This is a genomic window from Micromonospora sp. NPDC048843, from assembly GCF_040649965.1.
Taxonomy (GTDB): domain Bacteria; phylum Actinomycetota; class Actinomycetes; order Mycobacteriales; family Micromonosporaceae; genus Micromonospora; species Micromonospora hortensis.
Genome location: NZ_JBEZGJ010000035.1, coordinates 1 through 48,379, shown reverse-complemented (window position 1 = coordinate 48,379; position 48,379 = coordinate 1). Strand labels below are relative to the sequence as shown.

The window sequence follows — 48,379 nt, the reverse complement described above, 5'->3', positions numbered from 1 at the left end:
CACAGTGGCCCATCCGGCCGTCAGCTCGGCGTGGGCCGGCGTGGGCCGGCGTGGGCCGGCGTGGGCCGGCGTGGGCCGGCGTGGGCCGGCGTGGTCAACGGTCGACGTCGGCCGGCATGGTCAACTCGGGTTTCAGGAAGTCGGCCGCTCAGATGGCGTGGGATACCGCAACTTCCGGGAACCCGAGTCGATCAAGCCGGCACCGGCCCCGGCACCGGGCGGGCATGATCCGGCCGAGTTCGGGCACGACGGGGCTAGACGGTCAGGGGCACCAGCCGGTCGGGGTACGGGTCGGTCAGGTGGCGTCGTCGTAGCTGGCGCGGGGGGCCGGAGCCGAGGGGCTGCTGGTGGCAGTGCCGGACCGGGCCTCGTTCGACCGCAGGTCGGCGGCGTTGGCCACGTCCTTCAGGTCGTTGTGCACGCCGCTGACGTCCGCGCGCAGGTTGTCGTAGACGCCCTGCAACGGCTTGCGGATCGCCGCCTCGTCCTCCTCGCTGAGGAGGTGCTTGCGGATGAACGCCTTCGGGTGCAGGTCTTCCAGCTGGATGTCGGTGCCCAGCTCACGGCTCAGGTCGCCGGTGGCGTTGCGGGCCATGTTGCGCAGGTTGCGCACCAACCGCAGGCCGTCGGTGATCACGGCGGGGAGCCGGTCGCCGAAGATCAGCAGCGCCAGGAGCAGCAGCGCACCGATCTCCCACCAGTTCAGGTTGTCGAGCATCCCGCGGGCCTCCTCTCGGCGTCAGCAGCAAGACTACGCACGGCGGACGGCTTTCGGGCAAGGGGTGCGCCGCTGTTCACTTCGCTTCCGTGGTGAGTCACTTCGCGTCCGCGGCGAGAGTTACCGAGGTGTTCTGCCGAGCGGAGCCACGCCGGTACTCGACGGTCACGACCGAGCCCGGCGCGTACTTGCGGACCAACGCGGTCAGATCCGTCGGCTCGGTCATCGGCCGACCGTTGATCTTGAGGATCACGTCGCCGACCTTCAGTCCGGCACCGTCCGCGGGGCCGGACGGCTCCACCTCGGCCAGCCGCAGGCCGCCCCCGACGACCCCGGTCGGGCCGTCCGCCCGGGCGCCGATCACCGTACGCCGGGCCTTGCCGGTGCCGATGATGTCCTGGGTCACCCTCTTGGCCTGGTTGATCGGGATGGCGAAGGCGAGCCCGATGTTGCCCGCCTCGTGTCCCTCGGCGACAAGTGACTTGATCGTGGAGTTCACTCCGACCACCCGGCCGGCGCCGTCGACAAGTGGGCCGCCCGAGTTGCCGTGGTTGACCGCGGCGTCGGTCTGGATGGCGGCGTAGTAACGCACCGGGCCGCCCGGCTCGCCGGCCTGCATCGTCCGGTCCAGCGCGCTCACGATGCCGGCGGTGACCGTGTTGGCAAGCGACAACGGCGAGCCGATGGCGAGCACGGGGTCGCCGACCGCCAGCGCGTCGGAGTCGCCGAACTCCACAGGTCGCAGCCCGGGACGACTCACCTTGATCACTGCGATGTCCGACTCCGCGTCCTGGCCGACGATGGTCGCCGGCGCGGTGCTGCCGTCGTTGAAGACCACCGAGGCCTTGCCGGTGCCGCCGGCCACCACATGGTCATTGGTGATCACATGGCCGTCGGCTGTGGCGATGAAGCCGGAGCCCTCACTGGTCCCGCCGAGGCTGCTCACCCGTACGGTGACCACGCTGGGCAGGACCCGTTCGGCGACCCCGGCCAGCGACTCCGGTTTGCGCTGCGCAAGCGCCGGCACCTCCGCGGGCGCACCGCCGAGGACCGCCGTGCCAGCGCCGCCACGCACAGCGAACGCGTAACCCAACGCACCGCCGAGGGTGCCGGCCAGCAGCGCGGTGATCACGGGAATGAGCAACAGGTGGCGCAGTGTCGGCCGGCCCGGCGCGTCGGGGTCGGTCACCGGCTCGGGCTCGGTGCCGGGGGCCACCACCCCGGGCACCACCACCGCGGTAGGGGCCGCCGGGTCGCGCCAGGGGTCGGCGAGCGCGTCCGACCACCAGGCCGACGTGTCGGCAGAGTTGGGCCCGCCCGCAGTCGACGCCGGCCAACCCGGTGTCGGCCCGCCGGGAGGCACCGGCCAACCCGGCGTCGGCCCGCCGGAAGGCACCGGCCAACCCGGCGTCGGCCCGCCGGAAGGCACCGGCCAGCCAGGTGCCGGTCCGCTGCCCGGCGAGGCCGGGGGCGTGCGGTCAGCCCCCGGCATGGTCGGCGGCCCCACCGACGGGGCTCCTGCCCCGGGCGGTCGCGCCGGAGCCGGAGTCTCACCGCCCCGGCGCCAGTCCCAGCCGTCGGTCACGTCGGTGCCTCCCAGTCCGTCCCCGGATCCCGCGCCGCGTCGCCCGGCCACGGGCCGGTCTGGTCGCGGTTGACGGGATACCGCCTCCAGGATTGCACGGATGGACGCGGTGCAGTCAGCGGTTGCCCCGGTGATCGCTTCCGGCGGAGGCGCGGCTGCGCCCCACGACGGTCGCCTCTACGCTCACAGTGCCAACCCGCCCCCGCACCACGCACCGCCCCCGGAGGTGCCCCATCGCCACGGTCGCCGGTTCCGGCAGTTCGACGACACAGGCCCAGCATTTCGCCGAGTCGTACGTCACCGAGGATCTCGTTCTGCGTACCGCCCGCAGCCTGGCCCGCGAGGTCGGCCTCGAAGCGGTCACCCCCGGCGCGGGGGCGGCGCTGCGGCTGCTGGCCGCCGCCGGCAACGCCCGTGCGGTGGTGGAGATCGGCACCGGCACCGGAGTCAGCGGCGTCTGGTTGCTGCGCGGCATGCGCGTCGACGGCGTGCTCACCACCATCGACGTGGAGGTGGAGCATCAGCGGATCGCCCGGCGGATCTTCGCCGAGGCGGGTTTCGCGGCCGGGCGTACCCGGATCATCACCGGCCGGGCGCTCGACGTGCTGCCCCGGCTCGCGGACGGTGCGTACGACCTGGTCTTCGTGGACGCGGAGGCGACCGGCTTCCATGCCTGTGTGGAGGCGGCGCTGCGGCTGTTGCGCCCGGGGGGCGTGCTGGCTCTCAACGGTGTGCTGGCCAGCGACCGGATCGGCGACCCGTCCGCCCGGGACGCGGAGACGGTGACGGTTCGCGAAACGATCAAGGCGGTCCGGGAGTCGGAGCACTGGATCCCCGCGCTGCTTCCGGTCGGGCACGGGCTGCTCGCCGCGGTGAAGTGCTGATCCGAGCCCAGGACGGGTCAGAGCCTCGGTCGAGCCGGGGCTCTGACCCACGCGCTAGTTGACGTCGGCGAGCCAGCGCAGCAACGAGCGGACGCCCCAACCGGTGGCGCCTCGGCTGACCTCGGCCTGGTCGCTGTCGGCCCAGGACGGGGCGGACATGTCCAGGTGCAGCCAGCGGTCTCGTAGGTCGCCGGTGAACTCGCGCAGGTAGAGCGCGGCCAGCACCGACCCGGCACCCTGGGCGGGCGCGCTGTAGAGGTCGGCGATCTCGCTGCCGAGGTACTCGACGTAGTCGGTGTGCAGCGGCATCCGCCACGCCGACTCGCCGGCCGCCTCGGCCGCCGCCAGCACGCTGGCGGCCAACTCGTCGTTCTCGCTGTAGAGGGCGGCGGTGCGCTTGCCCAGCGCCACCGAGTTCGCGCCGGTGAGCGTCGCCAGGTCGAGCAGCAGGTCCGGTTTGAGCTGCTGCACCGCGTACGCCAGCGCGTCGGCGAGGACCAACCGACCCTCGGCGTCGGAATTGGTCGTCTCGCTGGTCGTACCGCCGTAGTGCCGGATGACGTCGCCGGGGCGGAACGCCGAGCCGCTGACCATGTTCTCGGCCAGCGGGGTCAACGTGGTGATCCGGACCGGCAACCGCAGCGCGGCGGCACCCAGGGTGGCGGCGACGACAGCGGCCGCGCCGGCCATGTCCTTGCGCATCAGCTTCATCGACGCCACCGGCTTGATCGAGATGCCGCCGGTGTCGAAGGTGATGCCCTTGCCGATCAGCACGACGTGGGTGCGCGCGTTGGCGGGGTGCCAGTCCAGTTCGACCAGCCGGGGTCCGCTGGCGGAGCCACCGCCCACGGCGAGGATCCCGCCGAAGCCCTCGGTGGTCAGCTCGGCCGGGCCACGGACCCGCAGCCGCAGGTCCGGAAGGTCGGCTGCGGCGGAGGCCACCTGGTCGGCGAACCACTGCGGGGTCTTCACCGACGAGGGGGTGTTGGTCAGGTCCCGGGCGAGGTGGGTCATCGCGGCCGTGGTGCGGGCCGTGGCGACGGTGTCCTCGTACCCGGTGGGGTCGTCGAGCAGCAGGTCGACGCCGGTGAGCGCCGGTCGGTCGCCGGCCTCGGTGAGTCGGAACCGGTACGGGGCGAGCAGCAGCCCCTCGGTCAATCCGCGAACCGCGGCCACTGTCACATCGACCGGCAGCGCGATGGTGATATGCGTCTCAGCTGAAGCTGAGCGGGCCAGGGTCGCGCCGGCCGTCCGCCAGGCCGCCTCGCCGCCGTCGCCGATGCCGAGCAGCAGCAGCCGGCCGGGGGTACGCCCGGGGCGCAGCTGAGTGTGGATCTCGCCGGCTCGGCCCTTCAGCCGGGCCGCTGACGCCAGCGCGGCCGCCTCGTCGGCAGTGCCGTCCGGGCCCGCCACGGCGGTCGACACTGGCTCGGCCGAGGTGTCACCTTCCGCCGTCGAATCGGCGGAGCGGACGGGCAGGACGAGGACGTCGAGCCGCTCGGGCTCGGCGATCAGACGGATGGCGAGCACGCGGAACCGTACCTCCAGGAAAGAGTCGCGCGCCGGCGGCGAACCCACCTGCCCGCAGCGTTGAAGACCCTGAGCCACCGGTGGTTCCGGTGGCTCAGGGCCTGAAGAACGTTCCGGGCGGCGTGAGCCGCCCGGAGCACTCCTTACTCAGCCGGCCGCTGCCTTCAATGCGTCACCGAGCGCGTTGGCCTCGTCGGGAGTCATCTCGACGACGAGCCGGCCACCGCCCTCCAGCGGGACCCGCATGACGATGCCCCGCCCCTCCTTGGTGACTTCCAGCGGACCGTCGCCCGTCCGCGGCTTCATCGCCGCCATGTTGTCTCCCCTCAGACCTACACCAGGGTCGGTGGGTTGCCCCACAGCCACTTCGTCACGACCACCCGCAACGGTCACGGGGGTGTCGACAAACGATTTTCCCTGATGAACACCGCCGGACCCAAACCGGAGCAGCATTGATGTAACAGCATCTAGCTTATCTTGAGAAGGCCTGTCACAATGTGCGGTCATGCAGGCACGGTCGGCACTCTTCGACCTGTACGGCGACCACCTCCGTCCGAGGGGTGGCCGGGCACCGGTTGCTGCCCTGGTCAAGCTACTGGCGCCGCTGGGAATCGCACCGCCAGCAGTTCGCACCGCCGTCTCCCGGATGGTGCGTCAAGGCTGGCTCGAGCCCCTCCGGTTGGTCTCCGGACCGGGATATTCGATCACACCGAAAGCTGCCCGCCGACTCGACGAGGCGGCGGCCCGGATCTACCGGACCGGCCGGGTCACCTGGGACGGCCGGTTCGATCTGCTGGTGTTGGAGGCCCCGGGCTCCCGGCGGGACCGTCAGCGGCTCGCCGCCAACCTGAGCTTCCTCGGCTACGGGACGCTCGACGAGCAGACCTGGGTCGCCACCCGACCCGCCGAGGATGTCGACCTGCTGCTCGCCGAAACCGGCATCCGGTTCGAGCGGTTCACCGCCTCGCACTTCTCCGGCACCCCCGGCGCGATGGGCGTGGTCCGGCGCGCCTGGAACCTGGCCGAGATCGGCCGCGCCTACGAGCGATTCGTCGCGGACCAGCGCCCGCTGCTCGCCGCGGTCACAGTGCGCAGCAGCGACGAGGAGGCGTACGCGACGCGGTTCCGCCTCGTGCACGCGTGGCGTACGTTCCTCTTCCAGGACCCGCAGCTACCCCCGGCGCTGCTGCCCGAGCGGTGGCCCGGCACCGCCGCGGCCAGTTTCTTCGACCGGCACGCAGCACGCCTGCGTCCGGCCGCCGACCGGTACGTCGAACAGTGCCTCGACGCCGGCAACCGCATCGTCCGACAGAAGGGTCGTTAGACACGTGACCGAGCCGCTGCTGGTCGACCGGACCGATGCCGTCGTCACCCTCACGCTGAACCGGCCGAACGCGATGAACGCGCTCGACGTGGCGCTCAAGGAGGCGCTGCGGGACGCCCTCGCGGAGCTGGAGACCGACCGGTCCTGCCGCGCTGTCGTCCTGGCCGGGGCCGGCGGGGCGTTCAGCGCCGGTCAGGACCTGCGCGAGCACGTGGCCACCCTGGAAAACTCCGCCAGTGACCCGCTGGGCACCGTACGGGCGCATTACAACCCGATCGCCGCCCGGCTCGCCAACCTGCCCAAGCCGGTGATCGCCGCGGTCCGTGGGATGGCTGCCGGGGCGGGCGCGTCGCTGGCGTTCCTGGCCGACATCCGCATCGGCGGTCCGACCACCAGTTTCCTGATGGCCTTCGCCAAGGTCGGTCTCGCCGCCGACACCGGCGCCTCCTGGACGTTGCCCCGACTGGTCGGCCACGCCAAGGCGGTGGAGCTGCTGCTGCTGGCCGAGCCGGTCCGCGCCGAGGAGGCCTGCCGATTGGGCCTGCTCAATCGGCTGACGGACGACGACGAGCAGGTGTTGCCCGTCGCCCAGGAGTTGGCCGCCCGCCTCGCCGCCGGCCCGACCGTCGCGTACGGGGCGATCAAGCGCCAGCTCTCCATCGCCGACGCCGGCACCCTCGCCGACGCCCTCGCCGCCGAGGCGCAGGCCCAGTCGATCTGCGGCGCCACCGCCGACCACCGGGCGGCCACCCTCGCCTTCGTCGGCAAGCAGAAACCGGTCTTCGAGGGACGCTGAACGCGATCCGGACGCCACCCTTACCGTCCTCGAACACGGGACGCCTAGCGTCGGCCGGTATGAGCGATCGTGAATCGGTGGCGCACCTGTTGCGCCGGGCCACCTTCGGGCCGACCGCCGACGAGGTGGACGCGGCCGAGCGGGCCGGGCCGGCGGCGACACTGGACCGGCTGCTCACCCCGCCCACGACGGACCGGGGTGCGGCGGCCACACCGGTCCCGACGCTGCCCCCGGACCCGTACGCCGGGCTGACAAAGGACTCCACCCGCGAGCAACGGCAGCAGGCCAACGCGGAGCGCCGCAAGCAACTCCAGCAGGTCACCGAGTGGTGGCTGGGCCGGATGGTGGCCGCCGAGGACGGGCTGACCGAGAAGTTGCTGTTCTTCTGGCACGGGCACTGGGCCACCAGCGCGCAGAAGGTCAAGTCGGCGCGGATGATGGTGGGCCAGTTGGAGACGCTGCGCCGGCACGGACGGGGGCCGTTCGGCCCGCTGGTCGCCGCGATGGTGCGCGACCCCGCCCTGATCATGTGGTTGGACGGGCAGAAGAACACCCGCAAGGCGCCGAACGAGAACCTGGCCCGTGAGCTGATGGAGCTGTTCACCCTCGGCATCGGCGCCTACAGCGAGGCCGACGTGAAGGCCGGCGCGCGGGCCCTGACCGGCTGGGTGGTCGACCGGCGTACCGGTGCGACCCGCTTCGAGGCCCGCCGGCACGACCCTGGCGAGAAGAGCATCCTCGGGCAGAGCGGCCGGTTCGACGCCGAGGCGTACGCCGGCCTGCTGGCGGCCCAACCGGCGGCGGCGACCTTCGTGGCCGGTCGGCTCTGGTTCCGCTACGCCGGCACCGAGACCCCGGCGCCGGATGGCCTGGCCGGCGCGGACACCATCGCGACACTGCGCGCGCTCTTCTCCGCGCCGACCTTCGCGCAGACCCGGGGCACGCTGGTGAAGCAGCCGGTGGAGTGGTTGGTCGGTGCGCTGCGGCAGCTCGGCATCCGACCGTCCGCGCTGCCCGAGCAGCAACGTAGACAACTGCTGGCCGGGCTGAACGCGCTCGACCAGGTGCCGTTGCGCCCACCGAGCGTGGGCGGTTGGCCGGCCGGGTCCGCCTGGCTGACCACCTCGTCGTTGCAGGCCCGGCTGCGCACGGCCGGGGTGCTCGCCGCCGCCACGGCACCAGCGGTGCTGGCCCGCCTGACCGCCGCGCCCACCGCCGGCCGACCGGACGCGCTGGCCCGACTGCTGGTCGTCGACGGCTGGGGTGCGCGCACCCGCGCCGCTCTCACCCCGCTGGCCGGTGAGCCCCGCAAGCTGCTGGCCGCCGGCCTGGTCAGCCCCGAATACACAGTCAGCTGAGCGGAGGAGTCGACATGGACACAGTGACCCGACGCAGGTTCCTGCTGACCAGCGGGGTGGTCGGCGCGGGCGCGTTGGCCGCCGGGGCCGGCGCGTACAGCCTGCGAGACCTGCTGGACACCAGCGGGGACCGGGACCCGCAGTCCCGAACGCTGGTGCTGGTGACGCTCTACGGGGGCAATGACGGCCTCAACACTGTCATCCCGTACGGCGACCCGGCCTACCGGGCGGCCCGCCCGGAGCTGGCGTACCCGGACGGGGAGGTGCGGCGGTTGGACGACGACTTCGGCCTCAACCCGGCGCTGGCCGGCCTGCACCAGCGCTGGTCCGGCGGTGGGTTGGCGATCGTGCGCGGAGTCGGCTACCCGAAGCCGGACCGCAGCCACTTCCGTTCGATGGACATCTGGCACACCGCGCAACCGGACCGGCCCGGCAACACCGGCTGGCTCGGGCGGTGGCTGGACCGCGCCGGTGGCGACCCGCGGCTGGCGGTCTCCTTCGAGCCGGCGCTGCCGCCGCTGCTGGCCGGAGCCCAGAGCGCCGGTGCGGCAGTGCCGGTGACCGACCGGAAGGCCGCAAAGGGGCTGCCCGCTGCGACACTTACCGCGTTCGCCGCCGCCGAGGCGGGCGAGTCGGCGGCCCGGGGTCGGGCCGCCGCCTGCTTCGCCGACCTGCGGTCGGTGGACGAGATGATCCGCCAGGTACGCGACTCCGCCGACCCGGACACGGCGGACCCGGACGGCGAGCAGGCCCCCGCGACGGCCACCGGCGGGGCCCGCACCCCACTGGACGCGCAGCTCGACCTTGTCGCGCAGTGCGTCGAGGCCGGAGTGTCCACCCGGGTCTTCTCGGTGTCGTTGGGCGGCTTCGACACGCATGCCGACGAGAAGCAGTTGCAGGCAGTGCTGCTGGGTCAGCTGGACCGGGCGTTGACCGGGTTCGCCGACCGGATGAGTCGCACCGAGGCGGGCCGGAAGGTGGTGGTGGCTGTCTACTCCGAGTTCGGCCGTCGGGTACGGGCCAACGCCTCGGAGGGCACCGACCACGGCACCGCCTCGGACGTGCTGCTGCTCGGCGCGGGCGTCCGGGGCGGCTGGCACGGCGCACCACCGAGCCTCACCGACCTCGACGACGGCGACCTGAAATACACCACCGACTTCCGGGATGTCTACGCCACGCTGCTGGAGCGGGTGCTGGACACCGACCCGGGCCCGGTCCTCGCCGACTGGCGGGGACGAGTGGACAAGCTCTTCTAGTCGTCCTCTTCCGGGTCCTGGTTGGCCTGCTCGCCCAGCACGAACGCCTGCATGGCCAGCTCGTCGCCGGCCGGCGAGACGAAGGCGGGCAGCTCACGCGGGCCCAGCTCCTGCACGTAGGACCAGAACAGCCGAACCGCCTCAGCCGGCGTGCCGGCCTCGATCGGCAGGTCGAGGCTGACCAGCCAGGTGCGCCGCGCCGGGGGCGGGCCGAGCTGGTCGACCAACGCCCGGAAGGCCGCCGGCTCCACAGCGGTGACCGGCTCGTCGAGCGTCAGCAGGTCGGCCGGCACCGGCTCGTCGAAGGCCCGCCGGGTGTACGCGACGACGAGCGTGCCCGGCTCGACAGGGGACTGCGGGTCGTCCGGGTCCTCGCGGTGGCGTCGACCCGGCGCGGCGACCCGGCCGAGGGCCACCAGCCGTGGCGGCGCGTCCACCAGCACGGCCACCTGGTCGCCCAGCCCTGGCCGGGCGACGTCGGTCAGCCCGGTCAGCTCCAGCGTGTCGTGGTGCACGAGCCGCTCGGCCTCGTACCGTTCGGCGGGCAGCAGCACCGCCCAGGTGCCCACCCCGTCGGCGTTGCCGGCCGCACCGGCCCGGTGCGCGGTCTCGGTCGTCATGCCTGCAATCTCATCACGCCGCCGATGCAAGGGTGACGTGACAGCCGACGATGTGATCGTCGACCATCCCGGTCGCCTGCATCAGCGCGTACGCGGTGGTCGGGCCGACGAACCGGAAGCCGCGCTTCTTGAGTGCCTTGGCCATCGCCGTCGACTCCGGGGTGATCGGTGCCAGCTCGGCGAACGAGGCGGGGCGAGTTGGCCGGGGCTCCGGCGCGAAGGACCAGAGCAGCGCGGACAGGCCCTCCGGCAGCTCCAGTGCGGCGCGGGCGTTGGCGATCGCCGCCTCGATCTTGGCCCGGTTGCGGACGATGCCGGCGTCGGCGAGCAGCCGGGTCACGTCGGCGTCGTCGTAGCGGGCGACGGTCGGGATGTGGAACTCGTCGAAGGCCAGTCGGAACGCCGGACGCTTGCGCAGGATGGTCAGCCAGGACAACCCGGACTGGAACGCCTCCAGCGTCATCCGCTCGTAGAGCGCGTCGTCGCCGCGCAGCGGCCGCCCCCACTCGGTGTCGTGGTAGATGGCGTAGTCGGGGGTGCTCGACCCCCAGGCGCAGCGAGGCAGCCCATCGGCGCCGATCACCAGGTCAGTCACCCCGTACACGCTAGGGCATCCGTCCGACACCCCATTGCCACCGGCCGCCCGGCTGCCTATGGTGCTTGTTACCGACCGGTAGGTCGAGGTCACCCGACGGTGCGCCTCGACCGGTGACGGCGAGCGGAGGCCACGCGGTGAAGGAGTTCCCGGACGTCATCGCCTGGTCGATCCCGGCCTTCGTGCTGCTCATCGTGCTGGAGCGGATTTCCTACCTGCTGCACCGCGGCGACGACGAGGTCGGCTACGGCGGCGCCGACACCGCGACAAGCCTGACGATGGGGCTGGGCAGCATCTTCGCCGACCTGCTCTGGAAGGTGCCGATCGCCGCCGCGTACGCGCTGCTCTACGCGCTCACCCCGCTGCGGGTCGCCGAGCTCTGGTGGACCTGGCCGCTGATCCTGCTCGCGCAGGACTTCTGCTACTACTGGTCGCACCGCGGCCACCACGTGATCCGCATCCTCTGGGCCTCGCACGTGGTGCACCACTCGTCGCAGCGGTTCAACCTCTCCACCGCGCTGCGCCAGCCCTGGACCGGCCTGACCAGTTGGGTGTTCTACATCCCGCTGATCGTGGCCGGCGTCCACCCGGCCGTGGTCGCGTTCTGCGGCTCGGTCAACCTGCTCTACCAGTTCTGGATCCACACCGAGCGGATCGAGAAGATGCCGCGCTGGTACGAGGCGGTGTTCAACACCCCGTCGCACCACCGGGTGCACCACGCGTCGCAGGGCAGCTACCTGGACCGCAACTTCGGCGGCATCCTGATCGTCTGGGACCGGCTCTTCAGGTCGTTCGCGCCGGAACGGGAGCGTTGCGTGTACGGCCTGACGAAGAACGTCGGCAGCTACAACCCGGTCCGGGTGGCCTTCCACGAGTACGCCTCGATCGCCCGGGACCTGCGCGCCGCGGTGACCTGGCGGCACCGGGTCGGGCATCTCTTCCGCGCACCGGGCTGGCAGCCGGCGCCGGGCTCCCCGGTCAGGGCAGCCGGCCCTGCTCGACCAGACGGGCGAACCTCTTCAGCGCCTGGGTGAGGCCGAGCTTGGACCCGGGCCAGAGCACCGGCCACGCCAGTCGACCGGCCCGACCGCCCGGCAGATGGAACCACTCGTGCCAGACGACCTGGGTGCGATCCCGGCCCAGCTGGGTGCAGCGCAGCACCCCTGGGCCGCGCAGCAACTGGCCGTGGTGCACGACGCCGATCTCGTACGGCTCGTCGACCCGGACCACCAACATCTCGTCGCGCAGCGTCGCCCGGCCGAGCGCGGTCACCGCCTCGATCCGGCTGCCCTCGCGCCCGTCGCCCTCGACCACCCGCACGCGGGTGAACGGGATCCAGTCGGACTGACGTTCCCAGGCGAGCAGAGCAGCGAACACCCGCTCCGCCGGGGCCTCCACGATCACCGTGGCGGTCACCTCTCCGGCGCCGGGTCGGGCCGCCTCGCGAAGATCGTCGGCGCCCTCCGGCTCCGTCACGCCGACTCCGACCGAACCACCGCGTCGCGCTGCTCGGTGCCGGCGGTCTGCTCACGATCGGCCGACTCGTCGTCGGCTGGCGCGGCGGCAGGCGCCACCCCGTCGGAATCCGCCGGGGACGAGCTGGCGGCGGGCAACGGACCGGGAGTCGTCGAGCCGACCGGGGCCGAAGCCGCCTCGCCGGTCAGCGGCACGTCTTTACCCGGCTCCACTGCCTCGCCCGGCTCGGCCGCCTCGCCGACCTCGGCCGCGTCCACTGGAGTCACCTTGCTGGCGGACTGCTCGCGGGCCTGCCGCAGCACGTCCGCATCGTCGGTGCGCCCCTCACGCAAGGCGATGACCTCCGACTCCAGTACGCCGATGAGCTCGGACTTGTAACCGATGTCGTAGGCGGCACGGCGTAGCGCCTTATCGACCTGGTCCATCCGGTACCCGCGCAACCCGGTGTCGAAACGGACCGCCCCCACGTCGGATTCGCGCAACGGGCGGGTGCCCGGCAACGCCACGGCCTGCGAATCCGGCTCGGCCGGAACCAGACCGGGATCACGCCCGCTGACCAGCACCGTCACGCCGAATATCACCGCCGCGACGGTCAACGCCACGACCAGGAGGAGCAGAAGCTGACCCATGTACTGATCGTGGCATGGCAGCCGGCCGGGAGCGACCCCGCCACCCGCCTCGATCACGATCGGTGCCGACGCCCGCCCGGAATCGTGGACGGGCGACCGACTAGCGTCGGGACCGGCCGACGCGGCGGCGACGGCGTGAACTTCCAGGAGGCGGGCATGGCCGGGGCGCTTCGGCTGGGTGGGCACACGTTCGCCCCCGGCGAGTTGGTGGTGATGGCGATCATCAACCGCACGCCGGACTCGTTCTTCGACCGCGGGGCCACCTACGCCGCCGACAGCGCTCTTCGCGCTGTGGAGCGGGCCGTGGACGAGGGCGCGGCCATCATCGACATCGGCGGCGTCAAGGCCGGTCCCGGCGCGGACGTGGACGTCGCCGAGGAGATCCGGCGGACGGTGGACACCATCGCCGCCGTCCGAGCCGCGTTTCCGGATGTGGTGATCTCCATCGACACCTGGCGGGCCGAGGTGGCGACGGAGGCCGTGGCGGCCGGGGCCGACCTCCTCAACGACACCTGGTCGGGCGTGGACCCGGCGTTGGTCCGCGTGGCCGCGCGGACGGGCGCCGGTCTGGTGTGTTCGCACGCCGGCGGGCTGACGCCGCGGACCAGGCCGCACCGGGCCGCCTTCACCGACGTGGTCGCCGACGTGGTCGCGACGGTGACCGGGCTCGCCGAGCGCGCGGTGGCGGCAGGGGTACGCCCGGACGGCATCCTCATCGACCCGGCGCACGACTTCGGCAAGAACACCCGGCACTCGCTGGAGATCACCCGCCGACTGGACGAGTTGACCGCGACCGGCTGGCCGGTGCTGGTGGCGCTCTCCAACAAGGACTTCATCGGTGAGACGTTGGGCCTGCCGGTGGCCGAACGGCTGGAGGGGACGCTCGCCGCGACGGCCGTCTCGGCCTGGTTGGGTGCCCGGGTCTTCCGGGCCCACCAGGTCGGCCCGACCCGCCGGGTGCTGGACATGGTGGCCTCGATCCGAGGCGACCGCCCGCCAACTGCCACCCGCCGAGGACTCGCCTGACCGGTCGTCGCCGTAACCGACAGCGAACGGTCGGACGGAGCGACACGATCGCCGGAGGCAGTGGCGCTCAGGTCCAGCGGAGGATGTTCCTACGCCAGGCGTAGAGGATGCCGAGCGCCAGCACGGCCACGAACACCGCCATCTCCACCACGGTCACCAGGCCGAAGCCCGGCCGGTCGAAGATCACCGCCCAGGGGAAGAGGAACACCGCCTCGACCGCGAACAGCACGTAGAGGTAGGCGTACACGTAGTAGCGGATCTGCATCTGCGCCCAGTCGGCGCCGACCGGGTCGAGCCCGCACTCGTAGCTGGCCCGCTTGCCCGGCGGGTCGGCCGGGCGCGCCGGGCGTAACACCCGGTTGGCCGAGAACGCCGTAACGAAGAAGAGAACGCTGGCGAGCAGCAGGAGACCGAGCGTCGCGTACGAGCCCAGGTATCCGTTCACAGTCGGCAGCCTACCGCCCGCCCGGACGGCCCGTCCCAAACACGTTACGGATTTGTTTCCAGATGGGACTAGTGCACCGGGGCAACTGTTACCGAATATTGGACACCCACCCATGTCACCGGAGGACAGATGGCCCGCGTGAAGGCATCGCCCGGTAACCGGGCGGAGGGGCGGCGTTCCACGCCCCTGCTGGCGACCGCGCTCGCGCTCGGCCTGCTCACGGCGCTCGCCGTGGGGCCGGCCTGGGCAAGCGCGGCCGCACCAGACGCGGACCCGGTCGCCACCTCGGCCGAGCCGGTCAACGAGCCGGGAGGCGAGGAGCCCCCGACCACACCGGCGGAGGAGCCCGCCCCGACCGAAGACCCGGGCGGTGAACCGGAGCCGACCGACCCGGCACCGGAGACCGCCGCGCCACCACCGGAGACGACGCCACCGGCGCCGGTGACCACCGCCCCGGAGGTCCCGCCAGCGCCGACCATCAGCGCCCCCGCGCCGGGCAGCACCACCCGACCGCCCAGCCCGGCTCCCCCGGTGCCACCGACGGCGCCTCCCGCCCCGCCGACACCGCCAGCGCCGACGGTTCGCCCGCCCGCGCCGGGTTCGGCGCCGCCGCCGCAGAGCCCGCTGGGAGTGCAGGTCACCACCGGCGACGTCACCCTCGCCGAGGCGTACTGGAACACACCGAGCACGGCCGCCACCCTCCAGGTCACGGTGCACAACACCGGCACCACCACGGAACAGATCCGACTCTCGTACACGCTGCCCGCCGGGCTGACCGACGCCGGCACGAAGGGCTGCGCCGCCGCCGGTGGTGGGACGTACCGCTGCGGTGCCTGGACCGCCGGGGCGGGCGTCCGGTTCAGCACCGTGCTACGGCTGCGGGTCGCTGGCACGGCGTGGAAGCAGATGCCGCTGAGCGGCTCCGTCCAGGTCATCGCGGACGCGCCGGGAACGGCCGGGGAGGCGACCGACGACCAGGGCTTCGCTGTGCTCTTCCCAGCGGGCCCGCCGGTGCCGGGCATCGCGCTCGCCGCCGACGAGGTGGCCTTCGACATCAGCGGCGGCCCCAGCACCCTCACGCTTCGGCTGGGCAACACCGGCGCTGTGGACGCCGCGGGCCAGGTCGAGGTCGTCCTGCCGGCCGGGGTGACAGTGCCGACCCCACCGCTCGGCTGCGTGGCGGTCGACCCGACGCGTACCCGCTGCGACGCCGGCCTGGTGCTTGCCGGCACGACCGCAGAGGTGCAGCTGCCGGTGGAGGCGACGCCGCAGGCGCAGCGGGAAGCGCCGCTGTCCGGGGCCGTGATCGGTCAACTCGATCCGCGCAGCGGCCCGACCCGTCGGGTGCAGATGAGCTTCCGGATCACCGCGGCGGCCGCACTGGCCACGCCGGTGGTCTCCCCGCCCGCGCCGACCGGCTCGCAGGGCGTACTGCCCGCCGGCGCCGCGACCGGAGACGGCGGGTTGACCTCGGTGCAGCGCACCGCGGTCATCCTGATCGCGGTCTCCACGCTGCTGGTGGTGCTGGCCCTCACGCTGGCCACCACCTCGCTGCGCCGCCGGCTCGGCGGCCCGCCGCCCGAGCCCGCGCCCAACCCCGCCGACTGATCGACTGACGACCCGGCAGTGCGCGGCCGGGGTCGTCGGCGGTACCCGGTGGTGATCTGAATTACGGCGGGCGGTGCGTAACCCCGCAAAGGCGGGCATTTTGCAACCCGATCCGGTCCCAGTCGGCGGACCTCCGGGGATGGTTAGGGCTCCCTTAGACGTAGGCTCTCAGGTGAGGAACGACAGCGGCCGGACCAGCCTGGGGCGGTGCGGTGAAGCGTTGCGTCAGGGAGGTTCCGTGGCCGGGCAAGCCCCGCAGTCGCGAACGAAGGTGGCACAGTGACCAAGCAGATCCGTCAACTCGACCGCGTGGTCATCCGGTTCGCCGGTGACTCGGGCGACGGCATGCAGCTGACCGGCGACCGGTTCACCTCGGAGACGGCGCAGCTCGGCAACGACATCTCCACGCTGCCAAACTTCCCCGCCGAGATCCGGGCTCCCGCCGGCACCCTGCCCGGCGTGTCGAGCTTCCAGGTGCACTTCGCCGACTACGACATCCTCACGCCGGGCGACGCGCCCAACGTGCTGGTGGCGATGAACCCGGCGGCGCTCAAGGCCAACCTGGCCGATCTGCCGCGTGGCGCGGACATCATCGTCAACACCGACGAGTTCACCAAGCGCAACCTCGCCAAGGTCGGTTACCAGGCCAGCCCGCTGGACGACGACTCGCTGGCCGGTTACGTGGTGCACCCGGTGGCGCTGACCTCGATGACTGTCGGCGCGCTCGCCGCCCATCAGGTGTCCAAGAAGGACGCCGAGCGTTCGAAGAACATGTTCGCGCTCGGCCTGCTCTCCTGGATGTACTCCCGGCCCTACGAGTCGACGCTGCGCTTCCTGGAGCGCAAGTTCGCGGCCCGGCCGGAGTTGGTCGCCGCGAACGTCGCCGCCTTCAAGGCCGGCTGGAACTTCGGCGAGACCACCGAGGACTTCGCGGTCCGCTACGAGGTCAAGCCGGCCAAGATGAAGCCGGGCACGTACCGCAACATCACCGGCAACGCGGCGCTCTCGCTGGGGTTGGTAGCCGCCGGGGTCCGCTCCGGGCTTCCGGTCTTCCTCGGCGCGTACCCGATCACGCCCGCGTCGGACATCCTGCACGAGCTGAGCAAGCACAAGCGCTTCGGCGTTCTGACCGTGCAGGCCGAGGACGAGATCGCCGCCGTCGGCGCCGCGCTGGGCGCCTCCTACGGCGGGTCGCTCGGCGTGACCACCACCAGCGGCCCCGGCGTGGCGCTCAAGAGCGAGACCATCTCGCTGGCGGTGGCGCTGGAGCTGCCGCTGGTGATCGTGGACGTGCAGCGCGCCGGCCCGTCGACAGGCATGCCGACCAAGACCGAGCAGGCCGACCTCAACATGGCGCTCTACGGTCGGCACGGTGAGGCGCCGGTCGCGGTGATCGCGCCCCGGTCACCGTCGGACTGCTTCTTCGCGGCACTGGAGGCGGCCCGGATCGCGCTCACCTACCGCACCCCGGTGATCCTGCTGTCCGACAACTACGTCGCCAACGGTTCCGAGCCGTGGCTGCTGCCCGACGTGGAGTCGCTGCCCGACCTGCGGGTCGAGTTCGCCACCAAGCCCAACGGCGAGGACGGCACCACCTTCCTGCCCTACCTGCGTGACCCGGAGACTCTGGCCCGGCCGTGGGCGATCCCCGGCACCGCGGGCCTGGAGCACCGGATCGGCGGTCTGGAGAAGGCCGACAAGACCGGGGACATCTCCTACGATCCGGCCAACCACGACTTCATGGTTCGTACCCGGGCCGCCCGGATCGAGACCATCCCGGTGCCGGACATCGAGGTGGAGGACCCGGACGGCGACGCCCGGGTGCTGGTCCTCGGCTGGGGCTCGACGTACGGGCCGATCGGCGCGGCGTGCCGCGGGGTCCGCCAGCGTGGCCTCTCCATCGCCCAGGCGCACCTGCGGCACCTGGCACCGATGCCGGCCAACCTCGGTGAGGTGCTCCGCTCGTACGACAAGGTGGTCATCCCGGAGATGAACCTGGGCCAGCTCGCCCACGTCATCCGGGCCCGCTACCTGGTCGACGCGATCAGCTACAACCAGGTCCGCGGCCTTCCGTTTACGGCCTCCGAGCTGGAGACGACGCTGGAAGAGGTGCTGAAGAATGTCTGAGCCCGTCGCCGTCAAGCTCACCGCGAAGGACTTCAAGTCCGACCAGGAGGTGCGCTGGTGCCCCGGCTGCGGTGACTACGCGATCCTGGCAGCCATCCAGCAGTTCATGCCGGAGCTGAACATCCCCCGGGAGCGCACCGTCTTCGTCTCCGGGATCGGCTGCTCGTCCCGCTTCCCGTACTACATGAACACGTACGGGATGCACTCGATCCACGGTCGGGCCCCAGCGATCGCGACCGGCCTGTCGGTGTCCCGGCCGGACCTGTCGGTCTGGGTGGTCACCGGAGACGGCGACGCGCTCTCCATCGGTGGCAACCACCTGATCCACGCGCTGCGGCGCAACGTCAACCTCAAGATCCTGCTGTTCAACAACCGGATCTACGGTCTGACCAAGGGCCAGTATTCGCCGACGTCCGAGGTCGGCAAGGTCACCAAGTCGACACCGTCCGGCTCGGCGGACGCCCCGTTCAACCCGCTCTCGCTCGCCCTCGGCGCGGAGGCCAGCTTCGTGGGCCGCACCATCGACTCCGACCGCAAGCACCTCCAGTCGGTGCTGCGGGCGGCCGCGGAGCACGAGGGCTCGGCCTTCGTGGAGATCTACCAGAACTGCAACATCTTCAACGATGGGGCGTTCGAGCAGCTCAAGGACCCGTCCACGCGGGACGACTACCTGATCCGCCTGGAGCACGGCCAGCCGATCACCTTCGGGGCCGACGGGCAGTTCTGCGTGGTGCACCCGCCGGGCGGCTTCGGCCTGGAGGTCCGGGACACCAACTCGGTCCGCCCGGAGGAGATCGTCGTGCACGACGCGACGGTCACCGACCCTGCTTACGCCTTCGCGCTGTCCCGGCTGCCCGGGCTGGACCTGCGCAACACTCCGATCGGGGTGTTCCGCTCAGTGGACCGACCGTCCTACGACAGCGTGGTGCAGGCTCAGCTCGCGGCCGCCAAGGCGACTGTCACCGAGACCCCCGAGCAGCAGCTCGCCGGCCTGCTGGGCAGCGGCGACACCTGGACGATCATGTAACCCGTCCGCACCGACGAGAGCGGCCGTCCCCGATCCGGGGGCGGCCGCTCTCGTCGTACCGGCGCTTTCTCAGCGCTGGGCGGTGGCCGGCATCCAGAGGTTGTCGATCTCCTTCTCGGCCGCCGCGAGACTCGCCTCGTGCAGCGGGATCAGCTCGGCCATCGCCGGCACCGACGGCGCCAGGGTCAGCTCGGCGCTGATGAAGCGCGGCTGCATGCCGGTCATCGACAGACCGTGCGGGAGCCACGGCTCGGCGTGGTCCCAGCCGTTGCGAGGAGTGCCCTCGCCGTAGCCGCCGCCCCGGGTGGCCAGCACCACGAACTCGCGCCCGCCGAGCAGGCCCTCCTGGGTCGTCGGGTCGTACGCCAGCCCGGGAACGATCAGGTGGTCGACCCAGGACTTGACGCTGCTGGGCGCGCCGAAGTTGTAGAGCGGCAGGCCGAGCAGCACCACGTCGGCCTGCTTCACCTCGTCGACGAGCCGCTCGCTGAGCTGCCAGGACTCGCGCTGGGCCGGCGTGTGCTGATCCGGAGGGGTCATTCGCGCCAGCCCGCCGTCCGCGTCCAGGTGCGGCAGCGGCTCGGCGCCCAGGTCCCGGTAGGCCACGGTGCCGTCCGGGTGGGCCGCACGCCATGCGTCGACCGCGCGGGAGGTGAGTCGCCGGCTGACCGACCAGTCACCGCGGATGCTCGAGTCAATATGCAGCAGATGCATTATTCCTCCTTCAGGAATCGTCTGTGAAGCACCAACTATTTATAGCAGGCCGATGTTCCGCTGAGTCGGTAGACTGGGTCACATGTCCGCGCAGCCGCTCGACTCCACCGAGCACCGCTCGGGCGCACTCCTGGACCACCTGGCCCGGCGGATGCGGCTGCGGTCGGAGTCGGTGCTGGCGCCGTTGGGGCTACGCCCCCGGCATCTGGTCGCGCTCACAGTGCTGCGCGCCGGCGGCGGCACCGGGCAACAGGCGCTCGCCACCATCCTGGAAATGGACAGCACCAACATCGTCGGGCTGCTCAACGACCTGGAGGCGAAGCACCTGATCGAGCGTCGGCGCTCACCCGAGGACCGCCGCAGACACGTCGTCGAACTCACCGAAGATGGGGCAAAACGCCTCAGCGAGGCCGAATGTGCCCTGGCCGGCGCCGAGGACGAGGTGCTGGGCGCACTGGACCCCGCCGAGCGGGAGACGCTCTACAAACTGCTCAGCCGGGCCTCCACCGGCACGGCGGTCAGCTGCACCCAGGCGATCTGCGCCGCCGACGACACCTGCTGACGCCGCCTCACCACAGCGGTGGCGTCATGCCAGCGGTCACACCGGTCGGCAGCGGTAGGGCGATCAGGCGGTGGTGGCCGACTGGGGGCGGTCGTCGCGTACGTGCACCAGCATGTCGCCGGTCTCGATCACCGCGCCGGCCCGGTCGGCCAGGGTGACCACCTTGCCCCGCCGCACCAGGGCGATCACCAACGACTCCAGCTCGCGCGGCGAGCGACCCACCTCGTCCCGCTCGGCGGAACGCATCGCCAGCGCCATGCCCTGGCCGGGAGTGAGCAGGTCCTCCACCACGTCGATCAGCGGCGGCGCCGAGGTGGACAGGCCGAGCAGCCGGCCCGCAGTGGCCGAGGAGACGATCACGTGGTGCGCGCCACTCTGCTTGAGCAGCGGGGCGTTCTCCGCCTCCCGCGCCGCCGCGATGATGCGGACCTGTCCAGCGGTGAGCTGCCGTACTGTCAGCGCGACCAGCACCGACGCGTCGTCACTGTCGGTCGCGATGATCACGGCCTTCGCGTTCTTGACGTGCGCCTCGTTCAGCACCGACGAACGGGTCGCCGAGCCCTCGATCGCCACCAGCCCGGCGGAGGTGGCCTGCCGCAGGGCGGCGGCACTGCGCTCCACCACCACGATCCGGGAGCGGTCCAGACCGTTCTCCATCAGGGCGGAGACAGCGCTGCGCCCCTTGGTGCCGTAGCCGCAGATGATGACGTGGTCCTTCACGGCTCTCCTCCACCGCGACAGGCGACGGCCGGTCCGGTACTGCTCGGTCAGAACTTCCAGTGTGGTGCCGACCAGGATGATAAGGAAGATCACTCGGGCCGGGGTGATGAAGAGGACGTTGACCAGCCGGGCCGACGGCGCGGCCGGGGTGATGTCCCCGTAGCCGGTGGTCGAGAGTGACACGACAGCGTAGTAGAAGCAGTCGAGGAGGGTGAGGCCGTCCTCGTTGACATCGCGGTAGCCGTCCCTGCCCAGGTAGACAGCGGCGACCACGGCGAAGACCAGGCCCAGGGCGGCGGCGAGCCGAAGGCTCAGCGCGCTCAGTGGGCCCCGGCGCTGTGCGGGAAAATGGATCACCGTCGAACCTGCTCGCCCGCCGTCGCCTGCACGCCCACAACATAGCGGGTACGCCGCCAACCGCACGCCCGGGTTACGGAGGACAACCGGCTGCGCGCCCGCACCCGACTACCGGACGACAACGACGAACCGGTGCAGGCCGGCAGACGGAGGGGGCGCGACCCTCGTGACGACGAGCGGCAGACGGCGAGCCGAGGCCGACGACGAATACACCGAGTACGTCCGGTCCCGGATGGTGCAGTGGCGGCGCACCGCCTACCTGATGTGCGGGGACTGGGACCGGGGCGACGACATTCTGCAACGGGTGCTCACCGAGCTGTACCGCTCGTGGGCGCGGGCCCGACAGGCCGATCACCTGGACGCGCTGGTCCGCACCATGTTGGTGCGGCGACTGATCGACGAGCGGCGGTTGCGGTGGGCGCGGGTCCGCCTCGGCGCCGCGCTGCCCGACGTGTCCAGGGCCTTTGCCGACCCGACCGACCGGATCACAGTGGTGGGCGCGCTGCGGCAGGTGCCGCCGCGCCAACGAGCGGTGCTGGTGCTGCGGTACTTCGAGGACCTCAGCGTCGAGGAGACAGCCCGGGCCATGGGCTGCTCGACGGGGACTGTGAAGAGCCAGACCGCCAAGGGCCTTGCCACCCTGCGCACCCTGCTCACCCCCACCCTGACCGCGAACTGAGAGGAGCGAAGATGCTTAACGAACGCCACATCGGCGACCTGATGCTGACCGAGATCGAGTCGGCTGAGCGGCCCTCCGTCGTGCTGGACGTGGAACGGGCGATGAGCACGGCACGGCGGCAACGCCGCCTCGCCCAGGGTGCCGGCGCCGCGCTGCTGGCGGTGGCACTGACCGTCGGCGGGCTCACCGTCCCCGACCTGCTCACCCCGGACCGACCGCCGGCCCCCGCCCCGTTCGGCACGACGCCCGCCGATGGCGAGACCGGTCTGCCGGTCGCGCTCACCACTGTCGACCCACAGCGGGTTTACGTTCGGTTCGGCTGGCTGCCGGACGGGCTGCGGGATCTCCAGTACCAGGCCGGACTGCTCCTCTCCGGCCCGGGTGTGCACCTCAGCGCGTCGAACGGCCGCACCGACGACCAGCGACAGTTCGTGGCCGTCTCGCTTCTTCCGAAGGACGTGCAACCGTCGGCACCGCAGCGTGACAGCGGGGAGTTGGCCCTGGCCCGTGCCACCGAGGCCGGTCCCGAGCTGAACGGCGGGCCCAGCGTCTTCACCAGCTATTCCGGTGCCGAGAAGCCGGAGGCGATCCTGCGCTGGGAGTACGCCCCGAAGGGCTGGGCGCAGGTCCGGGTGTTCGGAGTGCGACCGGATGCGCGGGACGCCGCGGTGCAGGTGGCCCGTTCGCTACGGTTCGACACGAGCCTCGTCCCGATGCCGGCGACGGTGACAGGTTTACCGGCCAACCTGGGGCTGATCACGGTCGACGTGTCCGAGTCCCTGGATGAGCCCCTGACCTGGTACCTCGGGATGACCTGGACAGCGGAGCCGGGTACCGAGCCCGGTCGGCAACGGGCCCGGACGCTGTCCCTCGGCGTCTCCCGCTACCGCAACATCACCGATCCCACGGCCAGGGGGTACGTCGACCCGAACACCACACTTGACGGACACCCGGCGCGGTTCACCGGAGAGAACGGCAACGAGTCGTTGACCGTCTACGACGTCCACGGAGTGAATGTGTCGATCGACGACAGCGCTCTGCTTCCCACCGGCGGCACCCGGGCGCTGTTCCCGGCGGTCACGCTGGTGGCCGATCCGGCCAACTGGCACACCCACCTGGCTCGGTGACGGGGTCGGGCCCGCGCCTGGCGCGGCGCGGGCCCGCACGGGCAGCCGGCAGGTCCGGCAGCGGGCATGATGGGGATGTTCCCCCGACGACGACCGCGAAAGTGAGGCCGGCATGTCGTTGCTGCGACGAGTGATCGGCGGGGTGCTGCGCCGCCACCGCCAGCGTCAGGGCCGCACGCTGCGCGAGGTGGCCGCGTCGGCCGACGTTTCCGTGCCCTACCTCTCGGAGGTCGAGCGGGGCCGCAAGGAGGCCTCGTCGGAGGTGCTGGCGGCGATCTGCCGGGCGCTCGGCATCAGCCTCGCCGACCTGCTCGGCGAGGCCCGCGACGACATGCGCCGGGTCGAGCCCCGCCTCCCGGCCGCGCCACGCGCCGCGCTCACCCATTTGGAGCGGGTCGATGCGACTCGGCGGGAGATCGGCAACGCCACTTTGCTGGTGGGTCCACGTGTCGGCGGGTTCGTCCTGCACCGAGGACCGGCGGCGAGCGAGCCGACCCTCAGCGTCGGCGCGATGGCCTCCGCTGGTGGCTCGCGCCCCGGCCCGCGTACCGCCGCCCTGGCTGACCGCACGCAGACCCGGCTGGGCCTGCGGCGGCTGACCGCCGCGTAGGCCGCGTGGTTCTGCTGTCGGCGGATCTGCCGGCGGCAGAATCATCGGGCCAGCCACCGCCGTCGCCCGCACGCTGGAGGGGCCGGTCCACCGGGCGGTCCCCACCGCCCGCCGGCGCGGTGGAAGGCGACGGCACATGATCGGGTACGACGTGCGAATGGTGGAGGGCGGGCAGCCGTCCTTCGGTGACCATGTGTTCGAGCGGCTGCTGCGCGAGCGGATCGTCTTCCTCGGCACCGAGGTGACTGAGGAGTCGGCCAACCAGATCTGCGCGCAGATCCTGCTGCTCGCCGCCGAGGACGACGGCCGGGACATCTACCTCTACATCAACTCGCCGGGCGGTTCGGTGAGCGCGGGAATGGCTGTCTACGACACGATGCGTTACGTCCGCAACGACGTGGCGACGCTGGCGCTCGGGTTCGCCGGCTCGATGGGGCAGTTCCTGCTCTGCGCGGGCGCGGCCGGCAAGCGGTACGCGCTGCCGCACTCGCGGATCATGATGCACCAGCCGTCCGGCGGGATGGGCGGAACCGCAGCCGACATCACCATCCAGGCGGAGAACATGCTGCACGTGAAGCGGACGATGCAGGAGCTGATCGCCCAGCACAGTGGACGAACCCTCGACGAGATCCAGCGGGACTGGGACCGGGACCGCTGGTTCACCGCCGAGCAGGCCCGGGAGTACGGCCTCATCGACCAGGTGGTCACCCGAGCCGAACAGCTCCCGTCGCTCTGATCAACGTCTGGTGGACACGGTACCGCCAGACCATCCCACCCATTAGCCTCCGTAGATATCTTGGCGGGCGTAGAAGGAGTGGGAATGACTGACGGTCACGAAGGCAACTGCTGCGGCGACGACACGACCACCTCTGCCGTGAGTCGCCGCACGATGTTGCGCGCGGCGGTGCTGGGTGCGGGTGCCATCAGCACCGGTGGCCTGCTGGTTCCCGAGGCCGCACAGGCCGCACCGTCGATCTACAACCCGTTCGGCGCCTACCCGATCACCGATACCTGGGAAGGTCACCTCCGCCGCGGATCACTAGGCGGCATCGACTTCGGAATGGGGGTGGGCACGGCGTTGCCGGCCTGCGGCGCCGGCACCATCCAGAACATCCCCAACAACGGCACGGGCGGGCACACCGTCACGATCCAGCACGCGGACGGGTACCGCAGCCAGTACCTGCACCTGTCGCAGTTCCTGCTCGGCAACGGTGCCAGCGTGGGCGCGGGCACGATCGTGGGCCGATCCGGCGGCGCTGCCGGCGCGCCCGGCTCGGGCAGCTCGACGGGCCCGCACCTGCACTGGCACATGATCGACCCGGCCGGCACCCGGATCAACCCGCTCGCCTTCATCCAGCAGAACCCGGCCGACCAGCCCCGTCAGGTGTTCGAGGCCGCCAGCAACGCCGGCTGGCGCGCCCTGCCGGTCTCCGGCAGCGCGGGCGCGGTGACCGGCACGGCGACGACAGCGATCACCATCGGATCCACGAAGATCCTCTACACCCTCAACGGCGGCCGGATCCACGAGGCCGCCAGCAACGCCGGCTGGACCAACCTGTGGACGGGCATCCACGGCGCACAGGGCACCGCACTGGCCGCGATCAACCTCGACGGGGTGAAGCTGGTCTACAACGTCGTCGACGGGTACGTGCACGAGGCAGCCAGCAACAACGGCTGGCGCAACCTCAACACCGGCATCGGTGGGGCAAGCTCGTCGTCGATTTCGGTGATCGCGCTGAACGGCGTCAAGTACGTCTACAGCATCGTCGGCGGCTACGTCCACGAGGCGCACAGCGCCAACGCCTGGCGGAACCTGAACACGGGCATCCCGGCCTCGGCGGTAGCGGCGATCACAGTGGGCAGCACGAAGATCCTCTACACACTGAACGGCGGCCGGGTCTACGAGGCCGCCAGCAACGCCGGCTGGGCAAACCTGTGGACCGGCATCCACGGCGCACAGGGCACCTCGCTGGCCGCGCTCAACCTCAACGGGGTGAAGCACATCTACAACGTCGTCGACGGGTGGGTGCACGAGGCCGCCAGCAACAACAGTTGGCGCAACCTCAACAGCGGAGTCCGCGGAACCCGGGCGGCGGCACTCGGCCTGGATGGCGTCAAGCTGATCTACGCAGCCTGAGTCGCTCTCCGCGCCGCGAGCCCCCTTCGCGGCGCGGAGCACCACTTCTCTCAGCGGATCCCAGGCAGCGCGCCGGTCAGGGGCGGCCGTTGATGCTCGCCCGGGCGCGGAGCCCGGCGCGTGGTCTCTGGGCGAATCGGGCGGGTGGCATCGAGTGCGAATGCGAACCGATGAACGCAGGAACGTGTCCGCAGGCGATGAAGCTTTGTGGAGTCCCGCGCCAGCGCAGGTCGCCGATGAGACCGCCAGTCGAGAGCGAGGTTCGTTTGCCCGAGCTGTGGTCCTGGGCTGGGAAGATAGGGGTCCGGGTGGCAGGGTGAACCGGGACCACTCCCTGCCACCCCAGTTGAATGCCCGGGTCGCTAGACTGGGCCCTCGCGCCCCCGTAGCTCAGGGGATAGAGCATCGGTTTCCTAAACCGTGTGTCGCAGGTTCGAATCCTGCCGGGGGCACCGTGAAGATCGGCCAGAACTGGCTCTGCGACTACTGGCCGTCCCGATCGGGAGCGGGGGACCTGTCCAGGGTGTGCGTCGACTCGACGAGGCGAGGCGTGGGCGCTTTCGGGGCGCGCGGTCGGTGCCTCGCTGCTGCCAGGTGACCTCGGATGTGTTCGACAAACCTAGGCGTACCGCCCCTGCTGAGACAATCAAGCAACTCGTCAACGTTCAGTTGGGGCTTGCCGGCGGCGCGGCCAGTATCGGCGCTTTGCCTCTTGATGATCTCCACAATCGGGACTGGGGCCAGGTCGTACTGCAGGCACAGAAACTGGTCGGGCCTCATGACTTCGATGTGCAGGGGACCTACCGCATCCTGGGGGAAGTGTTTCACGTTGTTGGTTACGATGACGTCCGCCCGGCCTGCGACGGCCGCAGCTAGGACGTGACGGTCACCCGTGTCATTCGTCATTCCCGCAATGAGGGACTCGTAGCCTGTCACCAGGGCGTCAATGAACGCTGCGTTCATGCACATAAACATCTTGTCGAGCCGGGTTGTGTCAACGCCTGGGCGTAGTCGCAAGATTGTCCGCCTAGTCTCGACGAGGATGTCCTGGCTCCAAAGCGGACGGTAAAAGTCCGCCTCTGCGATGCGTAGAAGAGTGTCGCGGAGCGCGTTTGGAACTAGGACGTTCGCATCGAGTAGGACAGAGAACGGCACCAAGTGGGCCTAGGCGGCGCAGACGCCTGGCGGAAGCTCGGCTTCACGTTCTGTCGTCGATGCCTTCCTCAAGGTTGCTGACTGGCAAGTCATAGAGCCCCATGTCAAGACTCTCTGTCGTCATGCTCTGAAGCAGCTGCCGCCGCTCCTGCCGCCGCTGTTCTTGGTACTTGAGCACGTCGGCCAGCTTGATGCGGCGGTGGCTGTTGGGCCGCTCGTGCGGAATCTTCCCTTCGTCCAGCAGCTTCGTGAGGGTTGGCCGTGATACGCCGAGCATGTCTGCGGCTTGCTGGGTAGTGAGGGTCGTGTGTTGCGGAGCGATTGTGACGGCGTAGCCACTGGCTAAGGCTTCAAGCGCTTTGACCAAGATGTCGTGCAGGCCGTCGGGTAGGGGCTTGGTGCTAGTCCCGTCTGCGCTTACCAGGCGTGCTCGCGCCTCGGGCACGTTGTGGCCACGGTCGCGTAGGACCTGAAGAAGGTCTACGACTTCCGCACTGTTGGCGGCATCGGGCAGGATAGTCTGCTCATCCATGACGCGGGCTGCGGCTGTCATGGGGCTAGCATGGGGCTAATTCGCAAGAAACGCAACGTGATCTGGGGATACTGCTCGTCATTTTGAATTAATGCCAAAGCGGGCACGCTTCGCCAAAGGGCAACCTCGGATCTTCGCTGCTCAAGCTCCTGATGACCGGCCCGCACGCCATCTTTGCGCTGCCATAGCCGGTGGTCGGTCCAATCAGCCCGCCGCCGTGCCTGGCGCTGGTCGATCCGGCCCGTCATCGATTTCGGCGCACCTTTTGGGCGCGGGAGGGCCGGGCGGCACGGCGGCGCTCGGTGAGTCGTCGCGCCTTCACCGCGTTGCCGCAGTCGGCCATGCGACACCACCGGCGGGAACCGTTGCGGCTCTGATCGAGGAACAGCCAGCCACAGCCACCCTCGAGCACCGGGCAGCGGCGCACCCGGGTCAGGTCGGCCGTCAGCATGACGTCGAAGGCGGCCTCGGCGATCCGGTCGGGCACCAGCATGGCCGGCACCGTGCCGTAGACCAGTCGCACCTGCGACGAGTCGAGCACGAGTCTCGCTCGGACGGCCGCGCCGGACCAGCGCTGCTGCAGTCCGACAAGTGCGGCACCGGCCGCGACGGGGTCGCCCGCCGTGCCATCGTCCGCGTCGGTGATCGCCGCGAGCATCACGAGATTCAGCCCCTCACGGATGTCCCGCACGGCGGCCAGCCCCGCGTGCGCGGCCGCAGGCTCGTCGCGCCACGCCCGGCCCACCTGGTCGGCCTCGGCGTCGCTGATCAGGCCCACCCGAGCAGACCAGCGCAGCAGGGCGGGACTGTCGGACAGGAAGTCGTGCGGCGACCCACCCCCTCGCTCCAGCGTGTTGACCAGATCGAGTGCGGGGTGCCCGCCGACCAACGGTAGCTGGCATACGTCGAGAGGCATCTAGCGATGCTACCACCTAAACCGTCTAAGACGGTTAACCTCGGCACCCACATCTCTCACCCGCTCTCGACCCGCGATTCGATCCACATGTGCCGCGCCAACTTCTTGTGAGGACGGCAGGCAGTGGCGACTCGCCTGGCTGGGCTCGCGTCCACTGCGCCGCCCCGCACCCCCGACTGGCAGGCGAATACGGCCTCGAAGCGCACAACGTCGAGGGATACATGGCTGCCTATGCTACCGTCTAAACCTAGTTAGACGGAATCACCGCGCTCCGTGCGTGACGGATGACTGCTACACCTTGTCCGGAATCTGGGAGGTCGCCAATGGTGCACCGACGACGCGCGGTCTATGCCCTCGCCGCGTTGTCCGCAGCCACTTTCTGTTACGTCACCACCGAGGTGCTTCCGATCGGGTTGCTCACGCTGATCGCGCCAGACCTGGGACGCTCCAGGTCCGAGGCCGGTCTGCTGGTGACCGGGTACGCCGCAGTGGTCATGATTGTGGCGCTCCCCCTGACCCGGGTCACTCGGCGTGTGCCCCGGCGCCCGCTGCTCGCCGGTGCCCTCGGTGTGTTCGCCGCGGCGACGACGGTGTCGGCCTTCGCAACCTCCTACGAGGTGTTGCTCGCCGCGCGGCTGGTGTCCGCCACCACAAACGGCGTCTTCTGGGCTGTGGTGTTCCCGGTGGCGATCTCGATGTTCCCCGCGAACATCCGAGGCCGCATCGTGGCTCGGCTGTCGATCGGTAACGCTCTCGGCCCGGTCCTCGGCGTACCGCTGAGCACCTGGTTGGGCGGGCAGGCCGGGTGGCGGGCCGCCTTCGTCGCGATGGCCGTCTTCGGCTTCGTCACCTGCGTCGCGGTCGCCCTGCTCCTACCGAGCGTCACACCGCAAGAGAGTGCGGGCGACATCGGGCCGATGCCGGACCGGCCACGCTTCGTAGTGCTCCTCCTCGCCACAGTCCTCGCGGTCACCGGCGCCATGGGCGCGTTCACCTACATGACCGTCTTCCTCCTGGACGTCAGCGGGTTCGCCGCGGCGTCTCTCGGCCTGCTGCTCTTCGTCCAGGGCTCGTTCGGCGTCGCCGGCACCTGGGCGGTCGGCCGGGTGCTGGACCGATTTCCGCTCGGTGTCGTGCTGGTTCTGCTCGGGCTCCTCAGCGCCGCGATGCTCGGCCTCTACGGAGTTGGCGCGAGCAAGGTATTGACGATCCCGTTGCTCGCCGTGGCGGGGATGTCGTTCAGTTCGCTGATCGCGGGAGTCCAGCACCGCGTCATGCAGGTGGCCCCGTCGACCACCGACATGGCGTCGGCCAGCCTCAGCGTCGCGTTCAACTTCGGGCTCGCGGCCGGCTCGTTGATCGGCGCGGGTCTGCTGGCGACGGCTGGGGTGCGCGTCATCCCACTGTTCGGTGGCCTGCTGACGGCCGTGGCGATCGCGATGCTCGCCGGCCACGAGTTGTCCCGCCGGAGAGGGGGGAACCACAGGCCTGACCGCAGCAGTTGGTCGGTACGACCGAGCCGCAGTCGCGATGCCGAGGAGCCGCAGGCCACCAGCGTGTGGACATAGATGGCGCGGTGTCCCCTGAGCTACGGGCGCGAGCGCGGCCTGGGCCTTCACCTGGGTGGCGCAGAGCGGCCCGGCGCGGAGAGTGGTCCTTCGCGCCGGGCCGCAGCATCCGCTGAGATCAGCCGGTGACGCAGTCGGCCAACACGCCGGGGCCGGTGCCGGTGCCCTGGAAGCCGAAGTTGGTCGACTGCCGGCCGAGGACCCGTCCGTTGTAGCTCACGTTGGTGAACCCTACGGTCCCGCTGGTGCCGCTGACCTGCGCGTTCCAGGCGCTGGTGACCGCGCCGCCGGGCAGCGCGACGCTCACGGTCCAGCCGTTGATGTCCGACTTGCCGGCGGTGACCGTCACGCTCGCTGTGAAACCGCCAGCCCACTGGTTGACCGCGATCGACGCGTAGCAGCCGTCACCGGCCGGCGGCGTGGTGCTCGGCGGCGGGGTCGTCGGCGGGGTCGTGGTCGGCGGAGTGGTCGTCGGCGGCGGCGTCGTCGGCGGGGTGGTGGTGGGCGGGTTGGGCGCGCCGTTGGCCAGACTGAAGGCCAGGTCGGGCTGGAACGAACCGGCCGTGAAGCGGCAGCCGTCCGCCTCCCCCGGCGGCTTCACCCACAGGTACGCGTCGATGTTGCCGTCACCCGTGTTGGTCGTCGGGTATTGCCCGATGCGCCGGTCGGTGTTGTCGTCGCCGCACCAGTCCCCACTGGCGCCCCCGTTACGGCTGGTGTCGATGACCTGGCGCTTGCCCGAGACCCCCATGCCGTTGAGAGCGGAGATGACGGCCCGACCGAAGTTCGCCTCGCTGGAGGTGGAGTTGTAGTTCGACACGTTGGTGAAGAAGCCGTCGGCGTACTGCACGCCGGCTGCCCGGAGCCGGTTGGCCGTCTCACCGGCGCTGTTCCAGGTGGAGTGGCCGCCGTCGAGGTAGACCTTGGCGTTGGGGTTACCTGACTTGATGGTCCGGGTGGCCGTCGAGATCGCCTCGTTGCGCGCGTTGATCTCGGCGCCACTCAGGCACGTCAGCAGAGCGAGCGAGTCGGTTTCCAGGATGATGATGACGGTCTGGTTGCCCAGTCCCCTGGCGAAGTTGGACACCCACGTCTGGTACTGGTTGAGGTCCGGCGCCCCACCGGCGCTGGCCCCGCCGCAGTCCCGGTTGGTGATCTCGTAGACGGCCAGGACCGGGATCTGCTGCGCTGCGTTGGCGGCACCGATGAACCCGGAGACCTCGGACTGCACTGTCGAGGGGTTGAAGTTGGCGAACCAGCGCGCCTGCGGCTGGCTCGCGATCTTGTCGCGGATGACGGCCGTACGGGAGTCGCCGGGGTTGGCGGCGACCCAGCGGACGACTGCCGAACTCGGGTCACGGTAGAGCGACCCGGACAGCGTGCCGGCGGAGGCGCTGCTGACGGCGAGGCAGACGCCGACGGCGGTGGCGCCCGCGACAGCCGCCACGCTGATGGCCGCCGATCTGCGGCGGAGCGAGGAGAGGATAGCCACGACGTGTTGCCTCCAGATCACATAGATGTATCCAAGTTCATGGGAGCGTTCCCATGGACGTTAGCGGAGGCGCGCATCGCTGCCAAGGTGTGAACGCTCGTCGATGGGTTGGATGCCCGAGTTTGGGGGCGTGTCTGGGTGTCACAACTGGCGGGCGGTCAGGAGCCGTAGATGCTGACCTTCAGCTTTTCTCGAATGGCTGCCGCCTGCACCTCGTCACGTCCGTCATAGACATCCAAGGCTTGATGCCACACCTTCCACGCGGCGGCCAGGTCACCCGCGGCCTCATAGGTGTCGCCGAGGCGGGCCAACGCGCTCGCGTGGAGAGTGGTTTCACCGACCTCCGCAGCCAGGTTGACCGCGCGCCGTCCACAGGAGAGCGCTTGCGCGTGGTCGCCTCTTTGGTGGTGAACATGGGCCAGGCTGTCCCACACGTACGCCTCACCGTGGAGGTCGCCCAGGCGTTGCGTGAGAGCAACGGCGCGTCCGCAGTAGTCAAGAGCGCGGGTGTGGTCCCCCAGCAGACTGTGATACCACCCGACCGCGTTGAGTGCGCTTGCCTCGCCCGATTCGAGGCCCGTGTGCCGATAGAGGTGCAGCATCTGTTGAGCGTGCGACAGCGCGTCGCGGTAACTTCCCTGACGCTCGGCCAACCAGGACAGATTGCTGTGGACCTGCGCCTGGCCGGTTCGGTCCCTGATCTCGACGTACAGCTTCAAGGCAGACCCGTGGTGCTGGCGGGCACGTTCGTAGTGCCCCAGGCGGGTGTGGGCGTTGGCGAGGCCGCGATGACAGCCGGCCTCGGCCCTGCGGTCCCTCAGCCGCTGCGCAGCGACGAGACCCGTGGCCTCGACCGCAGCCCACTCGTGCCACCACCCGCATCGGTTCAGGAAGGTGGTCAGTGTCCAGCCAAGCTGCCATGCGTGCGAGTCGAACCCGTTCGAGGCTGCCATGTCGACCGCCGTGACGAGTGCGCGCCGTTCGTGCGTGTACCAGGCGAACGCCGCGTCGCTGTCGGTGAGGAACTCAGTGGTCACGCCGGGCTGCGGCGCTGCGAGGTCGATCGAGTCACGCCGGTGCGGATAGATCAGGCGATCGGCGACATGGGCGGTGTGCAGGTAGTGGTCGAGCATCCGATGCCGCGCGGCGCGCAGATCGCGCTCGGTCTCGTGGACATTGACGAGTTCGCGCGCGTACTCGCGCAGGAGATCGTGGAGCGCGTACCGGTCGGTCGAACGCCGCTCCACCATGTGCACGGCTACCAGGTCGGCCAGCAGTCGGCTGGTCTGCTCCAGCGGCAGGCCGGCCAGGCTGGCGCAGGTCGAGACGGCCATCTCCAGGCCGTGATGCAGGCCGAGCAGGCGAAACAGTCGGGCGTGTTCGGGGCTGAGAGCTCTGTAGGAGCCGGAGAGAACCGTCCGGAGGTCGGACCGCGGATCGTCTCCGGCCAGGACGTCCAGATCTCCACCGCTCCCGAGGCGACCGGCGAGGACCTCGATCGAGAGCTGGGCGTCGGTGGCCGCACGCGCCGCGACGATTGCCAGCGCCAGGGGCAGACCTGCGCACCGGCGAATGATCTGGTCGACGGCTCCCGCGTCCTGCACCACCCGGGCGACGCCAAGTCGACGGGTGAGCAACTCGTGCGCTTCCACCTCGGTCAGCATGCCGAGCGGGACGGGGTGAGCCCCTTCGTTCACGACGAGTCCGGTGAGCCGGTTTCGGCTGGTGACCACGACCAGGCAGGACGGGGTGCCCGGGAGCAGCGGGCGCACCTGTGCCGCGTCGCGGGCGTTGTCCAGCACGACCAGCACCCGCCGGTCGGCCAGGACGCTGCGGTAGAGGCCAACCTGAGCGTTGAGCCCGGGAGGTATCCGGTCCGGCGGGACGTTCAACGCTTCCAGGAAGTCTCGGAGGACGTCGGTGGGCTTGAGGGCCGCCGTTCCGTCCGGGCCGAACCCGTCCAGGTTCACGAAGAGCTGGCCGTCCGGGAAACGGTCGCGGACCCGATGTGCCCAACGGACGGTCAGCGCCGTCTTGCCGACACCGGCATGGCCCACGATGGACAGGACCGTCGGGTGCGGCTGGGCAATGGGACCGGTTGCCAGAGCCGCGTCCAACTCGGCCAGACTGGCGGAACGGCCGACGAACAGGGCCCCTTGCATAGGAAGTTGAGCCGGGCGAACAGGTGTCGCACCGGCGCCGGACGCAACGGCGACGCCCTCTGGACGGCCCGACGGGTCGAGGACTCGGTCTTGCCGAAGAATCGCCTCGTACCTCTTACGCAGCTCGTCACCCGGATCGACGCCCAGCTCGTCGGCGAGCGTGGAAGCGACGCGCTGGTACGCCTCGATCGCCTCGGCCTGCCGCCCGGCCTGGTAGAGGCCGGTCATCAGCATGGCCGCGAGCCGCTCGCGCAGCGGATGTTTCGCCACCAGATCAGTCAGTTCGGCGACCACTGCGGCCCCGCCGCCGAAGGTCAGCTCGCACTCCAGGCACTCTTCGAGAACCGCGATGCGCATCTCCTCCAACACGGCCGCCTCGCGCTCCAGCACGATGCCGTTCAGATCCGCGAGCGCGGGACCCCGCCACATCGACACCGCCTGACGCAGGACGACGGCAGCCTTACGCTTGTCATCGAGCGCTATGAGGCGTCGCCCCTCGGACACGGCGTCCTTGAATCGGGCGAGGTCCAGCTGACTCGCGTCGACCCGAAGCCGGTAGTTGGCGCGCTCGCCATCCAGCAGGTGCGCCGCACCGTGGCGATCAAGTGTGCGACGCAGCTGCCAAATGCCGCTGTGGATCTGGTTGCGAGCTGTCGCGGGCGGGTCCCCGCTCCAGGCGGTGGCGATCAGGTCCGCGGCGGACACCAGCTGACCGTGGCGGAGAAGCAGACCGGCCAGCAGCCTTCTCTGCCGCTCGCCGCCCAGCTCAACGCGTTGGTCGCCAGCGCGAACCTCAAGGGGCCCGAGCACCATGAAGTCGATCGGCACCGCCACGATGACACCCCCGATGTGCAGATCGGCCCGTAGGGTAGTCATCCGGTATCACTGTGTCAAGATCGAGCTTCGCTAGTCGTCGTAAATCGTCTGAAGACCGCCCCGGGGAGACGGGCCCGGCTCGGCCCCGATCAGACCCGAGCCAGCCCCAGCGCCCGCACGTCGACAGCGACGTCCGGGCCGTAGGAGTCGGCGATGCGGCGCTCGAAAGCGTCGGCGTCGACCGTGTATTCCTGCGGGCCCTCAACCTCCAGCACGTGCGCCGCCAGGACGCAGCCCACCTGTGCCGCGCGCTCGATGGGCAGGTCGGCGGCGAGCGCGGCGAAGAAGCCGGCCCGGAAGCCGTCGCCGACGCCGGTCGGGTCGACGATGCGGCCCACCCGCGCCGCCGGGACCAGGAAGTCACAGTCCTGCCCGGTGACGCGTACCCCGTTGGCGCCCAGGGTCACGACCCGCACGCCCACGCGGCGCAGGATGTCGTCCTCACTCAGCCCGGTCTTCGACTCCAGCAAGGCCGCCTCGTACTCGTTTGTCAACAGGTAGCGAGCGCCGTTGATCATCGCCTCGATGTCGGCCGACGGCATCCGGGCCAGCTGCTGTGACGGGTCGGCGGCGAAGGGCAGGCCCAGCCGGCGGCAGGCGGCGGCGCGGGCGAGCATCGTGTCCGGGTTCTCCGCGGCGACGATCACGAGCCCGAGCCCGCCGGCCCGCGCGGCGACGCCGTCGAGGCTGATCCGGTCGGGCTCGCCCATCGCGCCGGGATAGAACGACGCGATCTGGCAGAGGTCGGTGTCGGTGGTGCAGATGAACCGGGCGGTGTGCGCGACGGAGCTGACCTGCACCTCCGAGCAGTCGACCCCGTGCCGCTCCAGCCAGCTGCGGTAGTCGCCGAAGTCGCCGCCGACCGCGCCGAGCAGCACCGGCCGGTGCCCGAGTTGGGCGAGCCCGAAGGCGATGTTGGCCGCGACCCCGCCGCGCCGGACGACCAGGTCGTCGACGAGGAACGAGAGTGAGACGGTGTCGAGTCTGCCGGCGATGAGCTGCTCGGCGAACCGCCCCGGGAAACGCATCAGATGGTCGGTCGCGATCGAACCGGATACGGCGATCATGCGGACGGGCCCTCTCAGTAGCGGTAGTGGTCGGGCTTGTAGGGCCCTTCGACCGGGACGCCGAGGTAGTTGGCTTGTTCCTTCGTCAGTTCGGTGAGGCGGACACCCAGCGCGGAGAGGTGGAGTCGGGCGACCTTCTCGTCAAGGTGCTTGGGAAGGGTGTGGACACCGATCGCGTACTGGTCGGTGCTGGTGAACAGCTCGATCTGCGCGATGGTCTGGTTGGCGAAGCTGTTCGACATCACGAAGCTCGGGTGCCCGGTGGCGTTGCCCAGGTTCAACAGCCGCCCCTCGGACAGCACGATGATCGAGTGGCCGTCCGCGAACCGCCACTCGTCCACCTGCGGCTTCACTGTGATCCGCTCGACGTCGCCGCGTTTCGCGAGGCCGGCCATGTCGATCTCGTTGTCGAAGTGACCGATGTTTCCCACGATCGCCTGGTGCTTCATCCGCGCCATGTGCTCGTTGGTGATCACGCTGAAGCAGCCGGTGGCGGTCACGAAGATGTCAGCGGTCTCGACAACGTCGTCGATGGTCGCGACCTGGTAGCCGTCCATCGCCGCCTGGAGGGCGCAGATCGGGTCCACCTCGGTCACGATGACCCGCGCACCCTGACCACGCAGACTCTCGGCGCAGCCCTTTCCGACGTCGCCGTAGCCGAACACCACTGCGACCTTCCCGCCGATCAGCACGTCGGTGGCCCGGTTGATGCCGTCGATCAGCGAGTGCCGACAGCCGTACTTGTTGTCGAACTTGCTCTTGGTCACCGAGTCGTTCACGTTGATCGCCGGGAACAGCAGGTTCCCTGCCTGCTGCATCTCGTACAGCCGGTGCACGCCTGTCGTGGTCTCCTCGGTCACTCCCTTGATCCCGGCGGCGACCCGCGTCCAGCGGCGGTTGTCCTCCCGCAGCGACCGCGTCAACACACCGAGGATGACCTCGTACTCCTCCGAGTCGGCGCTCTCCGGCGACGGGACCGCCCCGATCGCCTCGAACTCAGCGCCCTTGTGCACCAGCAGTGTGGCGTCACCACCATCGTCGAGGATCATGTTCGGGCCCTGCCCGTCCGGCCAGAGCAGCACCTGCTGGGTGCACCACCAGTACTCGTCGAGGGACTCGCCCTTCCAGGCGTAGACCGGGACACCCGCCGGGGCTTCCGGGGTGCCGGTCGGGCCGACCGCGATCGCCGCCGCCGCGTGGTCCTGGGTGGAGAAGATGTTGCAGGACGCCCACCGGACCTGCGCGCCGAGCGCCACCAGCGTCTCGATCAACACCGCCGTCTGGATCGTCATGTGCAGGGAGCCGGTGATCCGCGCACCCTTCAACGGCTGGCGCTCGGCGAACTCCCTCCGGATCGACATCAGACCCGGCATCTCATGCTCGGCCAGCTCGATCTCCTTACGCCCGAAGGCCGCCAACGACAGATCCGCCACCTTGAAATCGCTGAAGTCGCCAGTCATGCCCGCACCCTCCCCCACCCGCGTCGAGGACCGTTGGAGTCCCGTTCAACCGGGACCATGCTCCGCACCCGGGCCACCCCGGGCCCGGGTGCGGAGCAAGCGCCGTCAGGAGTTGCGGCTGGCCGGGTCGACCCGGGCGTACGTGAGCAGGTCGGCCATCGTGAACTGGCCCGAGAAGCGGGCGGGCAGGGTCGGACGCCAGTTGGGCTGCACCTTCAGGTAGCTCGCCGGGTCGAGCTGGGCGATGCCGATGAGCACCTCTGCCACGATTCGCCCACCTACCGCGCCCAACGAGCCTCCGCCGGCCTGGAGCTGTGCCTCCTTGAGGATGTAGTAGAAGAGCGGGGTGTTCGAGTCCAGGCCGAGGCCGTACCCACTGAGCTCCGGGAAGTTGAAGCTGCCGAGTGCGGGCGCGCCGATGTGCGCGGCGATCCGCTGGCCCGACGGGATGCCGAAGGTGAGCTGACGGAGCAGGTCGCGTCCGAGCAGGTTGGCCGACGGCGAGCCGGACGGCGGCGGTGGCAGCGGGAAGCCGAACAGCGGCGTCGAGTTGCGGACGTCGATCCACTTGCTCCAGCGCACCTGGCCGTCGAAGAACTGGAACCAGAACTGGTGGTCGAGGTAGCGACGGGCGGCCCGCTTCCCGCCGCGCAGGTCGGCCGGGTCGGAGCCGCTCAGCGCCGGGTCGAAGAGCATGGCGTAGAACTCGTCGCCACCGTTGCCGGTGCGGTTGACCAGGTAGGCCGGTCGGGGCTGGCTGTGGCCGAAGCGGAACGCCGCCGCTGTGAACTCGACCGGGATGAACGTCGCGTTCGGCTCCGGCTTGTAGAAGCGGCGGCCGCCGTTGAGCACTGTGAAGACAGTGCCCGGGCCGGCGATCAGCGGAAGGAACTCGTTGAGCACGATCCACTGGTAGTGCCAGGTGACGAGTTGTCGGGCGGCGCCGAAGACCTGTGCCGCCGGTGTGCCCTGTGCGCGCACCAGGTCGACCACCCGGTTGTGGAAGAGGATGAACGCGGCCGTGATCTGCGCGATCGGCAGATTCTCGTCGTTGCGGACGTCGAAGACGATCGCCCTGCCACTGGAGTTGCGCGGCAGGTCCTCGAAGCGCCCGCCCGACTCGATCTTGAGTTTGGCGGGATCGGTCGAGTTGTACAGCTCTGGGTTTCCGGTCGGCCCGCCACCGTAGAGCGAGTCGAGGTCGAGAGCCGGCGTCCGGGGGTTGGGCACCGTGGTCGGGTCAACAGGCGTACCCAGCGGCGCCGTCGTCTCGAAGGCCAGGTCGTGGTCGATGAACTGCCCGAAGTACGTCATGCCCTGCGGGATCGAGAAGTTGTCGGGGTTGTTGATGCTGTGCTGCTGCTGGTCGGCGAGCGCCTCCGCGCCGACGCTGAGCGGGTCGCGGGCGTCCATCGGGCCACCGACGCGCGACAGGTCGATCAGCGCGTTGCGCATCTGGGTCGTCGCGGACCCGAACGCCGGCAGCGACGGGAACATCCGACCGAACCGGTTGGAGAACGCGGCCGCCGCCGGCGTCGCGTCGAGCAGGACTCCCCCGGTGCCGGCCACGAGCGCCCCCGCGCCGACTCCGGCCAATAATCGCCGTCGGCTGACACCTCGAGAAGCGTTGTCAATTGCCATGTCGGCCACCTTCCGTCCGCAGGCGCCCGCGTGGACGCACGGGCCGCAAACCCGCGAACCGGCAGCAGTGTGAACCCTTCGGTTAGTGGCGCCCTGGAGCTTCGGTGGTGTCCGGCTGGAGGCCGGTGAGCATGGTGTCGACCAGCGAGGTGTCGTGTTTCGCCGCGCGGAACAACGGGTGGTCGAGCGTCGATCGGAGGAAGTCGCGGGTGGTGGCCACACCTGGCCCTTCGACTGCGCACTCGTCGAGCGCGCGGGCCATCCGGGCCAGGGCCTGGGTGCGGTCGGGCGCCCAGACGACCACCTTCGCGAGGAGGGAGTCGTAGTCGGCCGGAACCCGGTAGCCGGCGTACCCGTGCGTGTCGACACGGACGAACGGGCCGGCGGGCAGGTCGAAGCGGGTCAGCTCACCCGGCGTCGGTACGAAGCCGCGCGCCGGGTCCTCGACGTTGAGGCGACACTCGATCGCCGTGCCGCGCGGGGTCACGTCGGCCTGGGTCAGCGCCAGCCGTTCGCCGGCCGCGACGAGGATCTGTTGCCGCACCAGGTCGACGCCGGTCACCAACTCGGAGACCGGGTGTTCGACCTGGAGCCGGCAGTTGACCTCCATGAGGTGGAAGTCGTCCCCACCGCCGACCAGGAACTCGAAGGTGCCCGCGCCCACGTAACCGACACCGAGCGCGCCGGTGACCGCGGCGGCGGTCATCCGGTCGACCATGTGTTGCGGCAACCCGGGCGCGGGTGACTCCTCGATCAGCTTCTGGTGACGCCGCTGCACCGAGCAGTCGCGCTCGCCGAGGTGGATGCCGTTGCCGTAGCGGTCGGTGAGCACCTGCACCTCGACGTGGCGGGCCGACTCGAGGTAACGCTCGATGTAGACCCGGTTGTCGCCGAAGAGCAGCTGCGCCTCGGCCCGCGCGGAGGCGAACTCGCCCAGGAACGAGGCCGGGTCGCGGACTACCCGTACGCCCCGACCGCCGCCACCGGCGACCGCCTTGATGATCAGCGGGAAACCGATCTCGTCGGCGACCGCGCGGGCGTGGGCCGCGGACTCGACGGCGTCGGTAGTGCCGGGGAGCACGGGCAGGCCGAGGCCCGCCATGATGCCTCGCGTCCGGGCCTTGTCGCCCAGCGCGGCCATCACGGCGGGCGGCGGCCCGATGAACGTGATCCCGTCGGCCTCGCAGATCTCGGCGAAGTCCGGGTCCTCGGAGAGGAATCCGTAGCCCGGGTGGATGGCGTCGGCCCCCGTGCGACGGGCCGCCTCGATGATGGCCGGGGCGCTCAGGTAGCTACGCCGGCTGGGACCTGGCCCGATCTGGACGGCTTCGTCGGCCAGCCGCACCACAGCCGAGTCACGGTCGACTGTCGAGTAGACCGCCACGGTACGCAGCCCCATCTCCCGGCAGGTCCGGGCGATCCGGACCGCGATCTCGCCCCGGTTGGCGATCAGCACCGACTCGAACACTGGGTCAACCCTCCGACACAGCTAAGGCGATCAACCGTTCGCCGTACTCGACCGGGGTCGCGTTGGGCACCAGCACCTTCACTACCTCGCCCGCGCGGTCGGCTTCGACCGGGATCATCATCTTCATCGCTTCGAGGATCGCGACCTGCTGGCCCGGAACGACCTGGTCGCCCTCACTGACGAACGGGTCAGCACCGGGCGACGGCGCGAGGTAGAGCGTCGCGACCATCGGCGCGCACACGTAGTGCAGACCGGCGTCGGCCTCCACCGGCGGGACCGCCGGGACCGCTGCCACCCCGGGTGCGCCGTCCGGCCACTCCACCTCGACCACCAGGTCGCCGTGCTGGAGCCGGGCGCGGCGGACCGGACCAGGCGTCGACCCGATCAGCCGCGCGAGACTGCGGACCGCGGCATCCAGCGGGTCGGCGTTACCCTCCGGCATTCGTCAAACCTCCGATCTGTCGGAAGCGGGCCCGGCGCTGGGCCCGCACCTCCTCGCGGTTGAGACCGGCCAACTCAGCGAACGCGTCGACAATCGCCCGGTGTACGGCCGACGCGGTCGCCCCGGGATCGACCGGTGCCCCGCCGAGTGGTTCGGGAACCACCCCGTCGACGACGCCAAGCGCCAGCAGGTCGCCGGCCTGGAGCTTGAGCTGCGCGGCGGCCTCGTCGGCCCGACCGGAGTCGTTCCAGAGGATCGCGGCGCAGCCTTCCGGGCTGATCACCGAGTACGTCGCGTTGGCGAGCATCAGCACCCGGTTGCCGACGCCGAGGGCGAGCGCGCCTCCGCTGCCACCCTCGCCGGTCACGATCGCGACTACCGGAACCGTCAACCCGGCCATCAGCCGGATGCTGTCGGCGATGGCGATGGCCTGCCCGTTCTCCTCCGCCGAGATGCCGTGGTAGGCCCCGGGGGTGTCGATCAGCGTCACGATCGGCGTGCCGAGCTTCTCGGCCAGGCGCATCAGCCGGGCCGCCTTGCGATAGCCCGCCGGTGTCGCCATACCGAAGTTGCGGCTGGCCACCTCGGCGACAGTGTGGCCCTTCTGGTGGCCGATCACCACTGTGGGCCGGCCGTCGATCAGACCGACACCGCCGACGATCGCCGGACAGTCACTCGCCAGCCGGTCGCCGTGCAACTCCACGAAACCGTCAACGAAGTGGCCGATGTAGTCGAGCGTGGATGGTCGACCAAGATCGCGGGACAGCGCCACGACAGCCCACGGGTCCGCCGACTCGGTGGGCGTGGTGGCCCGTACCGGGTAGGGATCCGGCGCGGACCGGTCGGCCCCCGCGAAGGCCAGCAGCCGGCCGATGGTCGGCCGCAGGTTCGACCGGGGCACCAGGTCGTCCAGCATGCCGCGGGCGAAGAGGTACTCGGCGGTCTGGAAGCCGGCCGGCAGCGGCTGACGCAGCGTCTGCTGGATGACCCTCGGCCCGGCGAAGCCGAGGCGCGCCCCCGGCTCGGCGAGGATGACGTCGCAGAGCGTCGCGAACGATGCCGCGACGCCACCGTAGGTCGGGTCGCTGACCAGCGAGATCGTCAACACCCCGGCCTCGTCGAGGGCCCCGAGCGCCGCGCTCGTCTTGGCCATCTGCATGAGCGACAGCACGCCCTCCTGCATCCGGGCGCCGCCGGAGGCGCTGACGATCAGCAGTGGCGTACGGGTATCGAGCGCCAACTCGGCCGCCCTGGTGATCCGCTCGCCGACGCCCGTGCCGAGGCTGCCGCCGAGGAAGCGGAAGTCCATGACCGCCGCTATCAACGGCTGCCCCTCGACAGTGCCCCGGACGCAGACCACCGCCTCGTCGAGCCCGGTACGCCGACGGGCCGCCTCGATCCGTTGCGGGTACGGCTTCGTGTCGACGAACCCGAGCGGATCGCCGAAGGCGCCGACCGGTGGCAGCTCCTCGACCGAGTCGAGATCGAAGAGCTGCTCGATCCGCTGGTGTGCGGTGACCTGGTCGTGGTGGTCGCACTCCGGGCAGACTCCCAGGTTGCGCTCGACCCGGCGCTGGTAGAGCAGCGCCCGGCAGCCCGGGCAGATCAGCCAGCTCTTGCCGACTGGCGTGTTGACGGTGGCGGTCATGACTGCCCGCGTTCGGCCGCGGCCTTCTCCACGATCTCCCGGATGCGTGCCTGCTGCTCACGTGTGGTCCGGTTGAGGTGGGCGGTCATGCCCTCGTCGTCGGCGTGCCCGCCCGGCCGCATCTCGAAGTCCTGTACCCATCGCATCCGCACGCCGCCGTCCGGAATCTCGGTGTATTCCCAGAACAGGTTCATGTACTTGAAGGCGCCGGTCTCCAGCCGCCGTGCCCGCACCACCCGGTCGCTGCGGTCGGGCACCCGCTCGGAGACCCAGCTCCAGACCCGGCCGGCCGGGTCGGGGTGCATGGTCAGGCGGAAGACGACGGCCCCGTCGGCGGACGTCGAGAGCACTTCGGTGCTGGCGTACTCGCTGAACAGGGAGGGCCAGTTGGGGATGTCGTTGGTCAGGTCCCAGACGAGGTCGAACGGTGCGTTGATGACGACCTCGTTGTCAGTGTGTCCGGCCATGGGGTCACCGATCCGCGAGTCGTTGGTTGACGTAGTCGACGGCGAGCCGCGGCGTCTTCATGATCGACACGGCGTCGTCGGGGATGCGCACCTCGTACTCCTGCTGCACCCGCGCCGCCAGCTCCAACAGCGCGAGTGAGTCATAGCCGAGGTCGTCGAACGGCGCGTCGAGCGTCGCCGGATCGGCCCAGTCGGTCTGCTCGACCACACCGGAACTGGTCTCCAGGATCCGACGCAGGTCGTCGAGGGTCAGCTGGCTCATGAGTTTCCTCCCGTCGGTCGCTGCCACCCGTCGCGCACGCCGCCGACCTGCGGCACCGGCGACTCGGGATGCGGGACCTCCTCGGTGTCGACGTGGCCCAGCTCGGGGCGCGGCGCGAGCGGGCTGATCTGAAACACGATCAGCGCGGTCTCGCCACCGGCGTTGACGATGCGGTGCCGCTGGCCGCGACGGACCATGAGGGCCTCGTCGGCCGCGAGCTTGACCTCCGCGCCGTCGACCCGGATCACGACCTCGCCACGCACCAGATAACAGAACTTGTCCGAGTACGGGTTGTACTGCTCCGCCAGGAACTCGCCCGGCTCCAGGCGGACAGTGCCCATGAAGCCCTCCGTCGCGTCGACGGTCTTCGGGCTGAGCAGGATCCGCACCTCGCCGCCGATCCGGTTGATGCCGGGCACATCGGTGGCGGCGACCTTCACGATCGGTTGCCGATGCATGGTCATCCCTTCTCTGCGACGAGCACTCGGAACGGCAGGTCCGTCGGGTGGACGGTGGCCGGGCCGAAGCCCGCCGCGGCGAGGGCCCGGTTGTAGGCGGCGACGGAGTGCGACTCCCCCTCGAAGGTCCAGACCAACATCAACACCGAGAAGAGGTACGGCGCCGGGTCCAGTGCCGGCGACTCGTCGCCGGTGGTGAAACCGACGATGACCAGCCGCCCACCCGGCTTGACCACGGAACCGAGCCGGGTCACCAACTCGTGCACCCGCTCCTCGGAGAAGTGGTGGGTGACGTTGGTGAGCAGCACGACGTCGTAGGGACCGCCGAGATCGGTGGTGAACATGTCACCCGGCAGGAACGACGCCCGGTCGCGTACGCCGAGCCGCTCGGCGTGCTTCTCCGTCACGGCGAGAACGTTGGGCCAGTCCAGCGAGGTCACCGCCGCCTGCGGGTTGTGCTGCGCGAGCGTGTAGCCGTAGACGCCGTGGCCGCAGGCGACGTCGAGGATGTCGAGTTCGGCGCGCTCCTTCGTCCACGGCGCGAGCGCCTCGGCCATCACCTCGGCGGTCGGCTGGGCGACCTTCGTCGCGTACGCGGCGAAGTCCTCCCAGTAGGTGTACTCCGGGGTCTCGGCGTGCACGTCGAGCACGGTCCCGCCGGCCCGTACGGCGGCGCTGAGGTCGCGCAGCGCGTCCCACTCCCAGTCGCTCGACATCACCTTGACCATGCCGCCCAGGTAGTCCGGACGGGTGCTGACCAGGTGGTCGGCGGCCGCCGGGGTGAGCGAGAAGTGCTCGCCGGTCCGGTCGGTGAGGCGGATCGCTGTGAGCGCGTCGAGCAGGATGCGCGCGCCCCGCGGGTGGATGCCGAGCTTCGGGGCGAGCCCGCTGGCCGTGGCCGGGCCCGCGGCGAGCGCGTCGAACACACCCAGCTCGACAGCGGTACGCAGCAGGCTCGTCTTCTTGTATGCCTGCATCATGTCGTTGATGTCGCGGCGGGTCAGCGTCACGTGATGCTCCCTGTCTCGGGGCTCCAGGTGTAGAAGGGCGTGGCCTTCGAGTCCTGCAACTCGGTCATGCTGTCCGGCGCGTAGCGCTGCAGGTAGGCCGAGAGGCGCCGGTTGACCTCCTGGAAGTCCGCGCGGGCTCGGGCCGCGAGAAGCTTGTCGAAGACGTCGGTGTCGGCCTCGAGCAGGTGCATGTAGAGGTCCTGGTATTGGAAGAGCGTGCGCCGCGAGATGCCGACGACGTAGGGCATGTCGCCCTTGTCGTGCTCGGCGAAGAGCTCGGCGACAGCGTCGGCGTGACCGGGGGCCATCCGCATGACCATGAGGGCGCGGTAGGACATGTGCTCACGCTCCCCGCAGGATCGTTGCCAGGGCGGCGGCAAGGCTCTGCGCCTGGTCGTCGACCGGCCCGGCGCTGCGCCAGGCGACGATGCCGTCGGGGCGTACCAGCAGCGCTCCGCCGGGGCCGACTCCGCAGCTCGCGAGCCACGAACCGTCGTCGGCGAGGTCACCGTCGGGGCCGGCGGTGAGCGCCTTGATCGGGAGACCGGTCTCCGCCGAGACCGCCTCGGCCGCCGTGAGCCAGGAATCGTCGCCTGGAGCCGTGGCCAACGTCCAGCCCTCGGTCAGCACGTCGATCGTGGAGACCCGAGCGCCGTCGTGGTCGACCCAGCCGTGCGGGGCACGCGATCCGGGTTGGCCGGTGAAGGTCAGCTCGCGGGGCAGCAGCTCGGTGTCGGCGGGCGCGCCGACGATCGCGTTGGAGGTGTACCGGTAGCCCATCGTCACGATGACGAAGTCCCGGTAGGCGGCCTTGTCCTCGTCGGCGAGCTGACCCCGGGTGCGGAACAGCATCCACGCCTGGTCGGCGGTCGCCGCGCCGACCGGACGACGCTCGGCCTCGTAGGAGTCGAGCAGGCTCTCGTCGGCCCGCCCCGCAAGGACGTCGGCGAGCTTCCACGCCAGGTTGTGCGCGTCCTGGATGCCGGCGTTGACGCCGAAGCCGCCGGCCGGCGGGTGGGCGTGACAGGCGTCGCCGGCGAGGAAGACCCGCCCTTGCTGGTACGCGTCGGCGACCATGTGCCGCGCGTCCCAGGGCTGGGCCGACTCGACCTCGACCTCCAGCTCGGGGTCACCGGCCGCGATCCGGGCCAGCTCGACGCAGCGTTCGGGGGTGAAGTCGGCCGGCGACTGGCCCCGCTCCGGGTAGTAGTTGACGCCGAACATCCACCGCCCCGGCTCGATGAAGAGCAGCAGACCCTGGGCAAGCTGGTTCATCAGGTAGATCAGCGTGAACCGGGGTGCCGACTCGGGCAGGTCGACCTTGGCGCGGAAGATGATGCTGACGAAGTTCCCGGCGACCCCGTTGCTGCGATCTCCGATCTGGAGCATGTTCCGGACGGGGCTCTTCACGCCGTCGGCCGCGACGACGTAGCGCGCCCGGATGGTGCGTGTCGTGCCGTTGTCGTTGACTGTCGCGGTGACCCCGTCCTGGTCCTGGGTCAGCCCGATCAGCTCGTTCTGGAAGCGGATCTCCGCGCCCGCCTCGACGGCGGCGTCGTAGAGCAGCGGCTCGTAGTGGTCCTGGCCGCACCAGATCGGCCAGCTCGGCGTGAACTTGTCGTAGTCGACGTCGTGCGCCTCCATGACGAACGACTTGTGGAGGTCGGCCAGCGACTGGGCGCCGAGCATTACCAGTGGCGTGGCGCGGCCGGCGCGGACGAGGTCGAGTTCGGCGCCCGGCCCGACGATCTTCATGCCGGCCTGCTGCACGGCCGGCTCCAGGCCGACGGTGCGGAAGATCTCCACGGTGCGGGCGTGCAGACCTGTCGCGCGGGGGATCGTCGACAACCGGGGTCGACGTTCGACAAGGATCGGCCGGATCCCCTTGCGGGCCAGGAAGAGCGCGGTCGACAGGCCGACCGGGCCGCCGCCGACGATCAGGACGTCGGTGCTTCCGTCAGACATGAGCGTCCTCCGTGTAGACGACTTTGTAGAGGTGGCGTTCCGGCGTGGCGATCGCGCGTACCTCGCCGAAGTGGGGGTGGACCTCGGGGTTCTGGAGCATCGCTGTGAAGTGCTCTTCGCTCTTCCACTGCGCGTAGTTGACGACCCGGGTTCCGTCGAGGCTGGCGTGGATGTTCGCCGACACGAACCCGTCGACCTTGGACATCACCGCGTCGGTCGCCTCGATCAGGATGTCGACGAGCCTCTGCTGGTTGGCCGGCTCGACGGTGAAGACGTTGACCATCGTCACGACCGGCTGGTCGATGCCGATGTGTGCCATTGCGGGCTTCCTTTCCTAGATCGGACGCGCTTCGAGCAGGGCCCAGCCGCGGGACGCGGGTGTGTTGACCAGCTCGAAACCGGACGCACTGAACAGCGCCTGCCATTCGCGGAGGTCGCGCTCCTTGCCGCCGAAGAGCACCAGCATGTCGATGTCGATGATCTTGGCGTGGTCCCACTGGTTGCGCGGCGGCACGATCTGGTCGATCGCGATGAGGCGGGAGTCGGCGTCGCCGATCGCCGCGCGGATCCGACGCAGCAACGTGACGCAGGTGTCGTCCGGCCAGTTGTGGACGATCGACTTCAGGATGTACGCGTCGGCGCCGGCCGGCAGCTCGTCGGTGAAGAAGTCGCCGCCCCGCACCTCGACGCGCTCGGTGACACCGTGCTCCTTGAGCAGCGGTTCGGCATCGGCCACGACCTCGGGCAGGTCGAAGAGGACACCGGTGCCCTCGGGATGACGCTGGAGCATCTTGGCCAGGAAGTAGCCGTTGCTGCCGCCGATGTCGGCGATCCGGCCGAACCGCTCGGGTGCCAACTCCGCAGCGAACCGGTCGGCGAGCCGCCGGCTCCAGTGGGCCATGAAGCCCTCGAAGAACCGATTGGCCTCCGGGTGGGCCTGGAGGTAGTCGTAGAAGCCCATGCCGAAGACCTTGTTGAAGGCCGGCTCGCCGGTGCGGACGCTGTGCAGGATCTCCGCGTACGGGAGGCGGTTGAAGTCGGCACCGCTGAACTGCACCATCGGCCGCAGACCGCCGATCCGGGCCGACGTCAGCCCCTCGCCGAGCGGCGTCAGCGCGAACGACCCGTCCTCCTGCTCGTCGAAGATGCCGACCGCGGAGGCCGCGCGCAGGATCCGTCGCAGCGCGTCCTCGTGCGACTCGGTCGCCGCCGCCAGTTGGGCGACCGGCACCGGTCCGTCGACGAGCAGGTCGGCGACGCCGAGCTCGGTGACCACGTAGATCACGTTGGCGATCTGTTTGGCGCTTCCCAGCACCGCGATCTGCCGTTCACGCAGGTCGAGTGCCTGCTGCTCGTCGAAGTTCGCGACGGCGGCGAGGCTGGCGTCGGTCATCGTCCATTCCTTTCGTCGGTCACGACCATGGCCGCGTTGAACCCGCCGTAGCCCCTGGCGAGGACGAGCGCCGCGCGTACGGGTGTCTCCCGCGCGACGTCGCGCACCAGGTCGAGGTGCAGGCCCTCGGCCGGCTGGCGGATGTTGGTGGTGGGCGGGATGACGCCGTGCCGGATCGACAGCAGCGCGGAGACGAGGTCGAGCGCCGCCCCGCCCGAGTAGAGCCGGCCGGTCATCGTCTTGGGCGCTGTCACCGGCACCCCATGTGGGCCGAAGACCGCTGTGATCGCCTCGGCCTCGACGCGGTCGAGCTCCGCGACACCGGCGCCGTCGGCGAAGACGACGTCGATGTCGGCCGGTGTGAGACCGGCGTCGGACACTGCCATCTCGGCCGCGCAACGGTGCCGGCACCCCGGCCAATGGTGGTGCGTACCGGTCGATGCCGGCCTGGTCCGATCTGACCGGCGCGGCCGGGACGAACGGCGTC

At 70.4% G+C, this 48,379-nt stretch carries 47 protein-coding genes, 1 tRNA gene and 2 pseudogenes; 19 read left to right on the top strand and 31 right to left on the bottom strand.

Annotated features, from left to right (window positions below; translation table 11 throughout):
* Positions 1-295 precede the first annotated feature (295 nt).
* Complete coding sequence (locus AB0C20_RS11670; RefSeq protein ID WP_091394791.1) at positions 296-718, bottom strand: preprotein translocase subunit TatB; 423 nt, start codon at positions 716-718, stop codon at positions 296-298.
* 97 nt (positions 719-815) lie between these two features.
* Positions 816-2,114, bottom strand: coding sequence for a trypsin-like peptidase domain-containing protein (locus AB0C20_RS11665; RefSeq protein ID WP_357567882.1), 1,299 nt, complete (start codon positions 2,112-2,114; stop codon positions 816-818).
* A 377-nt stretch (positions 2,115-2,491) separates the two neighbouring features.
* Between AB0C20_RS11665 and AB0C20_RS11660 the strand changes: the two genes are divergently transcribed.
* A complete protein-coding gene (locus AB0C20_RS11660) occupies positions 2,492-3,187 on the top strand; it encodes an O-methyltransferase (protein ID WP_357185977.1) in 696 nt (231 codons plus the stop codon).
* Between the two features lie 54 nt (positions 3,188-3,241).
* Here the strand turns inward: AB0C20_RS11660 and AB0C20_RS11655 are convergent, their stop codons facing one another.
* Positions 3,242-4,717: a leucyl aminopeptidase family protein gene (locus AB0C20_RS11655; protein ID WP_357567881.1), complete on the bottom strand. Its 1,476-nt coding sequence runs from the start codon at positions 4,715-4,717 to the stop codon at positions 3,242-3,244.
* Positions 4,718-4,864: 147 nt separating this feature from the next.
* Positions 4,865-5,032, bottom strand: a complete 168-nt coding sequence (locus AB0C20_RS11650) for a DUF3117 domain-containing protein (protein WP_007455245.1) — start codon at positions 5,030-5,032, stop codon at positions 4,865-4,867.
* A 190-nt stretch (positions 5,033-5,222) separates the two neighbouring features.
* Between AB0C20_RS11650 and AB0C20_RS11645 the strand changes: the two genes are divergently transcribed.
* The 4 genes from AB0C20_RS11645 to AB0C20_RS11630 are packed head-to-tail and all read left to right on the top strand — an operon-like array spanning position 5,223 to position 9,451.
* Positions 5,223-6,041 carry a PaaX family transcriptional regulator C-terminal domain-containing protein gene (locus AB0C20_RS11645; RefSeq protein ID WP_091394799.1) on the top strand — a complete coding sequence of 273 codons (819 nt, stop codon included), beginning with the start codon at positions 5,223-5,225 and terminating at the stop codon, positions 6,039-6,041.
* Between the two features lie 4 nt (positions 6,042-6,045).
* Positions 6,046-6,837, top strand: a complete 792-nt coding sequence (locus tag AB0C20_RS11640; RefSeq protein ID WP_357185983.1) for an enoyl-CoA hydratase-related protein — start codon at positions 6,046-6,048, stop codon at positions 6,835-6,837.
* A 59-nt stretch (positions 6,838-6,896) separates the two neighbouring features.
* On the top strand, positions 6,897-8,195 hold the full coding sequence (locus AB0C20_RS11635) for a DUF1800 domain-containing protein (RefSeq protein WP_357567880.1): 1,299 nt from the start codon (positions 6,897-6,899) through the stop codon (positions 8,193-8,195).
* A 14-nt stretch (positions 8,196-8,209) separates the two neighbouring features.
* The gene (locus tag AB0C20_RS11630; protein ID WP_357567879.1) at positions 8,210-9,451 is read left to right on the top strand and encodes a DUF1501 domain-containing protein; all 1,242 of its coding nucleotides are present in this window, start codon (positions 8,210-8,212) and stop codon (positions 9,449-9,451) included.
* Here the strand turns inward: AB0C20_RS11630 and AB0C20_RS11625 are convergent.
* Together AB0C20_RS11625 and AB0C20_RS11620 are read right to left on the bottom strand one after the other, a co-directional pair.
* Positions 9,448-10,071 (bottom strand): hypothetical protein, encoded by a 624-nt coding sequence (locus AB0C20_RS11625; RefSeq protein ID WP_357185990.1) that lies wholly within the window; start codon positions 10,069-10,071, stop codon positions 9,448-9,450. The genes AB0C20_RS11630 and AB0C20_RS11625 overlap by 4 nt on opposite strands.
* A 13-nt stretch (positions 10,072-10,084) precedes the next feature.
* On the bottom strand, positions 10,085-10,666 hold the full coding sequence (locus AB0C20_RS11620) for a DNA-3-methyladenine glycosylase I (RefSeq protein WP_323181883.1): 582 nt from the start codon (positions 10,664-10,666) through the stop codon (positions 10,085-10,087).
* A gap of 113 nt (positions 10,667-10,779) precedes the next feature.
* Here AB0C20_RS11620 and AB0C20_RS11615 point away from each other — a divergent pair, with 113 nt between their 5' ends.
* A complete protein-coding gene (locus AB0C20_RS11615) occupies positions 10,780-11,700 on the top strand; it encodes a sterol desaturase family protein (RefSeq protein ID WP_357185994.1) in 921 nt (306 codons plus the stop codon).
* On the opposite strand, the gene AB0C20_RS11610 is transcribed toward AB0C20_RS11615, so the two are convergent.
* Complete coding sequence (locus tag AB0C20_RS11610; protein WP_357185997.1) at positions 11,645-12,142, bottom strand: SRPBCC family protein; 498 nt, start codon at positions 12,140-12,142, stop codon at positions 11,645-11,647. The two genes, AB0C20_RS11615 and AB0C20_RS11610, sit on opposite strands and share 56 nt — an antisense overlap.
* On the bottom strand, positions 12,139-12,771 hold the full coding sequence (locus AB0C20_RS11605) for a DivIVA domain-containing protein (RefSeq protein ID WP_357186001.1): 633 nt from the start codon (positions 12,769-12,771) through the stop codon (positions 12,139-12,141). The genes AB0C20_RS11610 and AB0C20_RS11605 overlap by 4 nt, the downstream gene beginning before the upstream one ends.
* Before the next feature lie 156 nt (positions 12,772-12,927).
* On the opposite strand from AB0C20_RS11605, the gene folP reads away from it, so the two are divergent.
* Positions 12,928-13,797 carry a dihydropteroate synthase gene (gene folP, locus AB0C20_RS11600; protein ID WP_357186004.1) on the top strand — a complete coding sequence of 290 codons (870 nt, stop codon included), beginning with the start codon at positions 12,928-12,930 and terminating at the stop codon, positions 13,795-13,797.
* Between the two features lie 67 nt (positions 13,798-13,864).
* On the opposite strand, the gene ndhC is transcribed toward folP, so the two are convergent.
* Positions 13,865-14,242 (bottom strand): NADH-quinone oxidoreductase subunit A, encoded by a 378-nt coding sequence (gene ndhC / locus AB0C20_RS11595; RefSeq protein WP_357567878.1) that lies wholly within the window; start codon positions 14,240-14,242, stop codon positions 13,865-13,867.
* A 129-nt stretch (positions 14,243-14,371) separates the two neighbouring features.
* Between ndhC and AB0C20_RS11590 the strand changes: the two genes are divergently transcribed.
* From AB0C20_RS11590 to AB0C20_RS11580, 3 genes are all read left to right on the top strand, one after another.
* Positions 14,372-15,850 carry a hypothetical protein gene (locus AB0C20_RS11590; protein ID WP_357186008.1) on the top strand — a complete coding sequence of 493 codons (1,479 nt, stop codon included), beginning with the start codon at positions 14,372-14,374 and terminating at the stop codon, positions 15,848-15,850.
* A gap of 279 nt (positions 15,851-16,129) precedes the next feature.
* Entirely contained in the window at positions 16,130-17,977 is a 1,848-nt protein-coding gene (locus AB0C20_RS11585) for a 2-oxoacid:acceptor oxidoreductase subunit alpha (protein ID WP_357186011.1), read from the top strand.
* Positions 17,970-19,004 (top strand): 2-oxoacid:ferredoxin oxidoreductase subunit beta, encoded by a 1,035-nt coding sequence (locus tag AB0C20_RS11580; RefSeq protein WP_357186014.1) that lies wholly within the window; start codon positions 17,970-17,972, stop codon positions 19,002-19,004. Before AB0C20_RS11585 ends, AB0C20_RS11580 begins: the two co-directional genes overlap by 8 nt.
* Before the next feature lie 69 nt (positions 19,005-19,073).
* Here AB0C20_RS11580 and AB0C20_RS11575 read toward each other — a convergent pair whose 3' ends face one another.
* Positions 19,074-19,718 carry an NAD(P)H-dependent oxidoreductase gene (locus tag AB0C20_RS11575; protein WP_357186017.1) on the bottom strand — a complete coding sequence of 215 codons (645 nt, stop codon included), beginning with the start codon at positions 19,716-19,718 and terminating at the stop codon, positions 19,074-19,076.
* Positions 19,719-19,800: 82 nt separating this feature from the next.
* Here AB0C20_RS11575 and AB0C20_RS11570 point away from each other — a divergent pair, with 82 nt between their 5' ends.
* Positions 19,801-20,280, top strand: a complete 480-nt coding sequence (locus AB0C20_RS11570) for a MarR family winged helix-turn-helix transcriptional regulator (protein ID WP_357186020.1) — start codon at positions 19,801-19,803, stop codon at positions 20,278-20,280.
* A 63-nt stretch (positions 20,281-20,343) separates the two neighbouring features.
* Here the strand turns inward: AB0C20_RS11570 and AB0C20_RS11565 are convergent, their stop codons facing one another.
* Complete coding sequence (locus tag AB0C20_RS11565) at positions 20,344-21,357, bottom strand: potassium channel family protein (RefSeq protein WP_112603739.1); 1,014 nt, start codon at positions 21,355-21,357, stop codon at positions 20,344-20,346.
* Between the two features lie 166 nt (positions 21,358-21,523).
* Between AB0C20_RS11565 and AB0C20_RS11560 the strand changes: the two genes are divergently transcribed.
* The 7 genes from AB0C20_RS11560 to AB0C20_RS11530 all read left to right on the top strand — a co-directional run bounded on the left by AB0C20_RS11560 (position 21,524) and on the right by AB0C20_RS11530 (position 26,786).
* Positions 21,524-22,036, top strand: coding sequence for a SigE family RNA polymerase sigma factor (locus AB0C20_RS11560; protein WP_357186023.1), 513 nt, complete (start codon positions 21,524-21,526; stop codon positions 22,034-22,036).
* Between the two features lie 11 nt (positions 22,037-22,047).
* Positions 22,048-23,163, top strand: a complete 1,116-nt coding sequence (locus tag AB0C20_RS11555; protein ID WP_357567877.1) for a hypothetical protein — start codon at positions 22,048-22,050, stop codon at positions 23,161-23,163.
* A 112-nt stretch (positions 23,164-23,275) separates the two neighbouring features.
* Positions 23,276-23,773, top strand: a complete 498-nt coding sequence (locus tag AB0C20_RS11550; protein ID WP_357186029.1) for a helix-turn-helix transcriptional regulator — start codon at positions 23,276-23,278, stop codon at positions 23,771-23,773.
* Between the two features lie 136 nt (positions 23,774-23,909).
* The gene (locus AB0C20_RS11545; protein WP_357186031.1) at positions 23,910-24,509 is read left to right on the top strand and encodes an ATP-dependent Clp protease proteolytic subunit; all 600 of its coding nucleotides are present in this window, start codon (positions 23,910-23,912) and stop codon (positions 24,507-24,509) included.
* A gap of 84 nt (positions 24,510-24,593) precedes the next feature.
* The gene (locus AB0C20_RS11540; RefSeq protein WP_357567876.1) at positions 24,594-25,910 is read left to right on the top strand and encodes a M23 family metallopeptidase; all 1,317 of its coding nucleotides are present in this window, start codon (positions 24,594-24,596) and stop codon (positions 25,908-25,910) included.
* Between the two features lie 379 nt (positions 25,911-26,289).
* Positions 26,290-26,362: transfer RNA gene (locus AB0C20_RS11535), tRNA-Arg, on the top strand.
* Positions 26,363-26,504: 142 nt separating this feature from the next.
* Positions 26,505-26,786: a hypothetical protein gene (locus tag AB0C20_RS11530; protein ID WP_357567883.1), complete on the top strand. Its 282-nt coding sequence runs from the start codon at positions 26,505-26,507 to the stop codon at positions 26,784-26,786.
* Positions 26,787-26,792: 6 nt separating this feature from the next.
* Here AB0C20_RS11530 and AB0C20_RS11525 read toward each other — a convergent pair.
* From AB0C20_RS11525 to AB0C20_RS11515, 3 genes and pseudogenes are all read right to left on the bottom strand, one after another.
* A pseudogene (locus tag AB0C20_RS11525) lies at positions 26,793-27,065 on the bottom strand (PIN domain-containing protein); the annotation flags it as partial.
* 43 nt (positions 27,066-27,108) lie between these two features.
* Positions 27,109-27,618, bottom strand: coding sequence for a helix-turn-helix domain-containing protein (locus AB0C20_RS11520; RefSeq protein ID WP_238683669.1), 510 nt, complete (start codon positions 27,616-27,618; stop codon positions 27,109-27,111).
* Positions 27,619-27,841: 223 nt separating this feature from the next.
* Positions 27,842-28,513, bottom strand: a complete 672-nt coding sequence (locus AB0C20_RS11515; RefSeq protein WP_357186204.1) for a CGNR zinc finger domain-containing protein — start codon at positions 28,511-28,513, stop codon at positions 27,842-27,844.
* Positions 28,514-28,836: 323 nt separating this feature from the next.
* Here AB0C20_RS11515 and AB0C20_RS11510 point away from each other — a divergent pair, with 323 nt between their 5' ends.
* The gene (locus tag AB0C20_RS11510) at positions 28,837-30,081 is read left to right on the top strand and encodes an MFS transporter (protein WP_357567875.1); all 1,245 of its coding nucleotides are present in this window, start codon (positions 28,837-28,839) and stop codon (positions 30,079-30,081) included.
* A gap of 118 nt (positions 30,082-30,199) precedes the next feature.
* Here AB0C20_RS11510 and AB0C20_RS11505 read toward each other — a convergent pair whose 3' ends face one another.
* The 17 genes and pseudogenes from AB0C20_RS11505 to AB0C20_RS11425 all read right to left on the bottom strand — a co-directional run.
* Entirely contained in the window at positions 30,200-31,573 is a 1,374-nt protein-coding gene (locus tag AB0C20_RS11505) for a glycoside hydrolase family 6 protein (RefSeq protein ID WP_357567874.1), read from the bottom strand.
* A gap of 158 nt (positions 31,574-31,731) precedes the next feature.
* Positions 31,732-34,569, bottom strand: a complete 2,838-nt coding sequence (locus AB0C20_RS11500; protein ID WP_357567873.1) for a BTAD domain-containing putative transcriptional regulator — start codon at positions 34,567-34,569, stop codon at positions 31,732-31,734.
* 131 nt (positions 34,570-34,700) lie between these two features.
* Complete coding sequence (locus AB0C20_RS11495; protein ID WP_357567872.1) at positions 34,701-35,678, bottom strand: carbohydrate kinase family protein; 978 nt, start codon at positions 35,676-35,678, stop codon at positions 34,701-34,703.
* Between the two features lie 14 nt (positions 35,679-35,692).
* Entirely contained in the window at positions 35,693-37,138 is a 1,446-nt protein-coding gene (gene ahcY / locus AB0C20_RS11490; RefSeq protein ID WP_357567871.1) for an adenosylhomocysteinase, read from the bottom strand.
* Between the two features lie 105 nt (positions 37,139-37,243).
* Positions 37,244-38,707, bottom strand: a complete 1,464-nt coding sequence (locus AB0C20_RS11485) for a peroxidase family protein (protein ID WP_357567870.1) — start codon at positions 38,705-38,707, stop codon at positions 37,244-37,246.
* A 154-nt stretch (positions 38,708-38,861) separates the two neighbouring features.
* Positions 38,862-40,247 (bottom strand): acetyl-CoA carboxylase biotin carboxylase subunit, encoded by a 1,386-nt coding sequence (locus tag AB0C20_RS11480; protein ID WP_357186225.1) that lies wholly within the window; start codon positions 40,245-40,247, stop codon positions 38,862-38,864.
* Positions 40,248-40,251: 4 nt separating this feature from the next.
* Positions 40,252-40,689, bottom strand: coding sequence for a biotin/lipoyl-containing protein (locus AB0C20_RS11475; protein WP_151496891.1), 438 nt, complete (start codon positions 40,687-40,689; stop codon positions 40,252-40,254).
* Positions 40,676-42,337 (bottom strand): acetyl-CoA carboxylase carboxyltransferase subunit alpha, encoded by a 1,662-nt coding sequence (locus AB0C20_RS11470; RefSeq protein WP_357567869.1) that lies wholly within the window; start codon positions 42,335-42,337, stop codon positions 40,676-40,678. Before AB0C20_RS11470 ends, AB0C20_RS11475 begins: the two co-directional genes overlap by 14 nt.
* A complete protein-coding gene (locus AB0C20_RS11465; RefSeq protein WP_357186233.1) occupies positions 42,334-42,804 on the bottom strand; it encodes an SRPBCC family protein in 471 nt (156 codons plus the stop codon). Before AB0C20_RS11465 ends, AB0C20_RS11470 begins: the two co-directional genes overlap by 4 nt.
* Before the next feature lie 4 nt (positions 42,805-42,808).
* The gene (locus tag AB0C20_RS11460; protein WP_091394916.1) at positions 42,809-43,066 is read right to left on the bottom strand and encodes a phosphopantetheine-binding protein; all 258 of its coding nucleotides are present in this window, start codon (positions 43,064-43,066) and stop codon (positions 42,809-42,811) included.
* Entirely contained in the window at positions 43,063-43,524 is a 462-nt protein-coding gene (locus AB0C20_RS11455) for a cupin domain-containing protein (RefSeq protein WP_091394919.1), read from the bottom strand. The genes AB0C20_RS11460 and AB0C20_RS11455 overlap by 4 nt, the downstream gene beginning before the upstream one ends.
* 2 nt (positions 43,525-43,526) lie before the next feature.
* A complete protein-coding gene (locus AB0C20_RS11450; protein WP_357186237.1) occupies positions 43,527-44,534 on the bottom strand; it encodes a methyltransferase in 1,008 nt (335 codons plus the stop codon).
* Positions 44,531-44,872, bottom strand: a complete 342-nt coding sequence (locus AB0C20_RS11445; RefSeq protein ID WP_112581708.1) for a TcmI family type II polyketide cyclase — start codon at positions 44,870-44,872, stop codon at positions 44,531-44,533. The genes AB0C20_RS11450 and AB0C20_RS11445 overlap by 4 nt, the downstream gene beginning before the upstream one ends.
* Before the next feature lie 4 nt (positions 44,873-44,876).
* Positions 44,877-46,499, bottom strand: a complete 1,623-nt coding sequence (locus AB0C20_RS11440) for an FAD-dependent oxidoreductase (protein WP_357567868.1) — start codon at positions 46,497-46,499, stop codon at positions 44,877-44,879.
* Positions 46,492-46,818 carry an antibiotic biosynthesis monooxygenase family protein gene (locus AB0C20_RS11435; protein ID WP_357186243.1) on the bottom strand — a complete coding sequence of 109 codons (327 nt, stop codon included), beginning with the start codon at positions 46,816-46,818 and terminating at the stop codon, positions 46,492-46,494. Before AB0C20_RS11435 ends, AB0C20_RS11440 begins: the two co-directional genes overlap by 8 nt.
* 15 nt (positions 46,819-46,833) lie before the next feature.
* Positions 46,834-47,892, bottom strand: a complete 1,059-nt coding sequence (locus AB0C20_RS11430; protein WP_357186246.1) for a methyltransferase — start codon at positions 47,890-47,892, stop codon at positions 46,834-46,836.
* Positions 47,889-48,287, bottom strand: a pseudogene (locus tag AB0C20_RS11425) (ketosynthase chain-length factor); the annotation flags it as partial. The gene AB0C20_RS11430 and the pseudogene AB0C20_RS11425, both read right to left, overlap by 4 nt.
* Positions 48,288-48,379: the final 92 nt, after the last annotated feature.

Excerpts from the sequence above, each read along its gene's own strand:
- AB0C20_RS11670 (WP_091394791.1), bottom strand. The coding sequence starts at position 718 with ATGCTCGACAACCTGAACTGGTGGGAGATCGGTGCGCTGCTGCTCCTG.
- AB0C20_RS11650 (WP_007455245.1), bottom strand. The coding sequence starts at position 5,032 with ATGGCGGCGATGAAGCCGCGGACGGGCGACGGTCCGCTGGAAGTCACC.
- AB0C20_RS11645 (WP_091394799.1), top strand. The coding sequence starts at position 5,223 with ATGCAGGCACGGTCGGCACTCTTCGACCTGTACGGCGACCACCTCCGT.
- AB0C20_RS11635 (WP_357567880.1), top strand. The coding sequence starts at position 6,897 with ATGAGCGATCGTGAATCGGTGGCGCACCTGTTGCGCCGGGCCACCTTC.
- AB0C20_RS11630 (WP_357567879.1), top strand. The coding sequence starts at position 8,210 with ATGGACACAGTGACCCGACGCAGGTTCCTGCTGACCAGCGGGGTGGTC.
- AB0C20_RS11625 (WP_357185990.1), bottom strand. The coding sequence starts at position 10,071 with ATGACGACCGAGACCGCGCACCGGGCCGGTGCGGCCGGCAACGCCGAC.
- AB0C20_RS11605 (WP_357186001.1), bottom strand. The coding sequence starts at position 12,771 with ATGGGTCAGCTTCTGCTCCTCCTGGTCGTGGCGTTGACCGTCGCGGCG.
- folP (WP_357186004.1), top strand. The coding sequence starts at position 12,928 with ATGGCCGGGGCGCTTCGGCTGGGTGGGCACACGTTCGCCCCCGGCGAG.
- AB0C20_RS11590 (WP_357186008.1), top strand. The coding sequence starts at position 14,372 with ATGGCCCGCGTGAAGGCATCGCCCGGTAACCGGGCGGAGGGGCGGCGT.
- AB0C20_RS11580 (WP_357186014.1), top strand. The coding sequence starts at position 17,970 with ATGTCTGAGCCCGTCGCCGTCAAGCTCACCGCGAAGGACTTCAAGTCC.
- AB0C20_RS11575 (WP_357186017.1), bottom strand. The coding sequence starts at position 19,718 with ATGCATCTGCTGCATATTGACTCGAGCATCCGCGGTGACTGGTCGGTC.
- AB0C20_RS11570 (WP_357186020.1), top strand. The coding sequence starts at position 19,801 with ATGTCCGCGCAGCCGCTCGACTCCACCGAGCACCGCTCGGGCGCACTC.
- AB0C20_RS11555 (WP_357567877.1), top strand. The coding sequence starts at position 22,048 with ATGCTTAACGAACGCCACATCGGCGACCTGATGCTGACCGAGATCGAG.
- AB0C20_RS11550 (WP_357186029.1), top strand. The coding sequence starts at position 23,276 with ATGTCGTTGCTGCGACGAGTGATCGGCGGGGTGCTGCGCCGCCACCGC.
- AB0C20_RS11545 (WP_357186031.1), top strand. The coding sequence starts at position 23,910 with ATGATCGGGTACGACGTGCGAATGGTGGAGGGCGGGCAGCCGTCCTTC.
- AB0C20_RS11540 (WP_357567876.1), top strand. The coding sequence starts at position 24,594 with ATGACTGACGGTCACGAAGGCAACTGCTGCGGCGACGACACGACCACC.
- AB0C20_RS11520 (WP_238683669.1), bottom strand. The coding sequence starts at position 27,618 with ATGACAGCCGCAGCCCGCGTCATGGATGAGCAGACTATCCTGCCCGAT.
- AB0C20_RS11515 (WP_357186204.1), bottom strand. The coding sequence starts at position 28,513 with ATGCCTCTCGACGTATGCCAGCTACCGTTGGTCGGCGGGCACCCCGCA.
- AB0C20_RS11510 (WP_357567875.1), top strand. The coding sequence starts at position 28,837 with ATGGTGCACCGACGACGCGCGGTCTATGCCCTCGCCGCGTTGTCCGCA.
- AB0C20_RS11495 (WP_357567872.1), bottom strand. The coding sequence starts at position 35,678 with ATGATCGCCGTATCCGGTTCGATCGCGACCGACCATCTGATGCGTTTC.
- ahcY (WP_357567871.1), bottom strand. The coding sequence starts at position 37,138 with ATGACTGGCGACTTCAGCGATTTCAAGGTGGCGGATCTGTCGTTGGCG.
- AB0C20_RS11475 (WP_151496891.1), bottom strand. The coding sequence starts at position 40,689 with ATGCCGGAGGGTAACGCCGACCCGCTGGATGCCGCGGTCCGCAGTCTC.
- AB0C20_RS11470 (WP_357567869.1), bottom strand. The coding sequence starts at position 42,337 with ATGACCGCCACCGTCAACACGCCAGTCGGCAAGAGCTGGCTGATCTGC.
- AB0C20_RS11465 (WP_357186233.1), bottom strand. The coding sequence starts at position 42,804 with ATGGCCGGACACACTGACAACGAGGTCGTCATCAACGCACCGTTCGAC.
- AB0C20_RS11460 (WP_091394916.1), bottom strand. The coding sequence starts at position 43,066 with ATGAGCCAGCTGACCCTCGACGACCTGCGTCGGATCCTGGAGACCAGT.
- AB0C20_RS11455 (WP_091394919.1), bottom strand. The coding sequence starts at position 43,524 with ATGCATCGGCAACCGATCGTGAAGGTCGCCGCCACCGATGTGCCCGGC.
- AB0C20_RS11445 (WP_112581708.1), bottom strand. The coding sequence starts at position 44,872 with ATGTCCTACCGCGCCCTCATGGTCATGCGGATGGCCCCCGGTCACGCC.
- AB0C20_RS11440 (WP_357567868.1), bottom strand. The coding sequence starts at position 46,499 with ATGTCTGACGGAAGCACCGACGTCCTGATCGTCGGCGGCGGCCCGGTC.
- AB0C20_RS11435 (WP_357186243.1), bottom strand. The coding sequence starts at position 46,818 with ATGGCACACATCGGCATCGACCAGCCGGTCGTGACGATGGTCAACGTC.
- AB0C20_RS11430 (WP_357186246.1), bottom strand. The coding sequence starts at position 47,892 with ATGACCGACGCCAGCCTCGCCGCCGTCGCGAACTTCGACGAGCAGCAG.